We start from the raw sequence: 57671 nt of genomic DNA on the forward strand, positions 1-57671 counted from the left end.
ACAATCGGTGGCGTGTCCGACCTCTCCACCGCGTTCGTCCGGCTGCACGCCCGCCTCGCCCCGGTCGCCTTCGTCCCCGAGGTGCGGCTGCACCAGGCGGACGACGCCATCGGGCTGTGGGAGCTGACCGAGGGCGAGTTCCGCAGCGCGCAGCCGCCGCCGTTCTGGGCCTTCGCCTGGGCGGGCGGGCAGGCGCTGGCCCGGTACGTCACCGACCGCCCCGAGCTGGTCGCCGGCCGCCGGGTGCTCGACCTCGCCGCCGGCTCGGGCCTGGTCGGCATCGCGGCCGCGCGGGCCGGCGCCGCGAACGTCCGCGCCGTGGAGATCGACGAGCTGGCCGTCGCGGCCGTGGCGGTCAACGCCGAGGCCAACGGGGTACGCGTCGACGCCGAACTCGGGGACATCCTCGACGGCGACGCCGGCGGGGCCGAGGTGGTCTTCGCCGGGGACGTCTTCTACAGCCAGGCGATGACCAACCGGGTGCTGCGCTTCCTGCTGCGGGCCGCCCGCGCCGGGGCCCAGGTGCTGGTCGGCGACCCCGGTCGGGCGTTCCTGCCCCGGGACCGCTTCGACGAGCTGGCCGCCTACGACGTGCCGGTGCCCGAGACGCTGGAGAGCGTACGGGTGAAGCGCACCACGGTGTGGCAGTTGCGGGCCGGGCTGCCGGGGGCCGCCCGCTAGCGTGTCGGCGTGCTGTTCCGGAGCTGGGCGCAGACCGCCGACGCGCACTGGCCGGACGTGGCCCGGGTGCCCGACCACGTGGGCGTCGAGCATCTGGTGGTGACCCGGCACGCGCTGGTCCGCCAGGTGCTGACCGACCCGGTGACCTATCGGCCGGACAACGCGCTCGACGCGGTGACCCCGGTCCCGGTGGCCGCGCTGCGGGTGCTGGCCGGGCACCGGTTCCGGCTGCCGCCCACCCTGGCGAACAACGGCGGCGACAGCCACCCGCAGATCCGGGCGGTCGTCGCCGACGCCCTGCACCCCACCCGGGTCGCCGCGCAGCGGCCCTGGCTGACGGCGCTGGTCCGGGAACGCCTCGCCGCCGTCGGCGCCGCCCTGGACGCGGGCGCGCCGGTCGACCTCCACGCCGAGCTGGCCGCCGACCTGCCGCTGCTGGTGCTGGCCCGGCTGGTCGAGCTGCCCGACGCCCCGGTGGGCGCGGTGAAGGAGTTCGCCCGCGCGGCGCTGGAGCTGTTCTGGGCGCCGCTGGACGCCGACCGGCAGGCGGTGCTGGCGGCCGAGGTGGGCCGGTTCCACCGGGTGCTGCGGGAGTTCGCGGCGACCGGGGGCGGGCTGGCGGGGTCGCTGCGGGCCGCCGGGCACCCGCCCGACGTGGTGGTCGGAGCGCTGTTCTTCCTGCTGGTCGCCGGCCAGGAGACCACCTCGCAGTTCCTCACGCTCCTGCTGCACCGGCTGGCCGGGGAGCCCGCGGTACGCGCCGGGCTGCGGGCCGGCACCGTCGCGGCCGCCGACGTGGTCGAGGAGGGGCTGCGGCTGGAGCCGCCGATCGTCACCTGGCGGCGGGTGGCCACCGTGGACACCACGCTGGGCGGCACAGCCGTGCCGGCGGGGAGCAGCATCGTGCTGTGGCTGGCCCGCGCCGGCCGCGACCCCGCCGCCGTGGCCGCGCCCGACGAGTTCCGGCCCGGCCAGCGCGGTTCCCGCCGGCACCTGGCCTTCGGGGCGGGCGCCCACCGCTGCGTCGGCGACCAGCTCGCCCGCATGGAGGCGGCGGTGGTCGTCGGCGAGACCGCGCCGCTGCTGGACGAGGTCACCGTGGTGCGGGCGCCGTGGTGCCCGGACAACCTCACCTTCCGGATGCCCGACGCCTTCGTCGTGCGCCGCGGCTGAACCGACCGCTGCGACCGGGACCCCCGCACCGAAGCGCGGGCGGCTCAGCCGGTGGGCTCGACCAGCCCCGCCTCGTACGCGAGGATCGCCGCCTGCACCCGGTTGCGCACCTCCAGCCGGGTGAAGACGCTGGTCAGGTAGCTCTTCACGGTGCCCTCGACCAGGTGCAGCCGCCGGGCGATCTCGGCGTTGGACAGCCCGGCCCCGACCAGCGCGAGCACCTCCCGCTCCCGCTCGGTCAGCCCGGCGAGCCGGTCCCGGGCCACCGGCCGGCGGGCCACCCGGTCCCCGCCCAGCTCGATCACCCGGCGGGCCACCCTCGGCGACAGGTAGGCGCCGCCGTCGGCGACGGCGTGCACCCCGGCGATCAGCTCGCGCGGGTCGCCGGCCTTGAGCAGGAAGCCGCTGGCGCCGTGGCCGAGGGCCCGGGCGACGTGGTCGTCCTCGCCGAAGGTGGTCAGCATGACCGTCGCCGTCTCCGGCACGAGGCGGCGGATCTCGGCGGCCGCGCTGAGCCCGTCCAGCCTCGGCATCCGGATGTCCAGCAGCGCCACCCGGGGACGGTGCGCCCGGACGAGGTCCACGGCGGCCCGACCGTCGGCGGCCTCCCCGACCACCTCGATCCCCGGGTCGGTGGCCAGGATGGCCCGGACACCGGCCCGGATCATCGCCTCGTCGTCGGCGAGGACGACCCGCACCGGGTTCCCCGTGTCAGCGTTCATCCGTTATCCGCTCCTTGCTGACCAGCCGGCCGTCGGCGAAGCAGAGTCGCCAGGTCGGCTCGGCCAGGGGGAAGTTACCGTCGGTGTAGTGCTCGCAGCCGGGCCGCACCACCGCGTCCGGCGGGTCGAGCTGCCGCCGGGGCAGCCCGGCCAGCGCGGCGCGCTCCGCGCCGAGGGGCATCCGCGCGAAGGTCTCGGCGTCCAGCACCGTCCCGGCGGTCACCACCGGGTAGTAGACCAGCGACAGAACCAGTGCGAGACCCGCCGGGGCGCCGAGCGCCGTCAGCAGGCTGCGCCGGACCCGGCGGCGGGCGTCGCGCAGCCGCCGCTCGGCCTCGCCGGGCCGCTCCCCCGCCGGGTCGTCGACCGCCGGGTCGGCATGCCAGGAGAGGTCCCCGGAGAAAACGGCGACGGACGCGGCGGCAAGGTCGCCGGTGGGGAAATCGGCGGCGGCAAGGTCGCCGGTGGGGAAATCGGCGGCGGCAAGGTCGGCGGCAGGGTGGTCGCCCACCGGCAGCCGAGCGCGGACGGTGAAGCCGCCACCCTCGGAACCGGCCGTCAGGGCCCCGCCGGCCAGGCGGACCCGCTCGGCGAGAGCGAGCAGCCCGGAGCCCGTGGACGGCGGGCCGGGCAGCGGCCCGGCCGGCGGCGGCGCGTTGACGACGGACACCCCGAGCCGGTCGCCGTCCCTGGTCAGCGCGACGGTGACGGCCGCGCCGGGGGCGTACCGGGCGGCGTTGGTGAGCGCCTCACGCACCACTCGGTGGACGGTGTGCGCGGTGGCCGCCGGCAGGTCCGGCAGCCCGTCCGGCGGGTCGACGTCGACCGCCATGCCGGCCTCGCGGGCCCGGTCGACCAGGTCGGCGACGGTCTCGTCCGCCGGACGGACGGTGGCCGCCCCGCCCTCCTCGCGCAGCACCCCGATGATGCCGTGCAGGCGTTCGGTGGCGGCCGCGACGCTGGCCCGCAACTCGCCGGCGGCGGTCCGGTGCGCGGGGGCGAGGTCGTCGGCGACCTCCAGGGCCGCCGCGCGCAGGGCGATCAGGCTCAGGTCGTGGCCGAGCGAGTCGTGCATCTCCTGGGCTATGCGGGCCCGCTCCCGCAGCCGGATCCGCTCGGCGGCACCCCGCTGCTCGCGGTGCCGCGCCTCGGCGTGCCGCCGGCCCGCATCGGCCAGGGCGGCCTGCTGGCGCCGGTGCCGGCCGACCAGCCACGGGAACACCCCGGCGAAGAGCAGCACCGAGGCCAGGAGGTACCAGGTGGCCGCGCCGGTGCCGAGCAGCCCCAGGTTGAGCACGGTGCCGCCGGCCGCCAGCGCGGCGAACGTGAGGGCGGCCGGCACGGCGGTGGCGCTGCGGCGACCGGTCAGGTAGCTGAACACCGGGATCGCGAAGAGGAAGTTGCCGTCCAGCAGCGACCCGAACACCGCCACGACGAGGGCGGCCACCGGCCAGCGCCGGCTCAGCGCGACCGCCGCGGCGAGCAACAGCAGCGCGCCCGCCGTCAGGGCGACGGTCCGCCCGGAGTGCGGCGGGGTGGCGCCCGCGTACCCGATCGGGGCGCCGGTCACCAGCCACAGCAGCACGTCACCGGAACGCCGCCGGACCTCCGCCCGGGACCACCACCCACCGCCCCGCTCGCTCTCCACGGCGGCCAGGCTACCCAGGCCCGACGCGGGCGGGCACCGACGAAAGTCAGGTGCTCAGCTGATCTCCTCGGCCCAGGCGCGCCAGTCGTCGAGCACCCCGTGGAGCGCCGGGGTGAGCCACCCGGGCGCGGAACGCCGGAACACCCCCGGATCCATCGACCCGGCGCCCGCCGGCAGCGCACCCAGCAGGTTCGGCACCAGCTCGGTGAGGTTGGCCCAGTGCACCAGCTCCGGCTCGGCCGGCCAGGCGCCGATCACCACGCCGGCCGGCACCGCCCTGCGCTCCAGGGCCTCCAGGGTGAGCGCCGTGTGGTTGAGGGTGCCCAGCCCGGCCCGGGCCACCACCACGGCCGGGGAGCCCAGCGAGACCGCCAGGTCGGCCACCGTCCAGGGCTCCCCCGACGGGCGCAGCCCCATCGGCACGAGCAGCCCGCCGGCACCCTCCACCAGCACCAGGTCGTGCTTCTCCGCCTCCTCGCGGACCGCGTCGACGGCGGTGTGGAGCTCCAGCGGCTCCAGCTCGGCGACCCGGGCCGCGGCCAGCGGGGCGAGCGGGTCGGGGAAGCTGGCCAGGGTGCGGCCGGTCAGCGGGGCGGCCAGTCGGTTGACGGCGTCGACGTCGCCGGGCTCGCCGCTGGCCGTACCGGTCTGGCCGGGCTTGACCACCGCGACGCGCAGGCCCGCGGCCTGCGCGGCGGCCGCGATCGCCGCCGTCACCACGGTCTTGCCGACCTCGGTGTCGGTGCCGGTGACCAGCACCGGCCCCCGCCACGGCACCGTCACGGCCGCACCTCGCACCGGCACGGCCGCACCCCGGCCCGCCGCCGCGGGGCTCGCGGGGCCAACTCACTCCTCGCGCCCACGACACCAACCTCGGTCCGCGACCGCGGGGCTCGCGGGGCCAACTCACTCCTCGCGCTCACGGCGCACACTCCACGATGGTCTCCAGGGCCCGCTCGAAGTCCCGCCGGGGCACTCCCGCGCCGATCGTCAGCCGCAGCCGCGACCGGCTGTCGGGCGTGGACGGCGGGCGGAAGCAGCCGACGGCCACCCCCCGGTCGCGGCAGTCGGCCGCCCACGCCGTCGCCGCCTCCGGCCCGGGCGCGGTGACCGAGACGACCGCCCCGTCGGGCTCGGAGACGGTCAGGCCGGCGGCGGTCAGCCGGCGCACCGCGAGGGCGGCCCGCTCCGCCAACTCGGCGCGCAGGTCGTCACCGACGCGGGCCAGGCCGACGGCGGCGTGCACGCCGGCCGCGACGGCCGGGGGCAGCGCGGTGTCGAAGATGAACGTCCGCCCGGTCTCGATGACGTGCCGGACGAACTCCGCCGGACCGGCGACCACCCCGCCCGCACCGCCGAGGGCCTTGGACAGGGTGGCGGTGACCACCACGTCGGGCTGGCCGGCGAGACCGGCGGCGGCGACGCCCCCCGCGCCCGCCGGACCGGTCACGCCGAGGGCGTGCGCGTCGTCGACCAGCAGCAGCGCGCCGTGCTCGCGGGCGACGGCGTGCAGGCGGGCCAGCGGGGCGAGGTCGCCGTCGACGGAGAAGACCGACTCGGTGACGACCACCGCCGGCCGGCCGGGCGCGGCGGCGAGCGCGGCGGCCACCGCCGCCACGTCGGCGTGCGGGGTCACCACGGTCTGCGCCCCGGAGATCCGGCAGCCGTCGATCAGCGAGGCGTGGTTGTGGGCGTCGGAGACGAGCAGCGTACGCGGCTGCGCGAGCGCCCGGACGGCCGCGAGGTTGGCCAGGTAGCCGGAGGAGAAGACGAGTGCCCGGTCGGCGCCGAGCCAGTCGGCGAGGGCGTCCTCCAGCGCGTGGTGGGCGTCGGTGGAGCCGCGCACCAGCCGCGACCCGGTGGCCCCCAGCCCGTACGCCGACAGCGCCCGCGCCGCCGCGGCCGTGACCTCGGGGTGGGCGGCCAGGCCCAGGTAGTCGTTGCCGGCCAGGTCGACCACGGCGTCGCCGGCGGCCCGGGGCAGCAGCCGGCGGGTGAGTCCCGCCTTCGCGCGCAGCTCGGCGCGGCGGTCGAGCGCCGCCAGCCAGTCCGCCACCGTCACCCCCACGCTGCCCGCGCCGACCGTCGTCGACCGCTTCCGCCGGGCGAAATTACCACCCGCCCGTCCCGGGCCGGCGTGTCCACCCCGGCGTCGGGGGTCCGACACGCGGGGCGTTCTCCCCGCTCGGGCGGCCTTGTAGGGTACGAGCCATGCCAGAGATCCTCGACCAGGCCCGAACCCAGGTGCTGGAGAACGGCGTCGGTCTCGACGAGGCCGGTGTCCTCGCCGTGCTGAACCTGCCCGACGAGCACCTGCCCGCCGCCCTCCAGCTCGCCCACGAGGTGCGGATGCGGTGGTGCGGCCCCGAGGTGGAGGTCGAGGGGATCGTCTCGCTGAAGACCGGCGGCTGCCCCGAGGACTGCCACTTCTGCTCGCAGTCCGGCCTGTTCACCTCCCCCGTACGCTCGGTCTGGCTGGACATCCCCTCGCTGGTCGAGGCGGCGAAGCAGACCGCGGCGACCGGAGCCACGGAGTTCTGCATCGTGGCCGCCGTGCGCGGCCCCGACGCCCGGCTGATGAAGCAGATGCGTGAGGGTGTCGCCGCGATCAAGGCCGAGGTCGACATCCAGGTGGCCGCCTCCCTGGGCATGCTCAGCCAGGAGCAGGTCGACGAGCTGGTCGACATGGGCGTGCACCGCTACAACCACAACCTGGAGACCTGCCGCTCCTACTTCCCCAACGTGGTCACCACGCACTCGTGGGAGGAGCGCTGGGAGACCCTGCGGATGGTCCGCGAGTCGGGCATGGAGGTCTGCTGCGGCGGCATCCTCGGCCTCGGCGAGACCGTGGAGCAGCGGGCCGAGTTCGCCGCGCAGCTCGCCGAGCTGGACCCGCACGAGGTGCCGCTGAACTTCCTCAACCCCCGCCCCGGCACGCCGCTGGGCGACCGGCCGGTGGTGGAGGGCAAGGACGCGCTGCGCGCCATCGCCGCGTTCCGGCTGGCGATGCCGCGCACCATTCTGCGGTACGCGGGCGGCCGGGAGATCACCCTCGGCGACCTGGGCACCCGCGACGGCCTGCTCGGCGGCATCAACGCGGTCATCGTCGGCAACTACCTGACCACGCTGGGCCGGCCGGCCACGGCCGACCTGGAGTTGCTCGACGACCTGAAGATGCCGGTCAAGGCGCTCTCCGCGACGCTGTGACCACCCCGGTGACGACGAGTGACGCGGTGCCGGCGGCCGGCGGCGCGTCGGCCGCCTGGTGCGACCGCTGCGGCGAGGCCGCCGCGGCGGGCCCGCACGACGCGTGCGCGGCGGCCCGGGTGCTGGAGCCGCCGCGCTTCTGCGCGCACTGCCGCCGCCGGATGAAGGTGCAGGTGCTGCCGGTCGGCTGGGCGGCGGTCTGCGTCGAGCACGGCGAGATCCAGGGCTGAGGGCGATGCTGCGGGGCCGGGCGGTGACCCTGCGGCCGGCGACGGCCGGGGACGTGCCGGCGCTCGCCGCGATCCGGGCCACCCCGGAGGTCCGACGCTGGTGGCGCGGCGGCGACGACCTCGCCGCCGCCGTCCGGGCCGACCTCGCCGACGAGGCCCTGTCGGTGTACGCGATCGAGCACGACGGCCGGGTGGTCGGCGCGATCCAGTGGTACGCCGAGGACGACCCGGACTACCGGCACGCCAGCATGGACGTCTTCCTCGACCCGGCGGTACGCGGCGCGGGGCTGGGCGGGGACGCGATCCGCACCCTGGTCCGACACCTGATCGACGAGCACGGCCACCACCGGTTCACCATCGACCCGGCGGCGGCGAACACGGCTGCCGTCCGGGCGTACGCGAAGGTCGGCTTCCGTCCCGTCGGGGTGCTGCGCCGCTACGAGCGCGGCGAGGACGGGCGGTGGCACGACGGGCTGCTGATGGACCTGCTCGCCGACGAACTCGCCGACTGACCGTCCGGCGGCCGACGCCGCTCCCGGGCGACGGCGCACCGACCGGTTCCGCTGCCCCTGCGGCCGGATCGGCGTCGACCGGCCGGCGGGCCGGCGACCGGGATCGGCGCCCGCCGCCCTGTCCGCGCCTACAGCTGGCGCAGGGCGCCACCGTCGATGCTCCACTCGGCGCCGGTGACCTGGCCGGCGCGTGGGGACAGGAGATGCGCGATGACGCCGGCCACCTCCTCCGGGGTGCCGAGGCGGCCCGTGGGCAGGCGACGTTCGTTGCGGACGAAGTGCTCCACGGCCTCGTCGGCCGGCATGTCGAGGCGCCTGGCGAGCTGGTCGGCGAAGCCTCCGGGGGCGTCGAACAGGGCCGTCCGGGTGGGGCCCGGCGAGACGACGTTGGAGCGGATGCCGCTCGCCCCCAGGGAGGTGGCCAGGGACTTGGACACCGACAGCAGCGCCGCCTTGGCCGCGGCGTAGTCGGCGATCGAGGCGTCGGGCAGCCGCGCGGCCTCGCTGGCGACGTGGACGATGCTGCCGCCGTCGGGGTTCGCCGCCAACAGGGGCAGGGCGGCACGGGTGAGACGTACGGCGGCGTGCAGGTTGAGTTCGAAGGTGGCGTGCCACTGGGCGTCGTCGATGTCGGCGAAGCTGTCGCGGGAGACGAGGACGGCGGCGTTGTTGACCAGTCCGTCCAGCTTGCCGTGTCTGTCCAGCACATGGGCGACGGCCCGGGCGGCGGCCCCAGCGTCCGTGAGGTCGGCGCGGTGCAGGTCGACGCCCTCCGGAAGGGCGCGGGAGTCGGCCCTGCCGCGGGCGACGGCGACCACGCGGGCCCCTTCGTCCGCCAACAGGCGGGCGGTGGCCAGGCCGATGCCGCTGGTGGCGCCGGTGACGAGGACGACCTTGCCGGTGAGCCGCAGATCCATGTCTTTCCTTTCTGGTTGGGAGGGGGGACCCGACGGGCGAACGGCGGGGTCGGTCCGCCCATCGGGTGCCGGCGAGCCAGCCGACGGCGCCGGCGAGCCAGCCGACGGTGCCGGCGAGCCAGCCGACGGTGCCGGGGTGAGATTCAGGTCGGGTGGGGTTCCAGGTCGGGGTGTCGCACCGTCGACGTCAGGCGCCGCGTCGGTCGTGGCCGGCCGGGGGTGCGTCAGGCGCGCCTGACACGCAGGAAGACGGCGGCGATGAGGGCCCCGAGCCCCACCAGGGCGGTGTTGACGGCGATCGCGACGGTGACGCCGTCCAGGATCGCGGTGGCGGTGACGGCTCCCGCGGTGACCGCGGTGACGATCGCGGACATGATCGGCGTACCCATCGTGATGCCGACCTGCTGCGACATGGTGGCCAGCCCGGTGGCCAGGCCCTGCTCCCGGTCGGGCAGCCCGCTGGTGGCGGTGACCATGAACCCGACGATGACCAGCATGTTTCCGACGCCGCCGAGGAACGTGGCGGGCAGGAGCAGCGCCATCGAGGAGGCCGTGCCCGTGCCCAGGAAGATCAGCGCGGCGGTGAAGACGGCCTGGATCAGGCCGCCCGCGACCAGCGTGGTCAGGGTGGAGGTCCGGGCGATCAGCTTCGGGGCGAGGAGCCCGCCGACCACGGTGCCGAGCCCCAGGACGCCGAAGGAGATCCCGGCGACCAGGGCGGAGAAGCCGAGGGTCTTCTGCATGTACAGGGTGAGCAGGTAGACCAACGAGGTCTCCGTGACGAAGGCGAGCAGACCCAGCACGTTGCCCCAGGCCACGTTGCGGCGACGCAGCACCTTCAGCGGGACGAGCGGCTGGGCCACCTTCCGCTCGACGAGGTAGAAGACGACGAGCAGGAGGGTGCCGGCGACCAGCCCGACCAGTGCGTGGGGGTTGGTCCAGCCGTGCTCGCCGGCCTGGGTCAGACCGTAGACGAGTCCCAGCAGGCCGAGGGTCACGGAGAGTGCGCCGGGCAGGTCGAGCCTGGGACGGCCGGCCGGCCTCGACTCCTGGATGACCGAGGGAGCGACCAGCAGCACGGCGAGGGCGACGGGCACGTTGATGAAGAAGGCCCACCGCCAGGACAGCACGTCCGTCAGGACGCCCCCGAGGATGGCGCCGGTGGTGAACCCGGCGGACATCAACGCGCCGCTGAGGCCGAGGGCCTTCTGCCGCAGCGGCCCCTCGGGAAAGGAGGTGGTCAGCAGGGAGAGGCCGGCGGGGGTGGCGGCCGCGGTGGCCAGGCCCTGGAGGACGCGGGCGACGATCAGCACCTCGGGGCTGCTGGTGAGCCCGCCGACCAGGGAGGCCACCCCGAGCAGGCCGATGCTGCCGAGGAAGATCCGCTTACGGCCCACCAGGTCGCCGATGCGGCCGAAGAGGAGGGTGAACCCGGCCGCGCTCAGCGCGAACGAGGTGGCGATCCACTGGAGGTTGGAGAGGGAGAAGCCGAGCCCGTCGCCGATCGCCGGCAGCGCGACGTTGAGGATCGAGAAGTCGACGGCCAGCATGAACTGGGTGACCAGCAGGACGGCGAGCACCAGCCGGAGCCGGCCGGTCAGCCGGTACGGGGCGGGAGCGGCGAGGGGTGTGGTGCGCTGCGGCGCGACGCTGATTGCGGACATGACCTTCGTTTCTTTCGGTCCGCCGGGTCGGAACCGGCGGAGGAGGCGGCGCGGCCCGAGGACGATCGAACCACTAACGGGACCTCGGTACCGTTACGAGGCAGACCGTACCACCTTGCGAGGCCGTAACGGAACCACAATCCCGATAAGGTGTCCTGTGGCATCGTGAAGCGCCGCACGAAGGAGATCCGCTCATGGCTGACACCCCCGCCCCCGGCACCGTCCGGCCCGGTGGCCGCACCGCCCGCGTCCGCGAGACCGTCCTCCAGACGGCCGCCGACGTGCTGGCCGAGGCGGGCTTCGAGGCCCTGGACCTGGCCGAGGTGGCCCGCCGGGCCGGGGTCGGCCGGACGACGGTCTACCGCCGCTGGGGCACCCCCGGCACGCTCGCCGCCGACCTGCTCGACGACATGGCGGCCCAGTCCCTGCCCCGCACCGACACCGGCTCCGTCGAGGGTGACCTGCGCGCCAACGCGCGCCTGGTGGTCGAGACCCTCACCGACCCCCGGCAGGGGCGGCTGTTCAAGGCCCTGATCGCCGCCGCACTCTGCAACGGACAGGCCGCCGAGGCGCTCCACCGCTTCTACGCCACCCGCATCGAGGAGTGGGCCGGCTGCGTCACCGACGCCGTCCGCCGCGGCGAGTTGCCCGCCGGCACCGACGCCCGTCGCGTCATCGCCGCCGTCTCCGCCCCGCTCTACTACGCGCTGCTCAACACGGGCGCGCCCCTCACGGAGGCCGACGCCCACGACGCCGCCGACGCCGCCCTCGCCGCGGCGCGCGCCGGGGTCTGGGCGACCGCAGCCGATCAGCACCGGTAGGGGTGGGCGGAGTCCTCACCCGTCCCAGACGAGGTTCCCGTCGGCCACGCGGCGGGCGCCCTGCGCGGGGCGGTGCGGGGCGAGCCGGCCGTCGGGCATCAGGTGGCGCACCGGCACGTCGCGGCCCAGCACGGCGACGTCGGCGATGAGCCGCCGGTGGCAGCGCCACCAGACGCTCTCGCTGCACATCACCGCCGTGGTCCGGGCCGCCGCGTCGGCCAGCACCGCGTCCAGCGCCGCCCGGAAGTCGGCGGTACGGGTGTACGCCGCGTACGCCCGGAAGGCGGGGACGGTCCACCAGGTGTCCGGCTCGTCGACCCCGGCCGGGGTGTGCCGCCGGCCGCCGAGGCGCTGCTCCCAGCGGTAGTCCACGCCGGCCGCCGGCAGCCAGCGGGCCAGCTCCTCCCGGCGTACGTCGGGATTGGTCCGGCTGGCCGGAAACCGCCGCACGTCCACGACGAGCGCGACCCCGGCGGCGGTCAGCAGCTCCCCCAGCCTCGTCCGGTCCGCCGCCCCGTGTCCCACCGTCACCAGCTCCACGAGGAGGGAATGCCCCGAAACGCGGCCGGCTACCGCCCGGGATTCCCGCGCGGGGCGGCGGGCGGCGCGGCCGGCGGCGAGGCTGCGACGGGTGTACCCCGACCTCCCGGCCGACGAGGCCGACGCGCTCGACTGGCTGGCGTTCGAACAGGCCGGCGTCGTCACCACCGCCCAGGCGACCCGGTCGCTCACCGAGGGCGCCGTACGCGGACGGGTGCGCTCCGGGCGGTGGCGCTCGATCTGCCGGGGCGTCGTGCTGATGGGCAACGGCCGGCTGACCCGGGACCAACAGTTGTGGGTCGCCGTGCTCGCCGCGGGTCCCGGTGCCGTCCTGGCCGGCCCGACGGCTGCCGCCGAGGCGGGCGTACGGGGGGGCGCGAACCGCTGCACGTGCTCGTGCCGGCGCACCGGAGGGCGGGCCGTACGCTGCCGGGCCGGCTGCCGATCGACATGGCGGCGGTGGTCGTGCACCGCACGTCGGTGCTGCCGGCGGCGCATCTCCAGCTCGCCCGACCGCCGCGCACCACCACCGCCCGGGCGCTGGTGGACGCGGCCGGCTGGGCCCGCACCGTCGACCAGGCGCAGGCGACGCTGGCGGCCGGCTGCCAGCAGCGCCGGGTCGTGCCGACGGAGTTGACGGCGGTGCTGGACGCCCTGCCCCGGGCCCCTCGGCGGGCGCTGATCCGGCAGACCGTGGCCGACATCGCCGGTGGCGCGGAGGCGCTCTCGGAGATCGACTTCGTCAAGCTCTGCCGTCGCCACGGCCTGCCGGCGCCCCGCCTCCAGCAGCGGCGCGCCGACGCCTCGGGGCGGACGCGGTGGCTCGACGCGTACTGGCGGGAGTGGGGGTTACACGTCGAGATCGACGGGGCGCACCACATGGACGTCCGGCAGTGGGCGGCCGACATGCGACGCCAGAACGACGTCTGGACCGCCGGGGACCGCATCCTGCGCTTCCCGGCGTGGCTGGTCCGCGCCCGCCCCGAGGAGGTCGCCGCCTCCCTCCGCCGCGCCCTGACGGCGGCCGGCTGGCGCCCCGTGGGGTGAATCTTGGACAGTTGCCGTTCCCGGCGCACGGCAACTGTCCAAGATCGGGGCGTCAGGAGAGGGTGCAGGGGGTGGCGTTGAGGGTGAAGGCGGAGGGTTCGGGGTTGGTGCCGGTGTGGGTGCCGTTGAAACCGAAGCTCGTCGACGCCCCCGGCGCGAGCCTGCCGTTGTAGGAGACGTTGGTGGCGGTGACCGCCGTGCCGGTCTGGGCCCAGGTCGCCGACCAGCCCTGGCCGACCTTCTGCCCGGCGCTGGGGAAGGCGAAGGCGAGCGTCCAGCCGTCGATCGTGGTCGTGCCGGTGTTGGTGACGGTGACGTTCGCCGTGAAGCCGGTGTCCCAACTGTTGGCCGTCCAGGTCACGGCGCAGCCGCCGGACGCGGGCGGGTCGGCGGTGGTGACCGCGACGGGGGCGGACGCCGCCGAGGCGTTGCCGGCCGCGTCCACGGCCACCACGTGGAACTGGTACGCCGTCGCGGCGGTCAGCCCGGTCACCGCGAGCGTGGTGCCGGTGGGCGAGCCGACAAGCGTGTCCCCGCCGGCGGCCGACCGGTAGACGCGGTAGCCGGTGACCCCGACGTTGTCGGTCGACGCCGCCCAGCTCAGGGTGAGCCCGGTGGCGGTGACCGCCGAGGCGACGGGGGTGCCGGGGCGCGTCGGCGCGACGGTGTCGGGGGCCGGGGCGGCCGGCGTGGTCACCTCCGCCACGGGCGAGGCGGTCGAGCGGTTGCCGGCGCCGTCGCGGGCCCGCACCGTGAACCGGTACGTCCGCTCGGGCAGCAGCCGGGTCACGGCCAGGGTGTTGGTGGCCGAGTTGAGCAGGACGAGCGCGTCGCTGCCCACCTGCGCCTGGGTGACCTCGTAGCCGGCCAGCCCGCTGCCGCCGGCGTCGGTGGACGCGGGCCAGGTCAGGGTCAGCCCGGTGGCGGTGACCGCCGAGGCGACGGGGGTGCCGGGGGCGGTCGGCGCGGTGGTGTCCGGGGTGGCCGGCCCGGGCTCCTCGCCCCAGATCCGGGTGGCGCCGGAGTGAAGCGTGACCTTCCGGTTCGGCCCCGCCGTCGCCTGGTACGACGGGTCGTTCGTCGGGTCCCAGGTGCCGCCCTCGGGCACGCCGATCTTGAACTGCACCTCCATCCGGTGCTGCGACTGCCCGGCGGGCGCGATGGTGTGCCCGGTGCAGTCCACCTCGACGTACCAGACGTCGCCGGAGAACTGCCTGGCGCTGGACGGCGACGGGCAGCCCTGGGTGTAGCCGGGGGTGACGGTGACCGGGCCGGTGCCGTCGGGACGGAAGTAGTAGCGGAACTTCCCGTCGGTCAGGGCGCGGGCCGGGAACGCCGACTTGTTGTAGACGATGGCCTTGAGGCCGGTGGCGCGCGGCTCGGCCTGCATGACCGTGGTCTCGACGGTCAGCTCGTCGATGTCGGGCGTCTCGGCGCGGGGGAAGCCGGCGAGCGGGGTGCCGCCGTACTCCTTGGTGAGCCGGGCCAGCGCGGAGGTGAAGCCGGCGTTGTAGTCGGTGGCGACCTCGTTCATCACGTAGTCCGACCGGTTGTCGGTGTACGCGTCGTTGGCCGCCGACGGGCCGCCGACCAGCGCGCCGTAGAGGGTGTGCCTGGTCTCGACGGGCACGGTCTGGCTGTCCCACCAGGAGCCGTGCGCGGTGCGGTGGTGCGGGTTCTTCGGGGAGTTGGTGCCGAAGCCGATGACGTAGCTGGAGGCGCGCGGGTTGTCGCCGAGGGCGTAGTTGATCTGCCGGACGGCGAAGTCCTTGTAGCGGGCCTTGCGGGTGGCGTCGGTGGTCTTGTCGCTGTAGACGAGGGCCGCGAAGGCGGTGTTCGCGGCGTAGCGCAGGGCGCCCCACGAGTCCAGCACGGCCATCCCGCCGGGCGAGTACGGCACCCGCTGCCCGTTGACGCCGACGGTCCAGTAGTCGAGCCACCGGTTGGCGTCGTCGACGTACTTCTGCTTGCCGGTCAGGTTGGCCAGCAGCACGTACGCCCCGAACTGCTTGTTGTCCCAGGCGATGGTCCACCGGTAGGAGCGGGTGGTGCTCTGGTTCTCGGTGCCGAGCCGGTCGTACTCGCTCTCGGCCTTCGCGAGGTAGGCGGCGTCGCCGGTGGCCCGGTACAGCCAGATGGCGGACCAGACCAGCTCGTCCTGCCAGCCGCTCCACGAGCGGTAGAAGCTGGTCGCGTCGGTGATGCACTCGTGGTAGCTCTTGCGCACGGTGTCGGCGAACGTGTGCAGCTGCCTGGCGTGCCCGAGCAACCGGTCGGCGTAGGCGGCGTCGGTGGGGCGGAAGACCATCGACGACGCGGCCATCGCCGCCGCCGTCTCGCCGGCCAGGTCCGCGCCGCCGCAGCTCGCATCGATCTTGTACGCGGGCCGCGCCATCGGCATCACCTCGGCCGGGCCCCACCACTTGTGGTCGTCGTCGCCCTTGCCGACCTGCCCGTAGAGCACGTTCGGCGCGGGGTGCGCCCTGACGAAGTAGTCGTTGACGAAGCGCAGGTTGTTGAGCAGGTGCGGCAGTTGGCCGCTGGCCACGTAGCCGTCGCGGTACTCGACCGCGCCCCAGGCGAGCATGGTGGCGCTGAACGCCATCGGGAAGCCGAACTTGACGTGGTCACCGGCGTCGTACCAGCCGCCGGTGAGGTCCACTCCGACGTCGGCGCCGTCGGTGAGGGCGGAGTCCCCGCGCCAGGAGACGCGGTTCCAGTCGGGCAGCGGGCCGGACTGCTGCGCCTCGTAGAAGAGGAGCGACTTCTGCAGCGCCTCGGCGTAGTTGAAGGCGGGCGCGGCGGCGGCCGGCCCGGCGGCGGGCGCGGCGGCGGCTGGCCCGCCGGCGGCGGGCGCGGTGACCGTGAGGGCGAGCCCGGTGGCGAGGGCCGCGCCGGCGGCCAGCAGGCGCCGTGACCAGGGTTGGTCGCCGGGCCGGCGCGGGCGTCTCGGGTGGCGCATGACGGTGCTCCTGTCGGTGACGTCGCCGACGGCGTCCGGGGAGGACTCGCAACGGCGTCGGAGCGGCCGTGGAGGCGACGCGGGCCGCCGGCGAAGGTGGTGGTGGGGTGGGTTCCGCTGGGACCGGGAGCGCTCCCATGGATGCCTGCCAATGTAGATGGGCCGTCGCCGGTTTGTGAAGACCGGCCAGGATGGACGGAGCCGCAACGCGGCCGACGCTGCGCCACAGAGGGCAATGGCGTTACATCGACACGCCCTGCGGAGAGTAGTTATTTTCGCCGTGCAGCCCGCGAGGCCGCCGCGTCGCAGCAGCTCAAGCCGATCGCCCGATGCCCGCCACCGTCACGCACCGTGCCATCATGTGCTGTCCCCTCGATCAATTCCGGAGGAATCCTCATGGCACACCGTCGGCGCGTGGCGCGCGCGGCCGTTTCCGCAGTCGCCGCCACGGCCTGTCTCGCTCTCGCCACCCCGGCCTGGGCGTCCAGCACCATCCCGCTGCACAAGCCGCACGAGGGCAAGACGGCAACCTTCCAACAGGAGTGCGGCGACCCCAGGTTCAAGGACCGGCCGGCCGACCACGACGGTTGGCACTTCGTCCTCGACGGCAGCAGGAAGACCTCGGGCGACTTCGAGGATCTGACCCTCACCTTCGAGAACCTGGCCGGCGCCACGGTGACGGTGAAGATTCCGGACCCCACCGACTCCTACCCCGACTTCCTCTCCGCGAACGGCGGCGAAGGCCAGGTCAAGCACGCCTACGTCTTCACCCCGGCCGGGTGGACACTGCTGGGCGGCAGCGCCACGATCACGGGCACGGCCGACAGCTTCAAGCTGAGCCACACCTGCGCGGGCACCGTCGCGACGCAGTCGCCGAGCCCGAGCCCGTCGGCGTCGACCTCGCCGTCGCCGTCGACGTCGGTGTCGCCGTCGACCTCGGTGTCACCCTCGACGTCGGCGTCGCCGTCGGAGTCCACCTCCCCGGGCGGGTCCGTGTCGCCGTCGGAGTCGGTCACCCCGTCGGTCACGCCGTCGGAGGGCACCGGCGGCAGCGGCGGCGGCGACGAGGACGAGGGCGGCCTGCCGCTGACCGGCGTGGCGACGACCAGCATCGCGCTGGCCGGTGTCGCCCTGATCGGCGGCGGCGCGCTGCTGATGCTGCGCCGTCGGCGCGACAACGTCACCTTCACCAGCTGACCCACCGAAGCGCCCGACCGGCCGCCGGACACCCGTCCGGCGGCCGGTCGCCGTTTCCCGGCCGGACATTCATCACATCATCTAAGTTTGTCGATACATTGACCGCGTATGGGCAGCTCAGGGCCGATGTCGCGGGTCGGCGAGGCGGGCCGGCGGCGGCGGGGCGGGGGCCGGGCGTTCCGGCATACGAACGTACTGTTGCCGCGCCGCTTTCGGCCGCGCGACAGTACGCGACACCAGCGGTGCCATCGACGCCGCCGCTCCCCCGGCCGACCCTGAGGAGATCGCGATGGCTCTACGACTCGCCGACGGCACCGCCTGGTCCGACACCCTCGCCCGCGCGGTGGCCGCCGCACCGGAGGCGTTCGGCGCCCCGGTCGACGGCGTCACCACGCTGCACAACCTCGTACGCGGCGACTGGCACGCGGTGGGCACGCCCAGCCCCGTCCGCACGCCGGTCGACAACACCGTGCTGGTCAACCTGCCCCGCCTCGACGCGGAGACCGCCCGCGCCGCGGTCGCGCACTCCGCCGCCGCGCACCGCGCCTGGGCCGAGACCCCGCTCGCCGAGCGCAAGGCCCGGGTCGTCGACGCCCTGGACGCGCTCACCGCCCACCGCGACCTGCTCGCCCTGCTGCTGGTCTGGGAGATCGGCAAGCCGTGGCGACTGGCCTGCGCCGACGTGGACCGCGCGCTGGACGGCGTGCGATGGTACGTCGGCGAGATCGACCGGATGCTCGCCGACGGCCGGGAGCCACTGCCAGGACCGGTCAGCAACATCGCGTCCTGGAACTACCCGATGAGCGTGCTCGTGCACGCCGAACTGGTGCAGCTCCTGGCCGGCAACGCCGTCATCGCCAAGACCCCGTCGCAGGGCGGGGCGGTCTGCCTCACCGTCGCGCACGCCCTGATGCGCCGGGCCGGGCTGCCCGCCACCCTGGTCTCCGGCGGCGGCGAGGAACTGTCCGAGGTGCTCGTCCGGGCGCCGGAGATCGGCGCGGTGGCGTTCGTCGGCGGGCGCTCCAACGGCGGCAAGGTGGCCGCCGCGCTGCTCGACTCCGACAAGCGGCACTTCATCGAGCAGGAGGGCCTCAACGCCTGGGGCATCTGGGACTTCTCCCAGTGGGACCTGCTCGCCGGGCACCTGAAGAAGGGCTTCGAGTACGGCAAGCAGCGCTGCACCGCGTACCCGCGCTTCGTGGTCCAGCGGGACCTCGTCGACCAGTTCCTCGACATGTACCTGCCGGTCGTGCGCTCCGTCCGGTTCGGTCACCCGCTCGCCGTCGACGCCGACTGGGCCGCCGGCGACCCGCTGCCCGAGCTGGACTTCGGCCCGCTGATCAGCGCCGCCAAGGCCGACGAGCTGCGCCGCAAGGTCGACGAGGCGGTACGCGGCGGCGCGGTGCCGCTGCACCGGGGCAGGCTCGACGGCGCGCCGTTCCTGGACGGGCAGGACACCTCGGCGTACGTGGCCCCGTCGGTGCTGCTCGCCCCGCCCGGCCGGTCCCGGCTGATGCACGCCGAGCCGTTCGGCCCCGTCGACACCATCGTCGTCGTGGACACCACCGACGAGCTGCTGGCCGCGATGAACGCCTCCAACGGCGCGCTGGTCGCCTCGCTGGCCTGCGACGACGAGGAGCTGGCCGGCAAGCTCGCGGTCGACCTCCAGGCGTTCAAGGTGGGCATCAACAAGCCGCGCTCCCGCGGCGACCGCGACGAGCCGTTCGGCGGCCGGGGCGCGTCCTGGAAGGGCGCCTTCGTCGGCGGCGACCTGCTGGTGCAGGCGGTCACCCAGGGCGGCGACGGCCGGCTCTACGGCAACTTCCCCGACTACAGCAGCTACCCGGCCACCTGACAGGTGCGGAGAGGGGCACCTCCTAGACCGGAGGCGTCAACAGGGTGCCCTTCGGCGCAGCGTGGGTGGTGAGCGGGACGGTGAAGGTGAGCAGGGCGCCGTCCCGCTCCGCCGGGGTCGGCCGGCCGAGCCGCCGCAGGGTGCGCAGCATCGGGGCGTTCTCCGCGTGGACGTGCAGCAGCAGGGCCGCGTAGCCGGCCCGCTCGGCGTGCCGGACCAGCCGGCGCAGCAGGGCGGAGCCGAGGCCCCGGCACTGCCAGTCGTCGCGCACCAGCAGCGCCACCTCGGCCTCGTCGCCCTCGGCGAGCAGGTTCGCCATCGCCACCACCGACCCCGCCGCCCCGGCCGGCTGCGTCGCCCCGGCGTCGCCGGTCGAGGCGAGCAGGGTGACGCCCCGGGCCGGCTCCAGCAGCCGGCGCAGCCGGGCCGGCGACGGTGCCGCCGCCCCACCCAGGTAACGGCGGTGCCGGCTGCGCGCCGAGCAGCCCTCGTGCAGCTCGACCACGCCGGGCAGGTCGTCGGCGGTCGCCGGGCGTACGGTCGCCTCGGCGCCGTCGGGCAGCACCAGGGTGACCTGCTCGGCGGCCCGGCGCGCGACGGTGGCGGACAGCTCGACCAGGGCCTGTGCCCGGGCGTACTCGGCGGGGGTGAAGCCCGGCGCGGCGCGGCGCAGCGCGAACGAGCCCCCGCCCGGGTCGGCGAGCAGCATGGTGGTCTCGGTGATCCCGCCGGCCGCCGGCGTGGGCCGCCAGCTGACCGTGTCCGCGCCGAGCAGGGCGCGCAGCACCTCCCCGGCGGCCTCCGGGTCCCGCGCCAGGCGGTTGGCCAGGCCGAGCGCCCGGGTGGGCTGGTCGGCCAGCCCGCGCGCCTCACTGCGCGCGACCCAGCAGTCCCGCCCCCGCCCCCGCTCCACGGCGGCGACGAGGTCGGCCTCGTCGAGCGCGTCGGGCGCGTCGACCAGAAAGTCGTCGACCGCCCCCCGCTCGGTGGTGTGCACCTGCACGGCGAGGATGTTGACCCCGCGCAACGCCAGGCTGGCCGTGAGCACCGACAGATAGCCCGGCCGGTCGTCCACGGTCGCCCGGATCCGCCACAGCGTCATGGTGGCCTCCCTTCCCGTACGACCCTCGCCGGTCGCTGTTGCGGGCCGGTTGCCCGGCGGTGACGGCTCTGGTCCGGGCGGCGCGACCTGCGCCACACCGCCCCCGCCCGGGCCGGCCCGGGCTCAGGGGTTGACGACCACCGGCGGGGCCCCGACCAGGTCTAGCCGGTCGCCGAGGATCACGGCGGCGGCCCGCACGAGCTGCGCCAGCCGGTCCACCTCGGTGGCGTGGAACGCCGCCGCGCCCGGCGTCCCGGCGCGCTCGCGGGCCACCACCAGCACCAGGCCGGCCCGGCCGAACGGCGCGACCGCGAAGTGCTCGCCGTCGGGCGCGGTCATCGCCCGGGCGCGCAGCGGCGTCACCTCCGGCAGCGGCGGCGGTACGGGGGCCCGCCAGCTCGCCGGCCCGACGGTCGCCTGCCCGGCGGCGCCACGGCGGGCGGCCCAGTCCAGGGGCACCACGGCGGCGACGGCCCAGTCGGCGGCGAGCAGCCCCGGCACGGCGTCGACCAGGGTGGCCACGCCCTCGGCGGGGTTGGCCGCGACCTGGGCCAGCAGTTCGGCGTCCTGCCCGGTGGTGGTGGGCGCGCCGATCGCCCGCCACACCCCGTCCACCCGTACGCCCGGAACGGCGGCCAGCCCGGCCAGCAGCCGCTCGACCCGCGCGGCACCCGGCCAGACCACGGTGAAGTCGTCCACTGCCCGCCCGCCCAGCCGCTCCAGCACGACCACCTGGACGATGTCCGCACCGGACACGCCCATGGTGCGCGCCACCTGGCCGAGCGTGCCCGGACGGTCCGGCAGGGTGACCCGAACTCGCAGCAACATGTCTGTCCCTCCGCTCGGCGGGCCGGCGCCATCCGCCGGCAGGCTGGGCACCAGCCTGGCCCGTGGGCGTTTCGCCCCTGTTGCAGTGCCATGTCCCGGGGGTCAAATCCGACCTTGACAACATGGCGGAGCTGCCATCAACTAATCGGATGACCGAGCCGGCCGTCGACGCGTACGGGCCGGGGAGCGCCGCCGCCCCCGCCGCCTCCCCCCGCGGGTTGGATCTCGACCGCCTCGCCGGCCACCTGGCGCGGCACCGGCCCGAGCTGGCCGGCGGGCCGCTGCGGGCCCGGCTGATCGCCGGCGGCAAGTCCAACCTGACCTACCTGCTCGACGCCGGCGGGCGGGAGGTCGTGCTGCGCCGCCCGCCGCTCGGGCACGTGCTGGCCACCGCGCACGACATGGCCCGGGAACACCGGGTGATCTCCGCGCTGGCGCCGACCGACGTGCCGGTGCCGGAGGCGCTGCTGCTCTGCGAGGACCCCGAGGTGATCGGGGCGCCGTTCTACCTGATGGAACGGGTGCGCGGCGACGTGTTCCGCACCCGCGCCCAGACCGACCCGCTGACCGCGGACCAGCGGCGGGGCCTGGCGATGGCGATGATGGACACCCTCGCCGCGCTGCACGCCGTCGAGCCGGCGTCGGTGGGCCTGGGCGACTTCGGCCGGCCGGAGGGCTACCTCGCCCGGCAGGTCCGTCGCTGGTCCGGCCAGCTCGACCGGTCCCGCAGCCGGCCGCTGCCCGGCATCGAGGAGCTGCGCGACCTGCTCGCCGCCACCGCGCCGGAGGGCGCCAACGCCGGCCGGATCGTGCACGGCGACTACCGGCTGGACAATCTCCTCGCCACCGTCGACCCGGTGGCCGTCCGGGCCGTGCTCGACTGGGAGATGGCCACCCTCGGCGACCCGCTGGCCGACCTCGGGCTCCTGCTGACCTACTGGGACGTGCTCGGCGGCAGCGACTCGGCCGCCGGCAACCCGGTCGCCGACGGGCTCGGCCCGAACGCCGGCTTCCCCACCGGCTCGGAGCTCATCGAGCGCTACGCCGGGCGCGGCGACGTCGACGTCGGCCCGCTGCACTGGCACGTCGCGCTCGGCTGCTTCAAGCTCGCGGTGATCTGCGAGGGCATCCACTACCGGCACACGCTCGGGCAGACGCTCGGCGAGGGCTTCGACCGGATCGGCGACATGGTGGCACCGCTGGTCGAGCACGGGCTGACCGCCGCCAGGGAGCGGTGATGGACTTCGCGTACGACGCCCGCACGGAGCAGTTGCGGGCCGAGCTGACCGACTTCCTGGAGCAGCACGTCCACCCCGCCGAGCCGGTGCACGCCGAGCAGGTGGCCGCTGCCGGCGACCCGTGGGCCCGGCCGCCCGTGATGGCCGAGCTGAAGGCCGAGGCGCGCAAGCGCGGCCTGTGGAACCTCTTCCTGCCCGACCCGCGCCACGGCGCCGGGCTGACCAACCTCCAGTACGCCCCGCTGGCCGAGCTGACCGGGCGCAGCCCTCACCTGGCGCCGGAGGCGGTCAACTGCGCCGCACCGGACACGGGCAACATGGAGCTGCTCGCCGAGTTCGGCTCGCCGGAGCAGCAGGAGCGCTGGCTGCGCCCGCTGCTGGAGGGCGAGATCCGCTCGGCGTTCTGCATGACCGAGCCGGAGGTCGCCTCCTCGGACGCGACGAACATCGCCACCCGGATCGTCCGCGACGGCGACCACTACGTGGTCAACGGGCGCAAGTGGTGGTCGTCGGGGGCGATGGACCCGGCCTGCGAGATCTTCGTCGTGATGGGCAAGACCGACCCGGGGGCCGACCGGCACCGCCAGCAGAGCATGATCCTGGTGCCGCGGAACACCCCCGGCGTGACGGTCCGCCGCGGCATGACGGTGTTCGGCTACAGCGACGCCCCGCACGGCGGCCACGCCGAGATCGACTTCACCGACGTGCGGGTGCCGGCGGAGAACCTGGTCGGGGCCGAGGGCGCCGGATTCGCGATCGCGCAGGCCCGGCTCGGCCCGGGGCGGATCCACCACTGCATGCGGCTGGTCGGCATGGCGGAGCGAGCCCTGGAACTGCTCTGCCGGCGGGTGACCGAGCGGGTGGCGTTCGGCCGGCCGTTGGCCGAGCAGGGCGTGGTCCGCGAGTGGATCGCCGAGTCGCGGGTGCGCATCGAGCAGGCCCGCCTGCTGGTGCTCAAGACCGCCTGGCTGATGGACACCGTGGGCAACAAGGGCGCGCACACCGAGATCCAGGCCATCAAGATCGCCACGCCGGCGATGGCCGAGTGGGTGATCGACAAGGCCGTCCAGGCGTACGGCGGCGCCGGCGTCAGCCAGGACACCCCGCTGGCCGCCCTCTGGGCCCAGGCCCGCACCCTGCGCCTGGCCGACGGCCCGGACGAGGTGCACCGCGCCTCACTCGCCAAACGCGAACTCCGCCGCTGGTCGGACTGACCACGACACCGACCGGACCCGCGCCGCCACCCGCCGACCGGCCCGCCCGCCCGGCCCCGACCGAGCCCACGCCACAGCCCTCCTGGCTGTCCGGGCGGCCGGACGGGCCGACAGACGAACGGCAGGCGGCGGACGGCAGGCGGCGGACGACAGGCGGCGGACGACAGGCGGCGGACGACAGGCGGCGGCGGACGACAGGCGGCGGACGACAGGCGGCGGACGACAGGCGGCGGACGACAGGCGGCGGACGACAGGCGGCGGACGACAGGCGGCGGACGACAGGCGGCGGGCATGCTGCCGTATCGGCGCTGTCGAGCTGATGTCACAAACGACTCACCGAGGACGGGTGACCTTTTCGCGGAGCCGCCGTCCTCGTCCCCGGACCGCAGCAGTCGCCGGCGAGCGTTGACGGTGATGTCGTGGACGACTCAGCTCGACAGGCACACCCGCGAGACACCGCCGCCCCATCCGCCGGACAAGAACCTCGCCAGTCGCCAGTGATGTCGTGGACGACTCAGCTCGACAGGCACCCCGGCGGGATATCGCCCCGGGCGGAGGGTGCGGCGCGAGGCCGGTCGTCACCGGCGAAGGCGGTGGCCCAGGGCCGGCAGCCGGGGGCAAGGCCACGGCCGGAGGCGGGGGGCCCGCAGTGGCCAGCGGCGGGGGGCCCGCAGTGGCCGGAGGCGGAAGCCCGCAGTGGCCAGCAGCGGGGGGCCCGCAGTGGCCGGCGGCGGGAGCCCGCGGTGGGCGGCGGCCGGCTTGTCCAGCCGGACGAGACCGCCGCTGCGGCGCGCTGCGGCTGCGGCCCGGGTCAGGCGGGTGCGGCGAACCGGGATCAGGTGGAGGCGCGTTCCACGAGTTGGGTGTCGAGGAGGATGTGGGGGGACGGGAGCTCGTCGCCGCGGATGCGGGAGACCAGCAGTTGGGCCATCTGCCGACCCATCTCCTCCACCGGCTGGAAGACCGTGGTCAGCGGCGGGTCGGACTGCCGGGCGATCGGCGCGTCGTCGAAGCCGACCACGGCCACGTCCTCCGGCACCCGCCGGCCCGCCTCGCGCAGCGCGCGCAACGCGCCGAACGCCATCAGGTCGGAGGCGACGAAGACGGCGTCCAGGTCGGGGCAGACCTCCAGCAGCCGGCGCATCCCGGCCGCCCCGCTGCCCTCGCTGAAGTCCCCGTACGCGACGAGGTCGGGGTTGACCCCGCCCCCGGCGGCCCTGACGGCCTCCTTGTAGCCGGTCAACCGCCCCAGGCCGGCACCCATGTCCTGCGGGCCCGCGATGGTCGCGATGCGCCGCCGCCCCCGGCCGGCCAGGTGCTCGACGGCGCGCCGGGCGCCGCCGACGTTGTCCACGTCGACGTAGTACGCGGGCTGCGCGCCGGGCTGCAGCATCCGCGCCGGCCGCCCGCCGAGCACGGTGGGCAGGCCGCGCTCCTCCAGCAGGGTGGGCAGCGGATCGGAGTCGTGCAGCGACAGCAGCAGGACCCCGTCGACGTGCTGGTTGGTCAGGTGGTGCTCGACCCGCTCCCGCTCGATCGGCGACTGCACCATCGCCAGCCAGAGCTGCAGGGGCGTCTCCAGCAGGCCGGAGCTGACGCCCCGGACGATGCCGGCGAAGAACGGCTCGGTGAAGACCCGGTCGCCGGACTCGGAGACCACCAGGGCGATCGAGTCGGTGCGCTGGGTGACCAGGGCGCGGGCGGCACGGTTCGGCACGTACCCCAGCTCGGCGATGGCCTGCTGCACCGCGGCGCGCGCCTCGGGGCTCACCTGCGGCGAGCCGTTGACCACGCGGGAGACCGTCCCGCGGCCGACGCCGGCGCGCGCGGCGACGGCGTCGAGGGTCGGGCGCCCGAGCGACCGGGTGCGCTGCGTTGTCATCGTCTGCTCCTCCGACGGCGGGCCGGCCCCGGCCCCACCCCGCGCGGGGTGGGGCCGGGGCCGCCCGTTGATGGCTGGCCCTCGCCTATTGTGCGGCCAGACCGTTGCGTCGGATCACCTCGGCGTACCACCTGGCGCTGGACTTGGGGATGCGGACCTGGCTGTCGTAGTCGACGTAGACCATCCCGAACCGCTTCGTGTAGCCCCAGGCCCACTCGAAATTATCCATCAGCGACCAGGCGAAGTAGCCGCGCAGGGGCACCCCGGCCTCGATCGCCTCGTGCGCGGCGCGCAGGTGGGCGTCGAAGTAGGCCAGCCGGTCGGCGTCGTCGACCCGCCCGTCGACCACCGAGTCGACGAAGGCGGAGCCGTTCTCGGTGACGTAGAGCGGCAGGTCCGTGTATTCCTCGTGCACCCGGCGCAGCGTCTCCACCAGGCCGGGCGCGTCGATCTCCCAGTTCATGTCGGTGACCGGGACGCCCCGGGTGACGAACCGGACGTCCTCGCTGCCCGGCCAGCAGGACGGCGACCGCCAGTACGGCTCCGGCTCGGCGCCCTCGACGGCGGCGGCGACCACGTGGCGGCTGTAGTAGTTGACGCCGACCAGGTCCAGCGGGGTGGCGATGGTCGCCAGGTCGCCGTCGCGCACGTGCCCGAAGTCGGTGACGCCGGCCAGGTCGGCCATCAGGTCCGCCGGGTAGGAGCCGCGCAGCAGCGGGTCGAGGAAGAACCGGTTGGCCAGCCCGTCGATGCGGCGCGCGGCGTCGACGTCGGCGGGGGCGTCGCTGGCCGGGGTGACCGGGTAGAGGTTGACCGTCACCCCGACCTCGGCGGCGGGCCGGGCCGCGCGCAGCGCCTGCACGGCGAGGCCGTGGCCGAGCATCAGGTGGTGCCCGGCCCGGACGGCGTCGGCCCCGTCGGAGCGGCCCGGCGCGTGCACGCCGGAGCCGTAGCCGAGGAACGCGGAGCACCACGGCTCGTTCAGCGTGGTCCAGTAGCGCACCCGGTCGCCGAGGGCGTCGGCGACCAGCGTGGTGTAGTCGGCGAACCGCGCGGCGGTGTCCCGGGCCGGCCAGCCGCCGACGTCCTCCAGCGGCTGCGGCAGGTCCCAGTGGTAGAGGGTGAGCCACGGCTCGATCCCGTGCGCCAGCAACTCGTCGACGAGCCGCGAGTAGAAGTCGAGCCCCTCGGCGTTGGCCGGGCCGGCGCCGCCGGGCTGGACCCGGGGCCAGGACACCGAGAACCGGTAGGACCTCAGCCCCAGCTCGGCCATCAGCGCGACGTCGGAACTCAGCCGGTGGTAGTGGTCGCAGGCGACGTCGCCGGTGTGCCCGGCGACCACCCGGCCGGGGGTGTGGCTGAAGGTGTCCCAGATGGACGGGGTCCGGCCGCCCTCGGCCGCCGCGCCCTCGATCTGGTACGCGGCGGTCGCCGCGCCCCAGAGGAAGCCGGGCGGGAAGGTCAGCGGCGGACGGTCGTCGAGGACGCCGACGGCGGGCGGGGTGGCGGGGTTGCTCACGACTTGACGGCACCTTCCATGATGCCGCCCACGATCTGGCGGCCGAACAGGATGAACACGATCACCAACGGTAGGGTGCCGATCGCGGTCGCGGCGAACACCTGCGAATAGTCGGTGTAGTAGGCGTAGGACAGGAAGGCCAGCGAGACCTGCAACGTCGGGTTCTCCGAGGTGAGCACCGCGTACGGCCACAGGAACGAGTTCCAGGTCTCCATGAAGGTGAGCAGGCCGAGCACGGCGGCCGCGGGGCGCAGCGCGGGCAGCACGATGCTCCAGTAGATCCGGAACGTGCTCGCCCCGTCCACCCGACCCGCCTCGATCAGCTCGTCGGAGACGGCCTGGGTGGCGTACTGCCGCATCATGAACACGCCGAACGCGCTGACCAGGAACGGCACGGTCACCGCGTAGAGGGTGTCGAACCAGTTCAGGTCCTGGATCATGCCCCACAGCGGGATGAGGCCGAGCTGCGTCGGGATCATCATGGTGATGATGATCGTCAGTAGCAGGGCGTTGCGGCCACGGAAGCGCAGCTTCGCGAAGGCGAAGCCGGCCAGCGATCCGGTGATCACCACGGAGACCGTCACGATGCCGGAGACGATCACCGAGTTGAGCAGGCCGGTGAGGAAGTTCGCCGCCTCGTTGTCGAGCACGCGGCCGAAGTTGTCGCCGAACGATCCGGCGGGCGCGACCGGCGGCGGGACGTCGTTGATCGAGTCCAGGCTGCGGGTGGCGATCACCACCATGTAGTAGAACGGGTAGATCGAGAAGAGCGTCGCAAGGACGAGCGCGACGTAGGTCAGCGGGCTGGTGCGCCACAGGCGCCGGGAGGCCGAGTTCATCTGGGCGTTCCTCACTTCACCGTACGGCGGACGAGCAGGAAGTTGATCCCCGAGACGAGCGCGATCATCAGGAACATCGCCCAGGCGACCGCCGCGCCGTAGCCGGCCGTGTTGAGGTTCTCGATGCCCAGCTCGTACATGTACATGGCCAGGGTCTGGAACTCGCGCTGGTCGCCGCCGATGATGTTGCCGTTGGCGAAGACGAGGGGCTCGGTGAAGAGCTGGAGCCCGCCGATCGTGGAGAGGATCACCACGAAGACGAAGGTCGGCGTGAGCATCGGCAGGGTGATCCGCCAGAACTGCTTCCACTGGCTGGCCCCGTCGAGCGCCGCCGCCTCGTACAGGTCGCGCGGGATGGCCTGCATGCCGGCGAGCAGGATCAGGGTGTTGTAGCCGGTCCACCGCCAGTTGACCATGGAGGCGATGGCGGTCCAGGAGCTCCAGCGCTCGGCGTCCCAGTCGATCGCGTCGATCCCGACGAAGCCCAGCAGCCAGTTGATCACGCCGAAGTCGCGCTGGAAGAGCATGCCGAAGACGATCGCCACGGCGGCCACCGAGACCACGTTCGGCATGAAGATCGCCAACCGGAAGAACGTGCGCGCGCGCAGGAAGGTGCGGTTGAGCAGGTTCGCGAGGAAGAGGGCGAGCAGCAGCTGCGGAATGGTCGACAGCAGGAAGATGCCGAACGTGTTGAGCGTGGCGTTCCAGAAGTAGTCGTCCTTGACCAGGGCGACGTAGTTGTCGAACCCGACGAAGCTGTGGTCTCCGATCAGGTTCCAGTCGTGCAGGGACATCCAGGCGGTCCGCAGCATCGGGTAGAGCCCGAAGATGCCGAAGACCACGAAGAACGGCGCGATGTAGAGGTACGGCGAGTACTTCAGGTCCAGCCGGGTCAGCGAGTGGGACCGGCGCCGCGACGGCGGGCGGGGCGGCGGTGCGGCGGGCGACGGCGGCGCCGTCGTGGCCGAGAGGCTCATGCGGGGTCCTTTCCCGGCGTCGGCGCGGGCGCGCTCCGACGCCCAGGCGGTGGTACGCGGAACGGGACGGCGCCGGTGGCGCCCGGGTGTCGACCCGGGCGCCACCTGGCGACGGGGTGGGTCAGAAGGCGCCCTGCGTCTTGGCGTCCTTGGTGAACTGCTCCCAGGCCTTTTCCTTCGTGGCCTGCCCCTGTTCGTACGAGCGCAGCGCCGGCTCGAACGCGTTCTCCTTCACCGCCTGGTGCTTCGGGCCGAGGTGCAGCGGCTGGATCTTGGCAACGCTGTCACCGAAGATCTTGCCGGTCGGCGCGTTGTTGAAGTACTCGTTGGTGTAGGCGAGGAACTCCTGGTTCTTCAGCGCCTCCAGGTTGGTCGGCAGCGGGCCCTTGAGCTTGAACGCCGCCACCTGGCTCTGCGCGTTGGTCAGGTACTCGGCGAGCTTCGCCGCCTCCTTCTGGTGCTTGCTCTGGTTCGGGACGCCGAGCCAGGAGCCACCCCAGTTGCCGGCGCCGCCGGGCACCGGGGCGACGTCCCACTTGCCCTTGTTCTCGGGGCCGGAGTTGTCCGAGACGATGCCGAGCATCCAGGACGGGCAGAAGGTCGCCGCGAAGGTGCCCTGCTTGAAGCCGGCCGACCACTCCGGCGACCAGGTGGCCGTCTCGGCGGTGATGTTGGCGTCGGCCATCGCGACCGCGGTGTCCCAGGCGGTCTTCACCGCCGCGCTCTTGTCGGCGACGATGTTGTCGTCCTTGTCGTAGAACAGCTCGCCGCCCTGCTGGAACATGACCGCGCTGGCGGCGGTGGTGACCGAGTCGACCAGGCCCTTGCCGGTGGCGGCGCGGTACTTCTTGCCGGTCTCGATGAAGGCGTTCCAGTCCGGCCAGAGGGCGGCGACCTGGTCCCGCTCGACCGGCAGCTTGGCGGCCTGGAACAGGTCGCGCCGGTAGCAGACGGCGAGGCTGCCGACGTCGGTGGGCAGGCCGATCAGCCGGCCGTCCGGCGCCTTGCCCAGCTCGTACTTCCAGGGCAGGTAGTCCTTGCTGTGGTCGGCGACCAGCGGGGCGAGGTCGACCCAGTTGGCCGGGTTGGCCTTGAACTCGTTGAGGATGCCCTCTTCGAGGGCGACCACGTCGGCCGCGCCCCGGCCGGTGGCCAACGCCCGGACGATCTTCGGCCGGTACTCGTTGAGCTGGGCGACCTTCCGCAGCTCGACCTTGATGCCGGTGTCCTTCTCGTACTGCTTGATGATCTCGTCGTAGCCGAACTCGCCGAACGTGTCGACGACCAGCTTGGCGGGCTTCCCGCCGGCCGCCGGCGCGTCGTCGTCGTTGCCGCAGGCCGCGAGCCCGCCGAGGGCGGTGATCGCGGCCAGGGCGGCGGCCGCCATGCGGGTGCGCCGCGTGGTGAGGCTCATCCTGACCCCTCTTTCGGTGGTGAGGCTTGATTCGGGTGTGGTGGGGGGTGCCGTGCGCGCCACCGGCGCCGGGCGGAACCGGCTGTCGGCGGCCGGAGCGGGCGCGGGTGAGCCGTGCCACGTCCCCGGGAGCGCTCCCATGAGATTGCCGGGGGGTGTGAGGGGTGTCAATAGGCCTATGGGAGCGTTCCCAGATCGTTACCGCCGGAACCGCTCCGAGGATGCCGGGACGACCGCCTCGCCGCTGACCAGCGCAGCGCCGGGAGGCGCACCCGGACGAAACGGTTCAGCGGGCGGTCCGGGCGACGCCGCCGCCGGTCGGTGCCGGTACGGAACGACAGGGCGGCCCGGGGCCGCCGAAACGGTTCAGGCGACCGGGGTCAGCAGAAGCGGCGCAGCAGGGTGCCGGCCCGGCCGGCGTCGAAGCCGGCCGGGTCGAAGCCCTCGCCCACCCAGTCCCGCATCGACCGGTGCTCGGGGTGGCCGGGGTCCGCCAGCGCGGCCAGCAGGGTCTGGTAGCCGACCGGGCCGCCGACGTCCTCGGGCGGGCACGCCCGCTCCCCGCCCACACAGGACGGGTAGCGCTCGTCCGGGTCGGCGGTGAAGGCGTCCTCCACCACCAGGTCGTGCTCCCACCAGTCACCGAAGTCGTAGGTGTAGTGGAACCGGCTGCCCTTGCCGACCACCGCGTCGAGCCGCACGTCCAGCTCGTCGTGCAGGGCCAGCTCGCCGTCGGGGTCGGGCTCGCCGTACTGCCGGCCCTCGATGTCGAACGAGTGCAGGTGGCAGTCCCGCCAGCCCATCGCGTGCTGCACCACCCGGTGCAGCCGGTCCAGGGTGTAGCCGCCCGGGACGAGCACCCGCCGCCAGACCGGCGGCCGGACCCCGGCCAGGGAAATCTTCAGCCGGAAGATCTGACGCGGCATGCTGTCCCATCCTTCCTCGGCATAGGCTGCGGGCATGATCTGCCGAGCGTGCCGGGCCAGGCGGCACGACGAGTGTCCGGGCCGGAACTGGTGCGACTGCCAGCACCGTACCCCCCGACCCACCCCTCCGGTCACCGGTCCGGCCGGCGAATGAGCGTCGGAATCCCGATCTCGGCCCTCTGGCCGGAGCCGTCGGCGCGGCCGCTGGACGACGCCGCGCTCGCCGCGCGCTACGGCCGCGCCGACCGCCCCCACCTGCGGGTGAACTTCGTGACCAGCGTCGACGGCGCGGTCTCCGTCGACGGCTACTCCGCCGGGCTCTCCGGCGAGCCGGACAAGCGCGTCTTCGGCCTGCTGCGGATGCTCTGCGACGCGCTGGTCGTGGCCGCCGGCACGCTGCGGCAGGAGGGCTACCGCGCGGTCCGCCTCGACGAGCGACGCCGGGCGTGGCGCCGCGAGCGCGGCCTGCCCGAGTACCCGACGCTGGTCGTCGTCTCCGGCTCCCTCGACCTCGACCCGGCGCAGGCCGCGTTCGCCGACGCGCCGACGCGGCCCGTGGTGCTCACGCGGGGTGACGCCACGGCGCCGCCCGGCCTGGCCGACGTCGCCGACGTGGTGCGCTGCGGCGACGACCGGGTGGACCTCGCCGCGGGCCTGGCCGAGCTGCGCCGCCGCGGCCTGGGTCAGGTGCTCTGCGAGGGCGGGCCGCGCCTGTTCGGCGCGCTCACCGCCGCCGACCTGGTCGACGAGGTCTGCCTCACCGTCGCCCCGCTGCTGGCCGGGGCGGGCCCGGGGCGGATCACCGCCGGAGGCCCGAGCGAGGTGCGCCACCTGCCGCTGCGGCACGTGCTCGCCGCCGCCGACGGCGTCCTCATGCTCCGCTACGCCCGCGACTGAGCGTGGTCGGTCGGGCACCCTGCGACGGGGTGGCCGGCCGGGTGCGTGGCGTCCGCCGCGTCGCGTGGCAACCTGTCGTACTCCTCGGGCAGGATGCAGGCGTGTGCCCCGACCGCGACGACCAGCCGACCGGAGTTGCCCGATGACTGACGACGGGTTCGACGGCCCGGGCGAGGAGGTCGGCCGGGTGCTGGGCACGGCCGACGCGACCCCCCTGCAGTTCTGGACGGCGGTCTCCCCCGGCAGCTACCTGCAGCTCGACGACGTCGTGGTGACCCGGCGGGAGCTGCCCGACCGCGAGCCGGTGACCATCGCGGGTGTGGTCACCCAGGTGCGCGCCCGGCACGAGGGCGCCCAGTTCGACTCCGACGTCTTCGCCATCGCCGACGGCACGCTGCCCGCCCAGGTGCAGGAGGCCGCCGAGATCACCACCACCCGGGTCGACCCGGAGCTCTACGTGCCGCCGTCGCCCGGCGCCGTGGTGCACCGCGCCGAGGGCGACGCCCGGGCCCGGGCGCTGCACTTCGACCGGATGGAGCGGCGGATCCCGATGGGGATGGGCCGCGACGGGGTGCCGGTCTACCTCAACGCCGACTTCCTCGACGGCAGCCGGGGCGCCCACGTGTCGATCTCCGGCATCTCCGGCGTCGCCACGAAGACGAGCTTCGCCACCTTCCTGCTCTACTCGGTCTTCCGCTCCGGGGTGCTCGGCGGCGACGCCGTCAACGCCAAGGCGCTCATCTTCAACGTCAAGGGCGAGGACCTGCTCTTCCTCGACCACCCCAACACCCGGCTCGACGACGCCACCCGCGCCGCCTACGCGAAGCTGGGCCTGAGCGCCGGGGCGTTCCCCGACGTGCGGGTCTACGCCCCGCCCCGGGTGGGCGACTCCTCCGGCACGCCCGACGTGAGCAGCCGCCTCACCGGGGTGGACAGCTTCTACTGGACGCTCGCCGAGTTCTGCGCCGACCGCCTGCTGCCCTACGTCTTCGCCGACGCCGACGACGAGCGCCAGCAATACACGATGGTCGTGCACTCGGTCGCCGCCCACCTGGCCCGGCACGCCCAGCCCGCCGACGGCGGGGTGAGCATCGACGGGGTGCGGCTGGGGTCCTACGCCGACCTGGTCGACCACGTCGTCGAGCAGCTCAACGACGACGAGACCCGTTCCGACTGGGCCGGCAGCGCGGTCGGGCTGGGCACGGTCAACGCGTTCGCCCGCCGGCTGATCGGCAGCAAGAAGGACCTGTCCCGGCTGATCCGGGGCGACCTGGCCACCCGCCGCCCGCACAGCATCAACACCGCCGAGAGCGCCCAGGTCACCGTGGTCGACCTGCACAACCTGCCCGACCGCGCGCAGCGGTTCGTGGTCGGCGTGACGCTCAAGAGCGAGTTCGAGCGCAAGGAGAAGTCCGGCACCGCCAAGCCGCTGCTCTTCGTCGTGCTCGACGAGCTCAACAAGTACGCCCCCCGCGAGGGCTCCTCCCCCATCAAGGAGGTGCTGCTCGACATCGCCGAGCGGGGCCGTTCGCTCGGGGTGATCCTGGTCGGCGCCCAGCAGACGGCGAGCGAGGTGGAGCGCCGGATCGTCACCAACTCGGCGATCCGGGTGGTGGGCCGGCTCGACCCGGCCGAGGCGTCCCGCCCGGAATACGGCTTCCTGCCGCCCGCCCAGCGCCAGCGCGCGCTGCTGGCCAAGCCCGGCACGATGTTCGTCAACCAGCCCGACATCCCGGTGCCGCTCTGCCTGGAGTTCCCGTTCCCGGCCTGGGCCACCCGGGTCTCCGAGGCCGGCCGGGCGCCGTCGCAGACGCTCCGGTCGATCACCGGCTCCGCCGACCCCTTCGCGGTGGTCGGCTCCGGCGGCGGCACCAGCGACGACGACATCCCGTTCTAGGGGCAGGAGGCGACCCGTGAAGATCCTGCACACCTCCGACTGGCACGTCGGCAAGGTCCTCAAGGGCCAGTCGCGGGCCGAGGAGCACAAGCAGGTCCTCGCCGGGGTGATCGACGTCGCCCGGGCCGAGCGGCCCGACCTGGTCATCGTCGCCGGCGACCTCTACGACACCGCCGCGCCGACGCCCGAGGCCACCCGGCTGGTCACCCGGGCCCTGACGGCGCTGCGCCGCACCGGCGCCGACGTGGTCGCCATCGGCGGCAACCACGACAACGGCCAGGCCCTCGACGCGCTGCGCCCCTGGGCCGAGGCCGCCGGGATCACCCTGCGCGGCGGGGTCCGGGAGAATCCGGACGAGCACGTCATCGACGGCACCACCGCCGGCGGGGAGCGCTGGCGGCTGGCCGCGCTGCCGTTCCTCTCCCAGCGCTACGCCATCCGAGCCGTGGAGATGTACGAGCTGACCGCCGCCGAGGCCACCCAGACCTACGCCGACCACCTGGGCCGGGTGCTGGGCCGGCTGACCGAGAGCTTCACCGAGCCCGACCGGGTGCACCTGGTCACCGCCCACCTGACGGTGGTCGGCGCGACCACCGGCGGCGGCGAGCGCGACGCGCACACCGTGCTGGGCTACGCGGTGCCGGCGACCGTCTTCCCGGGCACCGCCCACTACGTGGCGCTGGGCCACCTGCACCGCTCGCAGCGGGTGCAGGGCCCGTGCCCGATCCGCTACAGCGGCAGCCCGCTCGCCGTCGACTTCGGCGAGCAGGAGAACGTGCCGTCGGTGACCGTCGTCGAGGTCACCGCGACCACGGCGGCGCAGGTCCGCGAGGTGCCGGTGGCCGCCGCGGCCACCCTGCGGACGGTCCGGGGCACCCTGGCCCAGCTCGCCGAGATGGACGTGCCGGACGCCTGGCTGCGGGTGTTCGTGCGGGAGCAGCCGCGGGCCGGGCTGCGCGAGGAGGTCCAGGAGCTGCTGCCCCGCGCGCTGGAGATCCGGATCGACCCCGAGCTGGTGCCCGCCCCGGGCAGCGGCACCCGGGTGGCGCAGCGGGCCGGGCGCTCGCCCCGCCAGCTCTTCGCCGACTACCTGGACAGCCGGGGGCACACCGACGACGGGGTGCGGGAGCTCTTCGACGAGCTCTTCGAGGAGGTCGACCACTGATGCGGCCGATGCGGCTGGACATGGCGGGCTTCACCGTCTTCCGGGACGAGACCACCATCGACTTCACCGACGCGGACTTCTTCGCCCTGGTCGGGCCGACCGGTTCGGGCAAGTCGACGGTGCTGGACGCGATCTGCTTCGCCCTCTACGGCACGGTGCCCCGCTGGGGCGGCACGCGAGGGCTGGCCAACGCCCTCGCCCCGTCGGCCACCGAGGCGCGCGTCCGGCTGGTCTTCGAGTCCGGCGGCGCCCGCTACGTGGCGACCCGGGTGGTCCGCCGCGACGGCCGGGGCAGCGTGAAGACGGCCAACGCCGGGTTGCAGCTCATGCCGGCCGGCTTCGACGTGACCAAGCTCGACACCGGGCTGAGCCCGGACGACCTCGGCGAGGTGGTCGCCGGCACCCCCGCCGAGATGGAGCAGGCGGTGCTGGAGGCGGTCGGGCTGCCGTACGAGCAGTTCACCAGCTGCGTGGTGCTGCCGCAGGGGCAGTTCGCCGACTTCCTGCACGCCAAGCCGGCCACCCGCCAGCAGATCCTGGTCAACCTCCTCGGCCTCGGGGTCTACGAGGAGGTGCAGAAGCGGGCCACCGCGCGGGCCGTCCAGGCCGAGGCGAAGCTGGAGGCGGTCGACCAGGCGCTGGCCGGGCTCGCCGACGTCGACGACGCCGCGCTGGAGGCCGCCGCCGGGCAGGTCGACCGGATGCGGGAGCTGGTCGGGGCGGTGACGGGCGCCGTACCGGAGCTGGCGGCGGCCCGGGCGACGGCGCGCGAGGCGGGCGCGGCGCTGGCCGCCCTCGACGCCGACCTGGCGGTGCTGGCCGCCGTCCGCGCGCCCGACGGGGTGGCCGAGGTCGCCCGGGCGGTGGCCGCGGCGCGGGCCGACGCCGACGAGGCGGCGACGGCGGTGTCGCTGGCCGAGGAACGGGAGGAGAAGCTGCGCGGCGAGTTGGCCGCCGCCGGCGACGAGAGCGCGCTGCGGCTGCTGCTGCTGGCGTACACCGACCGGGAGAAGCTGGCCGGCGAGGCGGAGACGGTCCGCGCGGCCGTGACCGGAGCGCAGGCCGAGCACGGCGCGGCGGTGGCGGCGCTGGCGCAGGCGCGGGCGGCGGCCGAGCGGGCCGAGGCCGAGCTGGAGGCCGCCTTCCGGGCCCACGAGGAGGCCAAGGCGACAGACCAGGCCGTGGCGCTGCGGGCACATCTGCGCGACGGGTCGACCTGCCCGGTCTGCGAGCAGACCGTGGCGCGGGTGCCGGCGGTGCCGGCGGATTCGGCGGTGGCCGCCGCGACGGCGGCGGGGCGGGCGGCGCGGGCCGCCACCAAGGCCGCCCAGGCGGTCGTGCAGGAGCGCGACGCGGCGGCCCGCGACCTGGAACGGGTGCTGGTGCGGGCGCGGGCCCGGCAGGACCAGGTGGACGCCCGGCTGGCCGAGCTGGACGCGCAGTTGGCGGGGGCGGCCGAGCCGGCGGTGCTGCGCCGCGAGCTGGACGACCACGCGCGGCTGCGCCGGGCGCTGGACGAGTCGGCGGCGGCGGTGCGGGCCGGCCGGGAGGCGGCCCGCCGGGCCCGGGCGGCGGTGGACGCCGCCGAGGAGCGGCTGCGCGCGACCTGGCGGGCGTTCGACGCCGCCCGCGACGGGCTGGCCCGGTTCGGGCCGCCGGCCGCCGACCGCGAGGACCTCGGCGCGGCGTGGGCCGCGCTCACCGGGTGGGCCGACGCGGAGACGGAACGCCGCCGCGCGGAGCGGGCGGGACGGGCCGCCGCCGTGGCGGAGGCCGAGGCGCTGGCCGCCGCCGTCGGCGAGCGCATCGCTGGCATCCTCACCGCCGCCGGGCTGCCGGCCACCGACGATCCGGTACGCGCCGCCGACCGCGCCCTGGAGCGCGCCGAGGCCGAGCTGCGCGAGCTGGAGCGCCGCCGCGAGCAGGCCGGCGGGCTGCGCGAGCAGCGAGCCGGCTACGAGCGCGAGGCGCAGGTGGCCCGGGCCCTCGCGGGGCACCTGCGGGCCAACAACTTCGAGCGCTGGCTGCTCGCCGAGGCGCTGGACCTGTTGGTCGACGGCGCCTCCGGCATCCTGCGGGAGCTCTCCGGCGGGCAGTACGACCTGGTCCACGACAAGGGCGAGTTCTTCGTCGTCGACCACCACGACGCCGGGCTGCGCCGGGGCGTGCGCACGCTGTCCGGCGGCGAGACGTTCCAGGCGTCGCTGGCGCTGGCGCTGGCGTTGTCCGAGCAGCTCGCCGGGATGTCCACCACCGCGGCGAGCCTGGAGTCGATCGTGCTCGACGAGGGCTTCGGCACGCTCGACGCGGCGACCCTCGACACGGTGGCCGCCACCCTGGAGAGTCTGGCCGCCCGGGGCGACCGGATGGTCGGGGTGGTCACCCACGTGCCGGCGTTGGCCGAACGCATCCCGGTCCGCTACGAGGTCAGCAAGGACGCCCGGTCGGCCCGCGTCGAGCGGACCGGCCGGTGAGCGGGGGCCGCGGCGTCCCGGCGTCCGTGACGGGAGGCTCGCTCCGGTGACCGATCCCCGGTTCTTCGTCGACGCCTGGGACCCGGCGTACGGGGCCTCGTTCGAGGCGGGGGGCGGCGGTCCCGCCGCGCCGAGCAGCGCTCAGGTCGACGCGGACGCCGAGCTGCCGGCGGTGGACTGGCGGGCGATCGGGCCGCGCCCCGGGGTCCGCGCCCCCGACGTGGTGCTGCTGGTCGACGGGGTGCGCCGGATCGACGCGAGCGTCTGGACGGCCGAGGACGACGGCGCCTCCTTCCCCGGCCTGGCCGCGTCGTACGCCGCCGGGGTGGTCCGCTGCGACCTGGAGCGCGGCGCGGCGCAGCTCGCCGGGGCGAAGGTCGGCCGGGGCCTGTTCACCGCCAGCCCGTCGGCGGTCGACGTGGTCGCGGGCAGCGTCCGCTACCCGGTGCACCGGGTCAGCGGCACGGGCGAGCTGAACAAGCTCCCCGCCGCCGTGCAGGGGCCGCTGACCGCGTTGGAGGTGGAGGTCTCCGGTGCGGCCCGCACGGACGGCGACCTGCTGGTGGTCGACGGCCCGCTGCGCAACCGACGGCAGCTGCCCCGCACCCTCGGCTACATCAAGACGCAGCACAGCCAATACCTGGACGCCCGGCTGACGGCGGTGGTCACCGGGCTCGCGGCCGGCGAGCGCTCACCGGTGTTCAGGCTCGGCACGGCGTGGGGCGGCTGGTCGTGGTATCTGCGGCTGCCGGTGGCGCTCGGCGCGCCGTGGGCGGGCATCGTGCGGATGGAGTGCTCCGCGGAGCTGACCGTCGACGAGGCGGTGGAGCTGGCCGACCTGTCGCTGGTGACGCTGCCCCGGTTCGCCTCCACCCCCTACAAGGACCCGCGGGCGCCGCAGAACCTGATCCCGATCGCCGGGCTGGAGCGCCGGCTGAGGGCGCTGCTCGGCGACGCGCGGCTGCTGCACCGGGTGCTCACCGCCGCCGCCCGGGCCCGGCGCTGATGGGGCGCCGGCGGGCCGCCGACACGGTGACCGCGCGGGTGGACACCGGCCTGGCCGAGCTGGTGCCCGATCCGGACCGGCCGGGGTCGTGGACCCTGCTGCTGGACGGCGCCCCCCAGTCGCACGTGGACCTGACCGACCCCACCCACCTGGAGTTCGAGTACGTCCGGCGGCTCGCCGCCGCGATCGACCTGCTGGCCCCGGCCGGCGCGCCGCTGCGGGTGCTGCACCTCGGCGGCGGCGCGCTCACCCTGCCCCGCTACGTGGCGGCCACCCGGCCCGGATCCGGCCAGCGGATCGTCGAGGTGGACGGCGCCCTGGTGGAGCTGGTCCGGCGGGAGCTGCCCTGGCCGGCGGACTTCCGGCTCAGGGTTCGGGTGGCCGACGCCCGCGAGGTGCTCGCCGCCAGCCGGGACGCCGGCTACGACGCGGTGGTCACCGACGTGTTCGCCGGCGCGCGCACCCCGGCGCACCTCACCTCGGTGGAGTACGCCGCCGAGGTGGCCCGGGTGCTGCGCCCCGGCGGCTTCTGCCTGGCGAACGTCGCGGACGGCCCGCCGCTGCGCTACGCGCGGGCGCAGGTCGCCACGGTCCGCTCCGTGCTGCCCCGGGCCTGCCTGGTCGGCGACGCGGCGGTGCTGCGGGGGCGGCGCTACGGCAACCTGGTGCTGGTGGCGGGCCGCGTGGAGCCGCCGGTGCCGGAGCTGACCCGGCGCGCCGCCGGGGACTGGTTCCCCGGCCGGGTGCTGGCCGGCGAGGAGCTCGACCGGTTCGCCGGTGGCGCTCCGGTGGTCCGCGACGCCGACGCGACCGACTCGACCCCGCCGCCGCCCGGAATTTTTTCCGTGCGCCGTTGATCCGTACGCGGGGGCGCTGCGTACCAACGGGCGGCCGTGCCCGCGTGGGACGGCCGATGTCATCGGACACCCGGAGGTCTGCATGCATGCGGTGGCGGCCGGTTGGCACGGCGACAGGGTGCAGCCGGACTGGATGTCCGCGCGGTCCCAGTCCCGCCCGGGCGCGTCGGCCCGCGGGGTCGACGCCTGCCCGGCGCCTCGCCAGAATGGGCCGGTGACGCCGCGCCCCGCCCCCGGACGCCACCAGGCGCCGTCGGCCGAGGCCGGCCACTCGGACCGGCTGATCCGGCTGCTCTACGCCGAGCACGCCGGTCCGCTGCTGGCGTTCGTCATGCGACTCACCGGCGGCGACCGGCAGCGCGCCGAGGACATCGTGCAGGAGACCCTGCTGCGGGCGTGGCGCAACGCGCACCGGCTGGGCGCGCAGGGGCAGGGTTCGCTGCGGCCCTGGCTGGTCACGGTGGCCCGGCGGATCGCCATCGACGAGCACCGCAGCGAGCAGGCCCGGCCGGCGGAGACGTACGACCGGGACCTGACCGCGTTCGCCGAGGCGGACAGCACCGACCGGGTGCTGCGCACCATGACCGTGGCGGACGCGCTGCGTACGCTGAGCCAGTCGCACCGGGAGATCCTGGTGGCGACGTACTTCCGGGGGCGAACGGTGCCCGAGGCGGCCGAGGAGCTGGGCCTTCCGCTCGGCACCGCCAAGTCTCGGGTCTACTACGCGCTGCGCGCGCTGCGCACGGCTCTGCAGGAACGGGGGGTGACGGAATGAGCCGGGCGGACCACATGGACGTCGCGGCGTACGCGCTGGGCGTGCTGGACGAGCACGACACGGCACGGTTCGAGGAGCACCTCGCCACCTGCTGGGCGTGCGCTGCCGAGCTGGAGACGATGGTGCCGGTCGTCGGCATGCTCTCCGACATCGACGGCGAGACGATGGCCGCGATGGAGCACGCGCAGACCGACCCGGCCCTGCTGGACCGGACGCTTGTCGCGGTACGCACCCACCGGCGGCGCGCCCGGTTCCGGCAGTTGCTCGCCACGGCCGCCGCGGTCGTGGTCCTCGGCGGGGCGACCGGCCTCGGCTTCGCCGCCGTCGCCCGCGACAGCGCGCCGGAGGTGGTGGCCGAGCCGACCCTGACGGCGCCGGTCGACCCGCCGACCGTGACCAGTTCCCGCGACCCGAACGACCCGAACCTGGGCGGCCCCGTCCCGGCGGAGGGCGAGCAGACCAACGTCACCGACCAGACGACCGGCGTGCGGGCCACCTTCTTCGTCGCCTCGAAGCAGTTCGGCACCAGCGTGAACTTCACCCTGGCGAAACTGCCCGGGCCGCGGGCCTGCCGGCTGGTGGTGGTGCGGAAGAACAACACCAGCGAGGTGATCTCCACCTGGTCGGTGCCGACCGCCGGCTACGGCACCAACGCGAACTCCGAGTCCCTGACCCTGTCGGCCACCACGTCCACCCGAAAGGCCGACATCAAGCAGTTCCAGGTGCAGTCGGTGGACGCCTCCGGGGTGGCGAGCCCGCTGGTCACCGTACCGATGTAGCCGTCCGGGGTGGCGACGTGGCCACCGGGATGGCGATGTGGCCCGCTGCTCGCCGTGCCGATACGCCCCACCGCCCGGTCGCCGCCGCCCCGCGACACGGCCCCTGCCGGCCGGTCGCCGCCGCCCCGCCGCAATGACCCGAGTCAATCGTTGGTGCAGTTTTCGGCAGTCGTCATCCCACTCCGTCTCGGCAGTCGTCATCCCACTCCGGGACACGGATTCCGGGCCGCATCGGTTCAACCAGTCCTCGTGAAATTGACCACGACTCCGCATTCAACCTTGACAGTGGCCACGCCGTATTACCCGGCGTACTGCCGAGAATGAGGAGGGCACGTGGCACAGCTGAAGCGGACCGTCATCGTCGCGGGCGCGATGGTCGCACTAACTGCCTGCGCTCCCGCGGGCTACGACGGGGCCAACCCGAACGCGGCCGAGCCGGTCGCCGTCGCCGCGGCCGAACCCAGCACGTCGGCCGAGCCTGGCACCTCGGCGTCCCCCGAGGCTCCGGCGGCCGACGCCCCGCCCCCGGCCGACGTCGAACTCACCGAGGAACTCAACGGCAGGAAGGTGGCCCGGATGGGCAGCGTGGTCACCGACCAGGACGGCTGGATCCTCTACCGCTTCGACAAGGACACCAACAACCCGCCGACCTCGAACTGCGTCGACAAGTGCGCCCAGGTGTGGCCGCCGGCGCTGACCGACGGCAACCCGGAGCTCAACGGCGTGTCCGACGACGACGTCGGCACCGTCACCCGCCAGGACGGCACCCGGCAGCTCACCCTCGACGGCTGGCCGCTCTACCGCTACATCGGCGACAAGAAGCCCGGCCAGTGGAAGGGCCAGGGCGTCGGCGGTACCTGGTTCGTGGTCGCCCCGGACGGCAAGAAGAACCTGAGCTGCCTGCCGACCGGCACCCCCAAGCCGGTCGCCCCGCCCGCGGACGACAAGGCCCAGCAGGGCGGCTCCGGCTACTCGTACTGACCCCACCGGGCCCGGTGGCCGGTCGCCGTCGGGGAGGGCGCGGCCGGCCACCGGACCGCCCGGCGGCGCGACACCGCCGGGCGGCGCGACACCGCCGGGCGGCGCGACACCGCCGGGCGGCGGCCGGCCCACCGGGCCAAGCGGTACCGGGCGTAAGAGCAACCCGCCCAGCGTCCCGGCACCGCCGGGCGTCGGCCGGTCCGCCGGGCGTCGGCCGGTCCGCCAGGCGTCGGCCGTTCGTCAGGCCGGGCGGCGTCGGCGGTGGCCCGCGCGACGGCGGTGCCCGTCGGCCACGGCGGCGGGACGTGGCAGCATGTGCGGGGTGACCGGTACCGAACCCGCCGCGCGCCGGGAGCTGCGCCCGCCGGCCGGGTACCGGCTGGCCGCGTCGGTCCGGGCACTGACCTTCAGCCCGTACGACCCGTGCGCGCGGATCGCGGCGGGCACCTTCTGGTGGGCCACCCGTACCCCCGACGGGCCGGCCACCCTCGCGCTGCGACCGGCCGACGGCGGCCTGCTGGCCGAGGGCTTCGGCCCGGGCGCCGGCTGGGTGGTGGACCGGGCGGACGCCGTCGCCGGGCTGCGCGACGACCTCACCGGGTTCGCCGAACTCGCCGCCGGCCATCCCGTGGTGGCCCGGCTGGCGGCCCGGCACCGAGGGCTGCGGATGCCGGCCACCGGGCAGGTCTTCCCCCGGCTGCTCCGCGCGGTCTTCGAGCAGAAGGTGACCGGCAAGGAGGCGTACCGGGCGTACGCCGCGACCGTGCGTCACTTCGCCGAGGCGGCGCCCGGGCCGATGCAGCCGCTGCTGCTGCCGCCCGAGCCGGCGGCGGTGGCCGCCACCCCGTACTGGGTGTTCCACCCGTTCGGAGTGGAGCAGCGCCGGGCCGACACGCTGCGCCGCGCCGCCGCCGTCGCGGACCGACTGGAGCGCTGCGTGGACTCCGCCGAGGCCACCCGCCGGCTCACCGCCATCGCCGGCATCGGGCCGTGGACCGCCGCCGAGGTGGTGCGGATCGCGTACGGGGACCCGGACGCGGTGAGCGTCGGCGACTTCCACGTACCGAACACGGTCGCCTGGGCCCTCGCCGGCGAGCCACGCGGCGACGACGCGCGGATGCTGGCGCTGCTGGAGCCGTTCCGGGGGCACCGGGGCCGGGTCTGCGTGCTGCTCGAGGCAGCGGGCGTCCAGGCCCCGAAGTACGGCCCCCGGATGCCCATCCGCTCCTTCGCGAGGTTCTGACCGCCTCGCTCCCACCGGTCCCCTGCGTCGGCCGGCCGCCGGCTTCCACCGGCGCCGGCCGTCCACGAGCCGCTGCCTCCCACCGGCCGGGGCCGTCCACGAGCCGCTGCCTCCCACCGGCCGGAGGGCTCCCACCTGGCCTTCCGTTCACCGGCGGCGATGCGCCTCCCGCGCCCCCGGGTCAGGGGCGGGCGCAGAGGCGGCGCAGGGTGCGGCCGAGCCACCAGGCGTACGCATGCTGGAAAGCCCTGCCGGCGGGCCCCGCGGCGCGCATCATCCAGCGGTCGGGCCGGCTGAACGCGATCACCTCGAACCAGACGCGGCCCGCGTCGTCGCGGCTGACCACGAAGGCCTCCTCGCCGCTGGCCGGGTGCCCCGGCAACGTGCCGTACCCGAAACCGGCCCGCCGGTCGTCGTCGACGGCCCAGACCACCTCGCAGGGCGCGGCCAGCCGCAACGGTCCGACCCCCAGCCGGGAGACCACCCCCACCCCGGGCGCGGCGCGGTCGGCGCCCGCGTCGATCCGGATGCCGGCCGCCCGGTGCAGGCGCCAGCCGAGCACCGCAGCCCCGGCGGGGCCGAAGCAGGAGTCGGGCAGCCGCACCCGGTGCCGCACGTGCCGCCAGCCGGGCGGCAGGTCCCCGGTGCGGGTGGCACCGACGTGCGGATAGGTCAGTGCCGGCACGGCGCGCACCCCCACGGCTCGACGGAACAACGCCAGCGTACGGCCGGCGCCGACGGGGTACGCACCGGGCAACTCAACTGTCGGCAAGAGGCCCGACGCGTCCTGACGACGCCAACGCCGGCATTGGCGAGGCCGTCCGGCGGCAGCCGCGTCGGCGGCAGCCGCGTACGCAGCGGCGGGCGGCAGCCGGGTACGCAATTTCCCGGAAATAGTGGCCTCCTGGCGTGCGGAAGCCACTATTTCCGGGAAGTTGTCCGCATCTCGTCGAAGCGAGGCCGGGTGAGGAGGTCGGGAGCCTGTGCCAAGGAGCACGGCCCGGGAGCGGGCGCCCAAGCAGTGGCAGGAGCGCAAAGCAGGGCCGGAAGCAAGGCCCGGGAGTCCGGGAGCAGTGCCCGGAAGCTCGGGCCCGGGAACAGGACCGCGGAGCGGAGCCCGAAAGCGGACCCCCGAAACAGGGCCGCGGAGCACGACCGCCGAAACAGGGCCGCGGAAGCACGGCCCCGGCACAGGGCCGCGGAAGCACGGCCCTGGCACAGGCCCAGGAGGCCGGACGAGGCCGGACACCGACCGGGCCACGGCGACCGGGCTGCAAGCGGCCAGGTTGGTGGCTGAGTCGGCCGGGCGGGACGCGGAAAGGGCATGGGCGGGGAGGGCGAGCGGGTGCGGCGGGGTCTGCGGAGTCCGGTTGTGGTTGGCTGTCGGCGTGATCATCGAGCCGCGCATCGCCTCGGCCGGCGTGGCGGACGCCGGGGAGATCCTCACCGTGCAGCGTGCCGCTTACCTCGTCGAGGCACAGCGCTACGCCGACCCGTTCCTGCCGCCGCTGACCGAGACTCTGGACGAGGTGCGGGCGGTGCTCGCGGGGCCGGCGACGGTGCTCACCGCCCGGCTCGGCCACCGGCTCGTCGGTTCGGTGCGGGCCCACGTCGACGGTGACACCGCGCACGTCGGCCGCCTCTCCGTCGCACCCGACCAGCAGGGGCGGGGCGTCGGCGGGCGGCTGCTGCTGGCGGTCGAGGCGGCCTGCCTGGCACAAGAAACCGCCCCGGCCGGAGAGCCCACCCCGGCCGGAAAGCCCACCCCGGCCGGAAAGCCCGCCCCGGCCGGAAAGCCCGCCCCGGCCGGAGAGCCCGCCCCGGCGGCTCCCGGCGTCGGCCGGCTGCGCCGCTTCGCGCTCTTCACCGGCGCCGACAGCGAGCAGAACCTCCGCCTGTACCGCCGGCACGGCTACCGGGTGGTCGGGCACCGGCCGGACCCGAACGGCATCCGGCTCGCCCTGCTGGAGAAGGCCGTGGTCAGTCCTGCTCGCAGCGACGCCTGAGCCCGTCGGCCTCCATCCGCAGGTAGCGGCGCGTCAGGTCGCCGTAGAGCCAGCCGACGAGCCCGGCCAGCGGCCCGGACTGCGTGAGGACCAGGTCGACCCGGGTGCGCCCGGCGGCCAGCGGCAGCACGCGGTGCTCGGCAAGGGTGCTCACCCCTGGGTTGCGCGAGACCCAGGAGAAGGAGACTCCGTCGGTCAGCTCGGTGACCCGCCACACGGCCGGCCGCAGCTTCGGCTGCTCCAGCCGGGCGGTGGCACCCACCGCCAGCGGCCCCGCCTCCCCCCGCCGGGCGCGACGCACCGAGGGCGTCCACTCCGGCCACCGCTCGACGTCTACCAGCACCGCCCAGACGCGTCCGGCCTCGGCGGCCACCTCCGTACCTGCCTCGAACCGCATCAGCGCGCCCTCCCCGTGGCGGCGCCCGCGCGCCGCTCCCACGGAACGACGCTGCCCGCCGGATCGTCACCGCGGCATCCTCCGGCCGGTCGGTTCGCGACCGGCCCGCCCGGCCGGCCACACCCGAGCGGCCAGCCCTGTTCGGCGGTCAACCCGCCCGAGCGGGCGGGACGGGGCGGGGCGAGGCGAGGCGAGGCGAGGCGAGGCGGCGCGATGGTGGGCCAGGCGAGGGCCGCCGGTCGCGACGCGGCGGCCGGTCGGGCGCCGTCGGGTCAGGCGGCCTCGTGCAGGTCGGCCAGCCCGAGGGGGGTACGCCGGCGCAGCAGCTCCTCCAGTTCCGCCACCGAGCCGACCTCACCGATCACGTCCTTGCCGCCGCCGAACCGGGCCGGATAGCGGCGCACCAGCCGGTAGCGGTGCCGGCCCCGGATCAGCTCGACGCTGACCCGCCACCGACCGCAGCAGCCGCAGACCCACTCCGACACCCCGCGAAAGTAGCTCTGACCTGCGGTTTTCTGATTCGCCCGGCGAGGCAGGAGCGGGTCGCGGGCGGACACGCCGCCCGGCAACCGACCGTGATGTGCCTCACGACTGTCGGTGCCGTCTGGTTGACTTGTCGCCGTGAAGCTGCCGATCAGTCCACCGGTCGAGCCGATGCTGGCCAAGAGCGTCCCGCGGATCCCCACCGCGTCCGGGATGACCTACGAGCCGAAGTGGGACGGCTTCCGGTGCATCGTGTTCCGCGACGGCGACGAGGTGGAGCTGTCCAGCCGGGGCGGGAAGTCGATGACCCGCTACTTTCCCGAGGTGGTCGAGCAGGCGCGCCGCCAGCTTCCCGAGCGGTGCGCGGTCGACGGTGAGCTGATCGTGATCCGGCGCGACGGCCCGGGCGGGCAGCCCCGGCTCGACTTCGAGCTGCTGGCCCAGCGGGTGCATCCGGCCGCGTCCCGGGTGCGGCTGCTGGCCGAGACCACGCCGGCCGACTTCGTCGCCTTCGACCTGCTCGCCCTCGACGACGAGGCGATGCTCGACCGGCCCTACCCGGAGCGCCGGGCCCGGCTGGCGGCGGCCCTGGCCAAGGTGCGCCCGCCGGTGCACGTCACCCAGGTCACGACCGACGTCGACACCGCACACCGCTGGTTCGACGTTTTCGAGGGCGCCGGTCTGGACGGCCTGATCGCCAAGCCCGCCGACCTGCCCTACGAGCCCGGCAAGCGGCTGATGTTCAAGGTCAAGCACGCGCGCACGGCCGACGTGGTGGTCGCCGGGTTCCGGTGGCACAAGTCCGGTCCGGTGGTCGGCTCGCTCCTGCTCGGGCTCTACGACGACGAGGGCGTCCTGCACCACGTCGGGGTGAGCGCCTCGTTCACGATGGCGCGGCGCGCGGAGCTGCTGGAGGAGCTGGAGCCCTACCGCGACGTGGGCGCCGACCATCCGTGGGTGCACGGCGACCACGAGCGCGGCCAGCGCCTGCCCGGCGGGGTCAGCCGCTGGACGGGCACCCGCAACCTGGAGTGGGAGCCGCTGCGCCCCGAACTGGTGGTCGAGGTGGGCTACGACGCGATGGAGGGCGACCGCTTCCGGCACACCGCCCGGTTCGTCCGCTGGCGGCCCGACCGCGATCCCCGCTCCTGCCGCTACGACCAGCTCGATCGGCCGGTCCGGTTCGACGTGGACCAGGTGCTCCGCGGCGACCCGACGGTGACGGCGGAGCCCGCCGCCGGCCCGGCGTAGCCTGGCCGTCGACCCGACCACGGAGGCCCGCTCGTGACCCGCACTCTCGCCCGGATCCGCCGGTTCCGGCCCGCCCTGGCCGGCCTGGCCGCCGCCGCGCTGCTCGTCGCCGGCTGCACCCTGCCGGCGTTCGCGCCCCGGACGGAGGCCGAGGACGAGGCCGCCGCGCCGGGCGCCGCGCCGACCTGGCGGGCCTGCCCCGAGGTGGCCGAGGACCTGGTCGGCCGGGGCGCGCCGAACATGCGCTACGAGTGTGCCCGGATCAAGGTGCCGCGCAACTGGGGCACGGGCGGCGGGGCCGCCGCCGGCCCGGGTGCCGGGCAGACCTTCGAGATCGCGCTGCTGCGGGCGCGGTCGAGCGCGCAACGCGACCGGATCGGCTCGCTGGTGGTCAATCCGGGCGGGCCCGGCGGCTCCGGGGTGGACACCGCGGTCTACCTCTCCTTCGGTCCGGCGTTCGGCGGGCTGCCCACCTCGATCACCGACCGGTTCGACATCGTCGGCTTCGACCCGCGCGGGGTGTCCCGGTCCAGCCCGGTGGAGTGCATCTCCGACGCCGACCTGGATGCGAACTTCGGCTACGACCCCGACCCGCGTAGCCAGCGGTCCTTCGACGGGTTCGTGGAGCTCAGCCAGCGGATCGGGCGCGGTTGCGGCGACCGCTACGGCGACCAGTTGCCGCTCTACGGCACCGAGCAGGCCGCCCGGGACATGGACGCGGTCCGCGCGGCCGTCGGCGACGACAAGCTGACCTACCTCGGCTACTCCTACGGCACCCTGCTCGGCGCCACCTACGCGCAGCTCTACCCGCAGCGGGTCCGGGCGCTGGTGCTCGACGGCGCGATCGACCCGAAGCAGGATCTGATCGCCGGTTCGGAGAGCCAGGCCAAGGGCTTCGAGCGGGCCTTCGGCAACTTCACCCGGTGGTGTGCCGCCAACGCCGGCCGCTGCCCGATCGCCCCGGACGCCCGGGCCGCGGTCACGTCGGCCATCGACAGGGCGCGGGTGTCCCCCGTGCGCGGCGACGACGGCCGGGAGGCCACCGCCGGTTGGGTCTTCTACGCGATCATCTCCTCGCTCTACACGGAGCAGGGGTGGCAGGAGCTGGCCCGCGCCATCGACAAGCTGGAGGGCGGCGACCCGGCGGACGTGTTCCGCCTCGCCGACGCGTACGCCGACCGGGAATCCGACGGGCGCTACTCGAATCTCTTCGACGCCAACCTCGCCGTCAACTGCGCCGACGAGGAGCAGAAGCCGAGCCGGGAGCGGATCCGTCAGCTCCAGTCGCAGTGGCGGGCGAAGTACCCGCTGTTCGGCCCGTCCCTGGCCGTCGGCATGCTCTCCTGCACGGAGTGGCCGGGCGGGCGCGACCCCTACCCGACGGGCCGGGCCGACGGGGCGCCGCCGATCCTGGTGGTGGGCACCACCGGCGACCCGGCGACGCCCTACGAGCAGACCGGCGAGCTGGCCGAGATGCTCGGTGTGGGCCGGGTGCTCACCTGGGAGGGCGAGGGGCACACCGCCTACCCGCAGACCTCCTGCATCACCGAGGCCGTCGACGCCTACCTGATCGACCTGGCCGTTCCCAGGGAGGGCCTGCGCTGCCCGGCCCGCTGACCGGCCGCTCGGGCGGCAGGTCGGGCAGCTCGATGCCCTGCCGGAGGGCGATCTCCTCCAGCAGGGCCCGCATACGGCGGACGTCGGCCTTGAGCTGTTCCTGCTCCTCATGCTCGAAGGCGTCGTCGTCGACGATCAACTGGCTGGCGAAGTGCGCGGTGATCAGCGGGATGACCAGCAGCACCATGGTCGAGATGAGCAACGCGGCGAGGGTACGGCCCTGCCAGCTGACCGGCGAGATGTCGCCGTACCCGACGGTGGAGGCGGTCACCACCGCCCACCAGACGGCGTCAGCCGGGCTGCGGTTCTCCACCTCGCCGTAGATGACCCCGGCCACCACGATCATCAGCAGGTAGGAGATGATCAGCGTCCGCGGCGAGTTGGCGAACCAGACCAGGCCCCGGTAGATCCACCGGAACGGCAGCAGCAGGACGTCCATGAGGAACCATGCTGCCCCGTGCCGGCAAGCGCCGCCCGCGCATCGGTCCGTGCCACTGTGTCACGCTGGCGGCATGAGCGACGTGATCTTCCGCGAGGCCGTCCGGGCCGACCTTCCCGCAGTGCTCGCCCTGCTCGCCGACGACGTGCTCGGCAGGTCCCGGGACTTCACGGAGGTCGACGCCGCGTACGAGAAGGCGTTCGCCGACATCTCCGCCGACCCGCGCAACCAGTTCATCGTGGCCGACGCCGACGGCGAACTGGTCGGCTGCATGCAGCTCACGTACATTCCCGGCCTCAGCCGGCACGGCGCCGAGCGGCAGCTCGTCGAGTCGGTCCGGGTCCGCTCCGACCTGCGCGGGCAGGGGCTCGGCCGGCAGATGATGGTCTGGGCCGTCGACCAGGCGAAGCAGCGGGGTTGCGCCCTGGTGCAGCTCACCACGGACAAGTCCCGACCCGACGCGCACCGCTTCTACGTCGGCCTCGGCTTCACCCCCAGCCACGAGGGCATGAAGCTCTCCCTCTGATCCCGGCACCTGCCCGCCGGCCCCGACCGACCGCGATCCGCGCGGCGACTCCGGGCGCTCCCCCGTGCAGGGGAGTCGATTCACCCGCCAGCGGGGTGTCGGGCCGTCCTCGGCCGGCGAGGCTGGAGCAGCCGCCGAGGAACGGAGTCCGTCATGAGCACCACCACCGCTGTCGCCCCCACCCCGCCGGGTCACGTCCGGGACGGTCGGCCGGCGCCGCGGTGGGCCGTGCGGGTCGCTCACCTGATTCCCCTGGTCACCCTCCCGTCGGGGCTGTGGCGCGTCGCGCTGGTGCTCGGGATCCCCATCGGCGCGTTCATCGACGGCGAGCCGGTCCGGGTGGGCGGCGGGGAGGCCGCGTACATCCTGTCGCTGTCGGTGACCCAGGAGGCGCTGGCGCTGCTCTCGCTCGGGCTGGTCCGGCCGTGGGGCGAGGTCTTCCCACGCTGGCTGCCGCTGGTCGGCGGGCGGCGGGTGCCGCCGCCGTTCGCCGAGACCGCCGCCACCGCCGGCGGCGTCGCGCTCATCCTGATCTGGGGGTACGCCGCGATCGGTGTGCTCCTGCACGGCGACGAGATGGAGTTCTCCCCCGGCGGGATGGCGCTGCTGGTGACCTGTTACGCCCCGCTGCTGCTCTGGGGTCCGCTGCTGCTCGCGCTCACCGTGGCCTACCACCGGCGTCGCTGCCGCAGCTGAGCACGACGCGTGACGCCGCGCCCGGATGGCCCCACCCCGGTCGCCGGGGCCGGCCCGCGCCGGACGGCGAACCCCCGGCCCGGACGCCGATCCGCCCCGGCCACCCGGGCGGGTCCGCACGAGACATCCGATGCCCGCGCCCGGACGCCGCCTCGCTCCGGTAGCCGGGGCGGGCCCGCACCACGCGCCGGGGCGGCCCCGACCCGGTCGGCCGTCGACCGAAGCGGCCCCGACCCGCCCCGGTCAGCCGTCGACCAGGCGGCCGTCGCGGAGGGTGAGGACGCGGTCGGCGAGGTCGATCAGGGTCGGATCGTGGGTGGCGACCAGCGCGGTCATCCCGCGCGCGTGCACCACCGCCCGGAGCAGGTCCATGATCGACCGTCCCGTCTCCGAGTCGAGCTGGCCGGTCGGCTCGTCGGCGATCAGCAGGTCCGGCTCGTTGACCAGGGCCCGCGCCACCGCCACCCGCTGCTGCTGCCCGCCCGAGAGCTCGTACGGCCGCTGCGCCGCGTGCGCGCCGAGACCGACCAGTTCCAGCAGCACCGCCACCCGCTCCTCCCGCTCGGCCGCCGGCACGCGCGCGAGCCGTAGCGGCACGCCCACGTTCTCGGCGGCGGAGAGGATCGGCACCAGCCCGAAGGTCTGGAACACGAAGCCGACCGTGCCTCGCCGCAGCTCCAGCAGCTTCCGCTCGCCGGCGCCGGTCACGTCGTGCCCGGCCACCACGATCCGGCCCTCGTCGGGCCGGTCCAGGCCGCCGACCATGTTCAGCAGGGTGGTCTTGCCCGCCCCGGAGCGGCCCCGCACGGCGACCAGTTCGCCCCGCCCGGCCGAGAACGACACGTCCCGCACGGCGTGCACCGCGTGCTCGCCGCGGCCGAACGTGCGGCTGATCCCCTCCACCCGGACCACCTCGTCGGTGACGGTGGCACCCGTCCCGGTCCCGTCGGATCGCCCGTCCGTCACCACGTCCCGCTCGCTCATGATTCCGCCCCGCTGTGCTCGGCGCGGCCGACCGCCTCGGCCGCGCGGTACCGACTCGTTCCAGGCCCGCTCACCGCGCGGCCTCCCGCTCGTCCCCGGGGTGGTCGCCCGGCCGGACCTCCACGTGGTCCGGCTCCAGGTTGAGCCGCACCCGGTCCCGCAGCGACAGCGCGTCGACGAAGGCCGCCGGCAGCTGCATCCGGCCGGTGCGGTCCAGCACCGCGTACTCCTCGCTGACCAGGTCGGTGCTGCCGTCCGCGCCGATCCGCGCGGTCCGGCGTACCTCGGAGGCGGTCCGGCCGTCGCGGATCGCGACGGTCCGGCGAACCTGGCCGGCCACGGCGTGGTCGTGGGTCACCACCACGACGGTGACGCCGAGCTCGGCGTTGATGGTGCGCAGCGCCCCGAACACCTCGGCGCCCGTCGCCTCGTCCAGCTCGCCGGTCGGCTCGTCGGCGAAGAGCACCTCGGGATCGTTGGCCACCGCGACCGCCACCGCGCAGCGCTGCTGCTCGCCGCCGCTGAGCTGCCCGGGTCGCCGGTCGGCGCAGTAGCCCACGCCGACCATGTCGAGCAGCTCGCGGGCCCGCTCGCGGTGGGCCCGCCGGCCACCCCGCCGGCGGGCCAGCCGCATCGGCAACTCGACGTTCTCCCGCGCGGTCAGGTACGGCAGCAGGTTGCGCCCCGTCTGCTGCCAGACGAATCCGACCATGTCGCGCCGATAGCTCAGCCGCCGCCGCGCGGAGAGGTTGAGCAGGTCGTAGTCCCCGACCCGGGCGATGCCGGCGGTGGGGGTGTCGAGCCCGGAGAGGATGTTGAGCAGGGTCGACTTGCCGGAGCCGGAGGCCCCCACGATCGCCACCAGCTCGCCCCGGTCGATGACCAGGTCGAGCCCCTGCAGGGCGACCACCTCCACCCCCTCGGTCTTGAAGATCCGGACCAGGCCGTCGCAGACGATGTGGCCGCGCAGCCGGTCCCGGCCGCCGGCCCGCTCCGCCGCACGCTGGGCGGCCCGCTGTTGCAGGGCGGCCAGGTCCGGCACTGCCGTGGTCTCCGCGGTAGCGGTCATGTCAGCTCTCCTCTCCGAGCCGGAGCACCTCGCCGAGGCGCATCCGGCGGTTGTTCAGGGCCTCGACGGCGACCGCGAAGCCGAGGGCGACCGCCCCGAGCGCGACGATCGCGGCCACCAGGCCGGGCTCGAACGACACCCGGACCTCGCCGCCGCCGGTGAAGGCGGACAGGCCGAGCACCGGGGTGAGCAGCAGCGGCAGCACCGCCCCGACCAGCGCGCCGGTGAGCACCGACACGCCCACCAGCGGGGCCAGCTCCACCAGCAGCAGCCCTCGCCACTGTCGGCGGGACAGGCCGAGGGTGCGCAGCCGGGACAGGACCTGGCCGCGCGCCCGGGCGCCGGCCAGCACCGTGAAGGCGACAGCGAGCAGACCGAGCACCGTCCCGCCGGCCGCGCCCGCGACGAAGCCGAAGGCGAGCAGCCCGTTCGCGCCGCCGTCGCCCAACCGGCGGCGGGTGTCGGCCCAGGTGAGCACGTCGACGCCGCGCGGCCGCTCGCCGCCGGTCACCGCGCCGCCGCTCTGGTAGCGGGACTGGCCCTCGTCGCCTACCCGGCGCAGCGCGTCGACGTCGAGGTCGTCGCCGGCCACCAGGAAGCCGGTCGGCACCGGGTCGGCGGCGCGGGACGGCAGCGCCTGCCCGGGCAGGACGACGAACCGGTCGCTGCCCGGTCGCACCAGCGGGAAGCTCGCCGCCCGGTCGGCGACCCGGAACTCGTACCGCTGGCCCTGCACGGTGACGAAGGCAGAGTCCTCCAGCCCCGCCTCGGCCAGGTCCGCGGCGACCGCCGGGGAGACCACCGCGGGCAGCGGGCCGGTCCCGCCGGCCGGGGCGAGCAGCGCCTCGGGCACCGCCACGTCGACACCCGCCGACCGGACGAGCCGCTCCAGCGCGGGGCCGTCGACCACCAGCACGTTCGCCGAACCGATCCGGGCCGCGGTGCCCACCTGGTCCACCGCCACCTGCTGCGCCGGCTCCTCCAGCACCGCCGCGGCGGCCCGCACCCCGGGCAGTTGCTCCAGGTGGGCGCCGGTGTCCGGGGCGAGCCGTTCGCCGCTGACCAGCGCGTCCCCCGGCACGACCCGGGTGGCGACCCGGTCCCGGCTGGACTCGATGCCGGCGGCGACCACCGCGCAGAACGCCGCGGTCGCCACGGCCAGCACCACCACGACCAGCGGGGTGGCCGCCGCCGAGCGACCGGCCCGCGCGGTGCCGAGGAACGCGACGCTGCCGCGGGTGCGGGCGGCGAGCCGGCTCACCAGGCGCAGCGGCCACGGGTACGCCCGCAACGCCAGCACCGCCGCCGCCGCCGCGAGCAGCACCGGCACCGAGACCAGCAGCGGGTCGACCTCGCCGAGGGTCAGGCCGCGCCGCCGCAGCAGGACGACCGCCAGCGCGGCCAGCAGGAGCAGGAACACCTCCACGGTGAGCCGGCGGGCGGACGGGCGGAGCCGGATCAGGTCCCGGCGGGCCACCGCGCCGGCCGGCGCGGCGAGCAGGGTGGTCACCGGCAGGACCAGGACGGCCAGCACGACCGCCGCGACGAGGAACGGCGTCGTGTCCCCGGCCGGCCCCGGCAGCAGCGTGCCGAGCAGCCAGCCCAGGAGGGCCGCCGGCAGGATCGCCAGCCCTGACTCGGCCAGGCTCCGCCGGGCGCCCGCGGTGGCGGCGCCGCCGCGGGCGCGCAGCAGGACGTACTCGTCGCGCCGTCGTCGCACCGCCAGCGTCGCGGCCAGGGCCATCAGCCCGGCCAGGGTGGCCAGGGCGCCGGCCGCGATGACGGCGAGGACGGTACGGGCGGCGGCCACGGCGGCGGCGAACTCCCGCAGCGGGATGTCGAAGCCCTGGACGAGGGTGCGGTCGGCCGGGACCTCCCGGGACATCTGCTGGAGGCTGTCGATCGCCTCGGTCAGGTTCAGGATGCCGATGCCGTCGGCGGCCATCCGGTAGCGCCACGTGAACCGCAGCGGCAGCCCGGCGGCGGCCAGGGCGTCGAGCACGGCGGGCGTGGTCACCCCGACGCCGACGAACGGCTGGGCGTCACCGGGTGGCTCGACGACCTCCAGCAACGACGGCAGCCCGGCCCAGATCCCGTCGGAGGGGTCGACGGGCTCGTACACGCCGGCCACGACCAGCGGGGTGACCACCTGCGGGCCGTCCACGCCGGGCGGGCGGAGCACCAGTCGACTGCCGGCCCGCACGTTGAACCGCCCGGCGACCTCCGCGCTCAGCGCCACCGGCACCGGCTGACCGGGCTCCCAGGCGTCGTCGGGCCAGCGCCCCTCGACAAGCCTGCCGGCCTCGCTGATCCCCGGCGCGGCACGCAGGCCGAGGTCGACCAGGAGGTTCTTCGCCGCCAGGTCCGGGCCGGTCAACCGGCGCGGGGCGTACTCCTCCGCGACGAACCAGCGCCGGTCGACCGCCTCCCGGATGCGGGGCGGCATGGCGGCCTGCAACGCGTCCAGCTCGGCCTGCCGCGCCTGCGTCAGGGAGCCGCCGTCGGGGACGGGCGCCAGCGGCGCACTGGTGTAGGTCAGGTCCCGTCGGGCTGCCGGCTGGCCGGTCAGGTGCTCGCGCAGCCCCTGCTCGGCGAGGTGGTTGACGACCCGGGGCATCCCGCTGATCAGCAGCGTGACGATCAGGGTCAGCACCGCGAGCAGCAGGAACTGCCCGCCGTACGCCCGTACCCGCCGGGCGACCGCGCCGATGCTCACCACGTCCCCGCCCTCCTGGTGGAGTTGCCTGCCTGCCGCCCGGTCACCGCTCTCCCCCGATCCGCAACTGCGCCACGGCCACCCGCTGCCGGATGCCGAAGGCGATGAACGCGCTGAAGGCGAGGGCCGCCAGCAGCAGGCCGAGCGCGGTCAACCCGATCGGCGTCCAGGGCAGCACGAACGCTGCCTCGGGCACCGGCCGGCCACCGGACGGCGTGAGGATGACCAGCGGGGCCATGGTGGCGCCCACCGCCGCCCCCAGCAGCAGCCCGACGCCGACGCCGATGCCGGCCAGGAACGTCTGCTCGGCCAGCAGGGCCCGGGCCAGCAGCCGAGGGCTGGCGCCGAGCGTGTGCAGCACGGCGAACTCCCCCAGCCGGTGCCGGGCGGTCGCCCAGACGTCGACGATCAACCCGACCAGGGCCAGCAGCACCGAGCCGAGGGCCGCGGCGAACAGGCCGGTGCGGGTGCCCTGCCAGTACGGGTCGGCCGCGGCCCGCTCCGCCGCCTCCCGCCGGTCGAGCAGCGTGACGCCGGGCAGTTCGGCCGCCGCGCGGACGGCCGCGTCGTGCCCGCCCGCGTCCGTCCCGAGCCACCACTCCGACACCGGGCGCACCGCGCCCCGGTCCCGGATCAGCCAGTCCGTGGCCGCCGACAGGTCCAGCAGCATGCCCTCGCCTGCCGTGGACGGCACCTCGTCCACCTCGCCGACCAGGGTCACCGGCACCGTCGCGCCGGACAGCGCGACCTCGACCGTGTCGCCGATGTTCAGGCTGAGCGCGTCGCGCACCGCCGGGGTCATCAGCGCGGGTACCGGCCGGTTCTCGCCGGCGGGCACCACCACGAGGCGCGAGGTCGGCTGGAACGCGAACCGGCCGCCGGCCCGGAAGTCGATCTCCCGCTCGCCGCTCAGGCCGGTGGCGGTGGCCTTCGCGGGGGTGGGACGTTCCTGGCCGCCGATGGTCATCCACTCGCCGGCGAGCGGCGCCGGCCGAGCCGCGCCGTCGGCGCCGACGAGCCGCAGGTCGGCCACCTCCAGGCGGTACGCGCGCCCGAACGCGTCCCCGGCGTCGGCCTCGAACCCGGACAGCCGCACGACGCCGTCGACCTCGGGCACGACGACGGTGAACGGCACCGGCCGGCCGTCGCTGCCGGCGCTGCCCACCGGAAGGCGGATGGTCAGCCCGTCCGCGCGGGTCAGCAGCACCCACACGGTGACCTGGTGCGGCCCGACCGCGTCGCGTACGGGGGTGCGCACCGTGCCGGTCAGCGACCGGGTGCCGGCGGGCAGGTCGACGCCGGCCGGCGCGGCGCGCGCCCGGATCAGCCGGTCCAGCAGCGCCGGCACCGGCTCGTCGGTCAGCCGCTCGTTGAGCCGAAGCACGTCCTTCGCTCCCGCGGCGTCGAGGCCCACGACAGTGGTCGGCAGGTCGGCGCGGCCGACACGGATCTCGTCCCGCCAGGCGGGCAGCACCCGGTCGACTCCGGGCAGCGCGCCGAGCTGGCCGGCCCGGTCGTCGGGCGCGACGCCGGTGCGCTCGACCACCCGCAGGTCGGCGCCGACGCCGTGGTCGGCCTGGTCGGCCTGGGACCGTTCGCCCGTGGTCACCAGCGACCAGGCGAGGGTGCTGCCGCCGACGGCGAGCGCGAGCAGCAGCACCGGGCCGGCGTGCGGGCGCCGGCCCGCCTGCCACATGCCGAACATGGTCGCCGTCCACGGCCGACGGTCGACGAACCGCTCGGCGAACCGGGTCGCGGGCGGCAGCAGCCGCAGCGCCACGACCGCGCCGGCGAGCACGCCCAGCGTCGGCGCGGCGACGAGCAGCGGATCGACGCCGAGGCGTCCGCCCGCGCCGGTGAGCGGCGAAGAATACTGGCGCAGCTGCGTCCAGGCCAGCACCGCGAACCCGACGAGCACCAGGTCGAGGCTGGCCCGTTGCACGGTGGCGGCCCGGGTGGGACGGGACCGGGCCGACATGTCGGCGACATACGTGCCGGCACCGCGCAGCGTGGGGGCGACCATCGCGACCAGACAGCCGACGGCGGTGGCGGCGGCTGCCGCCCAGACCAGCGCGGTGTCGCCGGGGGTGAGCGCCAGCCCGGCCGGCCCGGCGGCGCCCACGCGTCGCAGCGCCTCGTCGGCGACCAGCGGCCCCAGCACGGCGGCCGGCAGGACGACGAGCGTCGCCTCCCGGGCGGCGAGGCCGGCCAGTTGCCGCCGCGCCGCGCCGCGGGCCCGCAGCAGGGCGGTCTGGGCCCGCCGGTCCTCGTGCAGCAGCGCGGCGACCAGCACCAGCG

Annotated in this window: 50 protein-coding genes (1 of these 50 only partly in view); 26 read left to right on the forward strand and 24 right to left on the reverse strand. The window is 75.2% G+C overall.

Translation table 11 applies throughout. The annotated features are described in order from the left end of the window. Positions 1–12 precede the first annotated feature (12 nt). Together GA0070606_RS07645 and GA0070606_RS07650 are read left to right on the forward strand one after the other, a co-directional pair. Positions 13–681 carry a class I SAM-dependent methyltransferase gene (locus GA0070606_RS07645; RefSeq protein WP_091096302.1) on the forward strand — a complete coding sequence of 223 codons (669 nt, stop codon included), beginning with the start codon at positions 13–15 and terminating at the stop codon, positions 679–681. Between the two features lie 9 nt (positions 682–690). After that, positions 691–1854, forward strand: a complete 1164-nt coding sequence (locus GA0070606_RS07650; RefSeq protein WP_091096304.1) for a cytochrome P450 — start codon at positions 691–693, stop codon at positions 1852–1854. A 44-nt stretch (positions 1855–1898) separates the two neighbouring features. Here GA0070606_RS07650 and GA0070606_RS07655 read toward each other — a convergent pair whose 3' ends face one another. From GA0070606_RS07655 to GA0070606_RS07670, 4 genes are all read right to left on the reverse strand, one after another. Continuing rightward, complete coding sequence (locus tag GA0070606_RS07655) at positions 1899–2576, reverse strand: response regulator (protein WP_091096306.1); 678 nt, start codon at positions 2574–2576, stop codon at positions 1899–1901. Beyond that, positions 2566–4224, reverse strand: coding sequence for a sensor histidine kinase (locus tag GA0070606_RS07660; protein ID WP_245724603.1), 1659 nt, complete (start codon positions 4222–4224; stop codon positions 2566–2568). The genes GA0070606_RS07655 and GA0070606_RS07660 overlap by 11 nt, the downstream gene beginning before the upstream one ends. 54 nt (positions 4225–4278) lie before the next feature. Next, complete coding sequence (gene bioD, locus GA0070606_RS07665) at positions 4279–4983, reverse strand: dethiobiotin synthase (RefSeq protein ID WP_425413085.1); 705 nt, start codon at positions 4981–4983, stop codon at positions 4279–4281. A 160-nt stretch (positions 4984–5143) separates the two neighbouring features. Continuing rightward, the gene (locus tag GA0070606_RS07670) at positions 5144–6280 is read right to left on the reverse strand and encodes an 8-amino-7-oxononanoate synthase (protein ID WP_091107432.1); all 1137 of its coding nucleotides are present in this window, start codon (positions 6278–6280) and stop codon (positions 5144–5146) included. Between the two features lie 155 nt (positions 6281–6435). Here GA0070606_RS07670 and bioB point away from each other — a divergent pair, with 155 nt between their 5' ends. From bioB to GA0070606_RS07685, 3 genes are read left to right on the forward strand one after another with little or no spacing between them, the layout of a single operon-like run. Then, positions 6436–7431 carry a biotin synthase BioB gene (gene bioB, locus GA0070606_RS07675; RefSeq protein ID WP_091096310.1) on the forward strand — a complete coding sequence of 332 codons (996 nt, stop codon included), beginning with the start codon at positions 6436–6438 and terminating at the stop codon, positions 7429–7431. A gap of 8 nt (positions 7432–7439) precedes the next feature. Further along, the gene (gene bsaP / locus GA0070606_RS07680) at positions 7440–7661 is read left to right on the forward strand and encodes a biotin synthase auxiliary protein BsaP (RefSeq protein ID WP_245724604.1); all 222 of its coding nucleotides are present in this window, start codon (positions 7440–7442) and stop codon (positions 7659–7661) included. 5 nt (positions 7662–7666) lie between these two features. Beyond that, positions 7667–8173 carry a GNAT family N-acetyltransferase gene (locus GA0070606_RS07685; protein ID WP_091096315.1) on the forward strand — a complete coding sequence of 169 codons (507 nt, stop codon included), beginning with the start codon at positions 7667–7669 and terminating at the stop codon, positions 8171–8173. 128 nt (positions 8174–8301) lie between these two features. Here the strand turns inward: GA0070606_RS07685 and GA0070606_RS07690 are convergent, their stop codons facing one another. Then, positions 8302–9090, reverse strand: a complete 789-nt coding sequence (locus tag GA0070606_RS07690; protein ID WP_091096317.1) for an SDR family NAD(P)-dependent oxidoreductase — start codon at positions 9088–9090, stop codon at positions 8302–8304. A 224-nt stretch (positions 9091–9314) separates the two neighbouring features. Then, entirely contained in the window at positions 9315–10754 is a 1440-nt protein-coding gene (locus GA0070606_RS07695) for an MFS transporter (protein ID WP_091096319.1), read from the reverse strand. Between the two features lie 194 nt (positions 10755–10948). Between GA0070606_RS07695 and GA0070606_RS07700 the strand changes: the two genes are divergently transcribed. Beyond that, positions 10949–11575, forward strand: coding sequence for a TetR/AcrR family transcriptional regulator (locus GA0070606_RS07700; protein WP_091096321.1), 627 nt, complete (start codon positions 10949–10951; stop codon positions 11573–11575). A 15-nt stretch (positions 11576–11590) separates the two neighbouring features. Here GA0070606_RS07700 and GA0070606_RS07705 read toward each other — a convergent pair whose 3' ends face one another. Then, positions 11591–12106 carry a DUF488 domain-containing protein gene (locus GA0070606_RS07705; RefSeq protein WP_245724605.1) on the reverse strand — a complete coding sequence of 172 codons (516 nt, stop codon included), beginning with the start codon at positions 12104–12106 and terminating at the stop codon, positions 11591–11593. Positions 12107–12505: 399 nt separating this feature from the next. On the opposite strand from GA0070606_RS07705, the gene GA0070606_RS07710 reads away from it, so the two are divergent. Continuing rightward, on the forward strand, positions 12506–13162 hold the full coding sequence (locus tag GA0070606_RS07710; RefSeq protein ID WP_342672164.1) for an endonuclease domain-containing protein: 657 nt from the start codon (positions 12506–12508) through the stop codon (positions 13160–13162). A gap of 52 nt (positions 13163–13214) precedes the next feature. Here GA0070606_RS07710 and GA0070606_RS07715 read toward each other — a convergent pair whose 3' ends face one another. Then, complete coding sequence (locus tag GA0070606_RS07715) at positions 13215–16124, reverse strand: glycoside hydrolase family 9 protein (RefSeq protein WP_091096324.1); 2910 nt, start codon at positions 16122–16124, stop codon at positions 13215–13217. A 414-nt stretch (positions 16125–16538) separates the two neighbouring features. On the opposite strand from GA0070606_RS07715, the gene GA0070606_RS07720 reads away from it, so the two are divergent. Together GA0070606_RS07720 and GA0070606_RS07725 are read left to right on the forward strand one after the other, a co-directional pair. After that, on the forward strand, positions 16539–17321 hold the full coding sequence (locus tag GA0070606_RS07720; protein WP_245724606.1) for an LPXTG cell wall anchor domain-containing protein: 783 nt from the start codon (positions 16539–16541) through the stop codon (positions 17319–17321). 289 nt (positions 17322–17610) lie between these two features. Then, positions 17611–19176, forward strand: coding sequence for an aldehyde dehydrogenase family protein (locus GA0070606_RS07725; RefSeq protein WP_091096327.1), 1566 nt, complete (start codon positions 17611–17613; stop codon positions 19174–19176). 22 nt (positions 19177–19198) lie between these two features. On the opposite strand, the gene GA0070606_RS07730 is transcribed toward GA0070606_RS07725, so the two are convergent. Then, positions 19199–20278: a GNAT family N-acetyltransferase gene (locus GA0070606_RS07730; RefSeq protein ID WP_091096330.1), complete on the reverse strand. Its 1080-nt coding sequence runs from the start codon at positions 20276–20278 to the stop codon at positions 19199–19201. Between the two features lie 123 nt (positions 20279–20401). After that, on the reverse strand, positions 20402–21106 hold the full coding sequence (locus tag GA0070606_RS07735; protein WP_091096331.1) for an ACT domain-containing protein: 705 nt from the start codon (positions 21104–21106) through the stop codon (positions 20402–20404). A gap of 149 nt (positions 21107–21255) precedes the next feature. Between GA0070606_RS07735 and GA0070606_RS07740 the strand changes: the two genes are divergently transcribed. Both GA0070606_RS07740 and GA0070606_RS07745 read left to right on the forward strand, forming a co-directional pair. Further along, entirely contained in the window at positions 21256–22344 is a 1089-nt protein-coding gene (locus tag GA0070606_RS07740; RefSeq protein WP_091096333.1) for a phosphotransferase family protein, read from the forward strand. Next, positions 22344–23558, forward strand: coding sequence for an acyl-CoA dehydrogenase family protein (locus GA0070606_RS07745; protein ID WP_091096336.1), 1215 nt, complete (start codon positions 22344–22346; stop codon positions 23556–23558). Before GA0070606_RS07740 ends, GA0070606_RS07745 begins: the two co-directional genes overlap by 1 nt. 835 nt (positions 23559–24393) lie before the next feature. Here GA0070606_RS07745 and GA0070606_RS07750 read toward each other — a convergent pair. The 6 genes from GA0070606_RS07750 to GA0070606_RS07775 all read right to left on the reverse strand — a co-directional run bounded on the left by GA0070606_RS07750 (position 24394) and on the right by GA0070606_RS07775 (position 31115). Beyond that, positions 24394–25440, reverse strand: coding sequence for a LacI family DNA-binding transcriptional regulator (locus GA0070606_RS07750; RefSeq protein WP_091096338.1), 1047 nt, complete (start codon positions 25438–25440; stop codon positions 24394–24396). Positions 25441–25525: 85 nt separating this feature from the next. After that, positions 25526–26959, reverse strand: coding sequence for a GH1 family beta-glucosidase (locus tag GA0070606_RS07755; protein WP_091096340.1), 1434 nt, complete (start codon positions 26957–26959; stop codon positions 25526–25528). Continuing rightward, positions 26956–27798 carry a carbohydrate ABC transporter permease gene (locus GA0070606_RS07760; protein ID WP_091096342.1) on the reverse strand — a complete coding sequence of 281 codons (843 nt, stop codon included), beginning with the start codon at positions 27796–27798 and terminating at the stop codon, positions 26956–26958. The genes GA0070606_RS07755 and GA0070606_RS07760 overlap by 4 nt, the downstream gene beginning before the upstream one ends. An 11-nt stretch (positions 27799–27809) precedes the next feature. Continuing rightward, positions 27810–28775 (reverse strand): carbohydrate ABC transporter permease, encoded by a 966-nt coding sequence (locus GA0070606_RS07765; protein ID WP_091096344.1) that lies wholly within the window; start codon positions 28773–28775, stop codon positions 27810–27812. Between the two features lie 121 nt (positions 28776–28896). Then, positions 28897–30189, reverse strand: coding sequence for an ABC transporter substrate-binding protein (locus tag GA0070606_RS07770; protein WP_091096346.1), 1293 nt, complete (start codon positions 30187–30189; stop codon positions 28897–28899). 380 nt (positions 30190–30569) lie between these two features. After that, positions 30570–31115, reverse strand: coding sequence for a plasmid pRiA4b ORF-3 family protein (locus tag GA0070606_RS07775; protein WP_091096348.1), 546 nt, complete (start codon positions 31113–31115; stop codon positions 30570–30572). Between the two features lie 150 nt (positions 31116–31265). Here GA0070606_RS07775 and GA0070606_RS07780 point away from each other — a divergent pair, with 150 nt between their 5' ends. The 10 genes from GA0070606_RS07780 (at position 31266) to GA0070606_RS07825 (ending at position 43189) form a co-directional block, all read left to right on the forward strand. After that, positions 31266–32012, forward strand: a complete 747-nt coding sequence (locus GA0070606_RS07780; RefSeq protein ID WP_091096350.1) for a pyrimidine reductase family protein — start codon at positions 31266–31268, stop codon at positions 32010–32012. Positions 32013–32154: 142 nt separating this feature from the next. Then, positions 32155–33909, forward strand: coding sequence for an ATP-binding protein (locus tag GA0070606_RS07785; protein ID WP_091096352.1), 1755 nt, complete (start codon positions 32155–32157; stop codon positions 33907–33909). A gap of 16 nt (positions 33910–33925) precedes the next feature. After that, positions 33926–35074 (forward strand): exonuclease SbcCD subunit D, encoded by a 1149-nt coding sequence (locus GA0070606_RS07790; RefSeq protein WP_091096354.1) that lies wholly within the window; start codon positions 33926–33928, stop codon positions 35072–35074. Then, a complete protein-coding gene (locus GA0070606_RS07795; RefSeq protein ID WP_091096356.1) occupies positions 35074–37548 on the forward strand; it encodes an AAA family ATPase in 2475 nt (824 codons plus the stop codon). The genes GA0070606_RS07790 and GA0070606_RS07795 overlap by 1 nt, the downstream gene beginning before the upstream one ends. A gap of 46 nt (positions 37549–37594) precedes the next feature. Beyond that, positions 37595–38554, forward strand: coding sequence for a hypothetical protein (locus GA0070606_RS07800; RefSeq protein WP_091096359.1), 960 nt, complete (start codon positions 37595–37597; stop codon positions 38552–38554). Then, complete coding sequence (locus GA0070606_RS07805; protein ID WP_091096361.1) at positions 38554–39411, forward strand: spermidine synthase; 858 nt, start codon at positions 38554–38556, stop codon at positions 39409–39411. Before GA0070606_RS07800 ends, GA0070606_RS07805 begins: the two co-directional genes overlap by 1 nt. 82 nt (positions 39412–39493) lie before the next feature. Beyond that, positions 39494–40186 carry a sigma-70 family RNA polymerase sigma factor gene (locus tag GA0070606_RS07810; protein WP_091096362.1) on the forward strand — a complete coding sequence of 231 codons (693 nt, stop codon included), beginning with the start codon at positions 39494–39496 and terminating at the stop codon, positions 40184–40186. After that, positions 40183–40965 carry an anti-sigma factor family protein gene (locus GA0070606_RS07815; RefSeq protein ID WP_091096364.1) on the forward strand — a complete coding sequence of 261 codons (783 nt, stop codon included), beginning with the start codon at positions 40183–40185 and terminating at the stop codon, positions 40963–40965. Before GA0070606_RS07810 ends, GA0070606_RS07815 begins: the two co-directional genes overlap by 4 nt. 333 nt (positions 40966–41298) lie before the next feature. Then, positions 41299–41946 (forward strand): COG4315 family predicted lipoprotein, encoded by a 648-nt coding sequence (locus GA0070606_RS07820; RefSeq protein ID WP_091096366.1) that lies wholly within the window; start codon positions 41299–41301, stop codon positions 41944–41946. Between the two features lie 322 nt (positions 41947–42268). Next, positions 42269–43189 (forward strand): DNA-3-methyladenine glycosylase family protein, encoded by a 921-nt coding sequence (locus GA0070606_RS07825; RefSeq protein ID WP_091096368.1) that lies wholly within the window; start codon positions 42269–42271, stop codon positions 43187–43189. 181 nt (positions 43190–43370) lie between these two features. Here GA0070606_RS07825 and GA0070606_RS33190 read toward each other — a convergent pair whose 3' ends face one another. Further along, positions 43371–43874 carry a DUF1990 domain-containing protein gene (locus GA0070606_RS33190; protein WP_176737266.1) on the reverse strand — a complete coding sequence of 168 codons (504 nt, stop codon included), beginning with the start codon at positions 43872–43874 and terminating at the stop codon, positions 43371–43373. Positions 43875–44577: 703 nt separating this feature from the next. Here GA0070606_RS33190 and GA0070606_RS33870 point away from each other — a divergent pair. Then, positions 44578–45195 (forward strand): GNAT family N-acetyltransferase, encoded by a 618-nt coding sequence (locus GA0070606_RS33870; protein ID WP_425413031.1) that lies wholly within the window; start codon positions 44578–44580, stop codon positions 45193–45195. Here the strand turns inward: GA0070606_RS33870 and GA0070606_RS07840 are convergent. Both GA0070606_RS07840 and GA0070606_RS07845 read right to left on the reverse strand, forming a co-directional pair. Continuing rightward, a complete protein-coding gene (locus GA0070606_RS07840; RefSeq protein WP_245724607.1) occupies positions 45170–45634 on the reverse strand; it encodes an SRPBCC family protein in 465 nt (154 codons plus the stop codon). The two genes, GA0070606_RS33870 and GA0070606_RS07840, sit on opposite strands and share 26 nt — an antisense overlap. A 230-nt stretch (positions 45635–45864) precedes the next feature. Then, entirely contained in the window at positions 45865–46077 is a 213-nt protein-coding gene (locus GA0070606_RS07845) for a hypothetical protein (protein ID WP_091096369.1), read from the reverse strand. 136 nt (positions 46078–46213) lie between these two features. Between GA0070606_RS07845 and GA0070606_RS07850 the strand changes: the two genes are divergently transcribed. Then, complete coding sequence (locus tag GA0070606_RS07850) at positions 46214–47326, forward strand: ATP-dependent DNA ligase (RefSeq protein WP_091096371.1); 1113 nt, start codon at positions 46214–46216, stop codon at positions 47324–47326. A 33-nt stretch (positions 47327–47359) separates the two neighbouring features. After that, a complete protein-coding gene (locus GA0070606_RS07855; protein WP_091096373.1) occupies positions 47360–48943 on the forward strand; it encodes an alpha/beta hydrolase in 1584 nt (527 codons plus the stop codon). On the opposite strand, the gene GA0070606_RS07860 is transcribed toward GA0070606_RS07855, so the two are convergent. Further along, positions 48870–49382, reverse strand: coding sequence for a potassium channel family protein (locus tag GA0070606_RS07860; RefSeq protein ID WP_091096375.1), 513 nt, complete (start codon positions 49380–49382; stop codon positions 48870–48872). The genes GA0070606_RS07855 and GA0070606_RS07860 overlap by 74 nt on opposite strands. A 73-nt stretch (positions 49383–49455) precedes the next feature. On the opposite strand from GA0070606_RS07860, the gene GA0070606_RS07865 reads away from it, so the two are divergent. Continuing rightward, positions 49456–49908: a GNAT family N-acetyltransferase gene (locus GA0070606_RS07865; protein ID WP_091096377.1), complete on the forward strand. Its 453-nt coding sequence runs from the start codon at positions 49456–49458 to the stop codon at positions 49906–49908. A 153-nt stretch (positions 49909–50061) separates the two neighbouring features. After that, positions 50062–50604, forward strand: coding sequence for a hypothetical protein (locus tag GA0070606_RS07870; protein WP_176737267.1), 543 nt, complete (start codon positions 50062–50064; stop codon positions 50602–50604). A 243-nt stretch (positions 50605–50847) separates the two neighbouring features. On the opposite strand, the gene GA0070606_RS07875 is transcribed toward GA0070606_RS07870, so the two are convergent. From GA0070606_RS07875 to GA0070606_RS07890, 4 genes are all read right to left on the reverse strand, one after another. Beyond that, a complete protein-coding gene (locus GA0070606_RS07875; RefSeq protein WP_091096379.1) occupies positions 50848–51588 on the reverse strand; it encodes an ABC transporter ATP-binding protein in 741 nt (246 codons plus the stop codon). Between the two features lie 70 nt (positions 51589–51658). Further along, entirely contained in the window at positions 51659–52657 is a 999-nt protein-coding gene (locus tag GA0070606_RS07880) for an ABC transporter ATP-binding protein (protein ID WP_091096381.1), read from the reverse strand. Between the two features lies 1 nt (position 52658). After that, positions 52659–55376: an FtsX-like permease family protein gene (locus GA0070606_RS07885; protein WP_245724608.1), complete on the reverse strand. Its 2718-nt coding sequence runs from the start codon at positions 55374–55376 to the stop codon at positions 52659–52661. 40 nt (positions 55377–55416) lie between these two features. Further along, positions 55417–57671, reverse strand: partial view of an ABC transporter permease gene (locus GA0070606_RS07890; protein WP_091096382.1) — the 3' portion only. Its footprint extends 940 nt past the window's final position; only the last 2255 of its 3195 coding nucleotides appear in the window; its start codon lies beyond the right edge, outside the window; it ends in the stop codon at positions 55417–55419.

Origin of the sequence: Micromonospora citrea (assembly GCF_900090315.1) — a bacterium.
GTDB classification, from domain to species: domain Bacteria; phylum Actinomycetota; class Actinomycetes; order Mycobacteriales; family Micromonosporaceae; genus Micromonospora; species Micromonospora citrea.

What these genes read in the sequence shown, in the direction of transcription:
- GA0070606_RS07655 (WP_091096306.1), bottom strand. Translation starts at nt 2,576, where the DNA reads ATGAACGCTGACACGGGGAACCCGGTGCGGGTCGTCCTCGCCGACGAC.
- bioB (WP_091096310.1), top strand. Translation starts at nt 6,436, where the DNA reads ATGCCAGAGATCCTCGACCAGGCCCGAACCCAGGTGCTGGAGAACGGC.
- GA0070606_RS07685 (WP_091096315.1), top strand. Translation starts at nt 7,667, where the DNA reads ATGCTGCGGGGCCGGGCGGTGACCCTGCGGCCGGCGACGGCCGGGGAC.
- GA0070606_RS07690 (WP_091096317.1), bottom strand. Translation starts at nt 9,090, where the DNA reads ATGGATCTGCGGCTCACCGGCAAGGTCGTCCTCGTCACCGGCGCCACC.
- GA0070606_RS07695 (WP_091096319.1), bottom strand. Translation starts at nt 10,754, where the DNA reads ATGTCCGCAATCAGCGTCGCGCCGCAGCGCACCACACCCCTCGCCGCT.
- GA0070606_RS07700 (WP_091096321.1), top strand. Translation starts at nt 10,949, where the DNA reads ATGGCTGACACCCCCGCCCCCGGCACCGTCCGGCCCGGTGGCCGCACC.
- GA0070606_RS07715 (WP_091096324.1), bottom strand. Translation starts at nt 16,124, where the DNA reads ATGCGCCACCCGAGACGCCCGCGCCGGCCCGGCGACCAACCCTGGTCA.
- GA0070606_RS07725 (WP_091096327.1), top strand. Translation starts at nt 17,611, where the DNA reads ATGGCTCTACGACTCGCCGACGGCACCGCCTGGTCCGACACCCTCGCC.
- GA0070606_RS07730 (WP_091096330.1), bottom strand. Translation starts at nt 20,278, where the DNA reads ATGACGCTGTGGCGGATCCGGGCGACCGTGGACGACCGGCCGGGCTAT.
- GA0070606_RS07735 (WP_091096331.1), bottom strand. Translation starts at nt 21,106, where the DNA reads ATGTTGCTGCGAGTTCGGGTCACCCTGCCGGACCGTCCGGGCACGCTC.
- GA0070606_RS07740 (WP_091096333.1), top strand. Translation starts at nt 21,256, where the DNA reads ATGACCGAGCCGGCCGTCGACGCGTACGGGCCGGGGAGCGCCGCCGCC.
- GA0070606_RS07745 (WP_091096336.1), top strand. Translation starts at nt 22,344, where the DNA reads ATGGACTTCGCGTACGACGCCCGCACGGAGCAGTTGCGGGCCGAGCTG.
- GA0070606_RS07750 (WP_091096338.1), bottom strand. Translation starts at nt 25,440, where the DNA reads ATGACAACGCAGCGCACCCGGTCGCTCGGGCGCCCGACCCTCGACGCC.
- GA0070606_RS07760 (WP_091096342.1), bottom strand. Translation starts at nt 27,798, where the DNA reads ATGAACTCGGCCTCCCGGCGCCTGTGGCGCACCAGCCCGCTGACCTAC.
- GA0070606_RS07765 (WP_091096344.1), bottom strand. Translation starts at nt 28,775, where the DNA reads ATGAGCCTCTCGGCCACGACGGCGCCGCCGTCGCCCGCCGCACCGCCG.
- GA0070606_RS07770 (WP_091096346.1), bottom strand. Translation starts at nt 30,189, where the DNA reads ATGAGCCTCACCACGCGGCGCACCCGCATGGCGGCCGCCGCCCTGGCC.
- GA0070606_RS07775 (WP_091096348.1), bottom strand. Translation starts at nt 31,115, where the DNA reads ATGCCGCGTCAGATCTTCCGGCTGAAGATTTCCCTGGCCGGGGTCCGG.
- GA0070606_RS07780 (WP_091096350.1), top strand. Translation starts at nt 31,266, where the DNA reads ATGAGCGTCGGAATCCCGATCTCGGCCCTCTGGCCGGAGCCGTCGGCG.
- GA0070606_RS07785 (WP_091096352.1), top strand. Translation starts at nt 32,155, where the DNA reads ATGACTGACGACGGGTTCGACGGCCCGGGCGAGGAGGTCGGCCGGGTG.
- GA0070606_RS07795 (WP_091096356.1), top strand. Translation starts at nt 35,074, where the DNA reads ATGCGGCCGATGCGGCTGGACATGGCGGGCTTCACCGTCTTCCGGGAC.
- GA0070606_RS07805 (WP_091096361.1), top strand. Translation starts at nt 38,554, where the DNA reads ATGGGGCGCCGGCGGGCCGCCGACACGGTGACCGCGCGGGTGGACACC.
- GA0070606_RS07810 (WP_091096362.1), top strand. Translation starts at nt 39,494, where the DNA reads ATGCATGCGGTGGCGGCCGGTTGGCACGGCGACAGGGTGCAGCCGGAC.
- GA0070606_RS07815 (WP_091096364.1), top strand. Translation starts at nt 40,183, where the DNA reads ATGAGCCGGGCGGACCACATGGACGTCGCGGCGTACGCGCTGGGCGTG.
- GA0070606_RS07860 (WP_091096375.1), bottom strand. Translation starts at nt 49,382, where the DNA reads ATGGACGTCCTGCTGCTGCCGTTCCGGTGGATCTACCGGGGCCTGGTC.
- GA0070606_RS07865 (WP_091096377.1), top strand. Translation starts at nt 49,456, where the DNA reads ATGAGCGACGTGATCTTCCGCGAGGCCGTCCGGGCCGACCTTCCCGCA.
- GA0070606_RS07870 (WP_176737267.1), top strand. Translation starts at nt 50,062, where the DNA reads ATGAGCACCACCACCGCTGTCGCCCCCACCCCGCCGGGTCACGTCCGG.
- GA0070606_RS07875 (WP_091096379.1), bottom strand. Translation starts at nt 51,588, where the DNA reads ATGAGCGAGCGGGACGTGGTGACGGACGGGCGATCCGACGGGACCGGG.
- GA0070606_RS07880 (WP_091096381.1), bottom strand. Translation starts at nt 52,657, where the DNA reads ATGACCGCTACCGCGGAGACCACGGCAGTGCCGGACCTGGCCGCCCTG.